Below are 57,671 nucleotides of genomic sequence, written 5' to 3'. Positions count from 1 at the left end.
CTTTGTCGCCGACGACAAGCATGTAAGGAATTTTTTGGATTTGCGCCTCGCGGATTTTATAGCCGATTTTTTCGTCGCGTTCATCGACTTCGACGCGGAATCCTTTCGCTTGCAGCGCTTCTTTTACTTGATATGCATAGTCAAGATGCGCCTCCGGCGATACCGGAATGACTCTCACTTGCACAGGCGCGAGCCAAGTTGGGAACGCTCCTTTATATTCTTCAATGAGGAACGCAACGAACCGTTCCATTGTCGAAACGACGCCGCGGTGGATGACTACCGGGCGGTGCGGCTTTCCGTCTTCGCCGATGTACGTTAGGTCAAAGCGTTCCGGAAGCAAGAAATCGAGCTGCACCGTCGATAATGTTTCGTCTTTGCCAAGCGCGGTGCGCACTTGCACGTCTAATTTCGGCCCGTAAAACGCCGCTTCCCCTTCTGCTTCATAATATTCCAATCCTAGTTCATCCATCGCCTCACGCAGCATCCGTTGCGCTTTTTCCCACATTTCATCATCATCGTAATATTTTTCTTTGTCATGCGGATCGCGATAAGAAAGGCGGAACGAATAGTCGTTTAAGCCGAAATCTTTGTATACTTCCAAAATTAAGTTCACCACGCGCTTAAATTCGTCTTTAATCTGGTCCGGACGAACAAAGATATGGGCATCATTCAGCGTCATGCCGCGGACGCGTTGCAAACCGGAAAGCGCCCCGGACATTTCGTAGCGGTGCATCGTACCCAGCTCGGCGATGCGGATTGGCAGCTCGCGGTAGCTGTGGATTTTGCTTTTATAAATCATCATATGGTGCGGACAGTTCATCGGACGCAGGACAAGCTGCTCGTTGTCCATCTCCATTGGCGGGAACATGTTTTCTTTATAATGGTCCCAGTGTCCGGAAGTTTTATATAATTCGACGCTGCCAAGCACCGGCGTATAGACGTGCTGATAGCCGAGCTCAATTTCCTTATCGACAATATAGCGCTCGATAATGCGGCGAATCGTCGCCCCTTTCGGCAGCCAAAGCGGCAGGCCTTGTCCGACTTTTTGCGACGTTGTAAACAATTCCAGCTCTTTTCCTAGTTTGCGATGGTCGCGCTCTTTCGCTTCCTGCAACAGGCGCAAGTATTCATCCAAATCTTCTTTTTTGAAAAACGCCGTTCCGTAAATGCGCTGCAGCATTTTGTTGTTGCTGTCGCCGCGCCAGTATGCTCCAGAAATATTTAGCAGCTTAAACTCTTTAATTTTTCCCGTCGATGGAACGTGCACCCCGCGGCAAAGATCGAAAAACTCTCCTTGCACGTAAATGGAAATCGTTTCTCCTTCCGGAATATCGTTGATCAGCTCAAGCTTTAAGTCATCGCCGATTTCCTCATAAAGGCGGATTGCCTCTTCCCGGCTTACCTCTTTGCGGACGATTTCCAAGTTTTCTTTGACAATTTTCCGCATTTCTTGTTCGATTTTCGGCAAGTCTTCCGGTGTTAACGAGTGTTCCATATCAATGTCATAATAAAATCCATTTTCAATCACTGGCCCGACACCAAGTTTCACGTTTTTGTACAGGCGCTTAATCGCCTGCGCCATCAAATGGGCTGTGCTGTGGCGCAAAATATCGAGCGCTTCCGGCATGTCTTGCGTAATGATCGAAATCGCGCCGTCTTCTTGGATCGGCGTGCGCAAATCAATAAAACGATCATTCAATTTTCCGGCAATCGCTTTTTTCTTTAATCCCGGGCTGATTGAAGCAGCGATATCTTCCGTTGTCGTTCCTTTTGGAAACTCCTTTACCGCTCCGTCCGGGAATGTAATGCGGATCATTTCCGACATACACTTTTCCTCCTTCTTCTTTTGAGTTAAAAATAAAAAAACTCCTCCCTCAACAAAGGGACGAGTTTGCGTCGTGGTTCCACCCTTCTTCCCATTGCCGCAAAAAGGCATACCGCTCCTAGGCAATGGCTCGAAAGTCATAACGGCTGAACATGCCGGCGGCAATTACTGGATGTGCGTCGTTCACTGCCGCAGCTCCGAGGTGGTAAGTGTATTTTTCGTGTTAGGAAGGTTTCAGCCGCTGCCTTCCCTCTCTGGAAACCGTAAAAATACACCCGTGTCCTCATCATCACTTTTCCATATTTCTTTCATGTACGCTATTATAGAACAGGTTCATGGAAAAATCAAGTTCCTTTCTCATGCCCTGCACCCGTCGCGCGCTGGTGCGCAAAATCGCTGCGGCTGTAAAGACGGATTCGCTCTTGAAACACGTTTTGAATCGTTTGCACCATTCCGTCATCGATAAGGTCGGTATATAAATAAATCGTATCCGGGGCGATGGAGACAAGCGGCGCCAGCACGGAAGAATCGATGTACATCGGCTGGCTGACGATTAAATTGCGGTCAATCCATTGTTTCAATTCTCTCGCGGTAATTTCCTGCAGCTTCTCATCGTAAAAAAGAAAAGACGGTGGTTGGTGGACTAAATGGATTTGTGACAGTTTCGGTGGCCGTGCTGCGATACAGTCGCGCAATGTTTGCACAAAATTTTGATATTCCTGCTCCAGCTTATATTCATCGATCGCCAGCTCGACGTAATGTTGCAGCCGCTCCATATACGATTTTAGGCGAAACGTGATAAAGGAAGAGAAGGAAAAAGAAAGCCCATCTGTTAAAAATTGCTCTAACGCTTCTTGAACCAATGTTTCTCGAGAAACGGAAAGCTGTTTTCCTTTGCGGTAGTCATATCGTTCGCCATCAAGAAACGAATGGGCGAGCTGCAAAATTTGCTGCTGTTCTTCCTTGTCTTGAAAATAAAACGTACCGGAAATGATCGATAATAACAACCGGTCTTCAATAAAACGCAAAATAAAATTCGTGATAGCCGGTATGATATCGGAGCAGATGACACCGTCGTGATTCTCATATATGTAAATCGCAACAAGGGATTTTCCGTTATATGTTGTGCGAAAGAGCGGATGAACCGTTTTTTTCTCTCTCTCCTTCAATAAGGAAAACAACTTTTCCGCATCGCCTGCCTGTTCCAAATAAATTTCAATCAAGCGCTGTCCCCCCTTTACGAGTCAATGCTTGTTTCTATATATATGGGGACAAACGGTCGTTTAGAATAAAAAAAGGATATTTCCGTTTTCGGAAATATCCTATTCAAGCCGGCGGTTTTTGCCTTTTACTTCTACCGGTTGCGCCAAATAGAGAATCCGCTCCATAATGCGCGCCGCCTTTACCTGTTCCTCCTCGCCGCGCTGCGAATACGTCAAATGATGGGCAAGCTGCTGCAAATCAAAATTCGAGGTAAAAAACGTCGGTAAATTTTCGAACATCCGATATTGCAAAATCGGTCCCAGCAAGTCGTCGCGCACCCAGCTTGACATCGATTCAGCGCCGATATCATCGAGCATTAAAATAGGCACTTTTTTGACGTAATCAAGTTTTTCGTTCACCGTTTGATCTTGCAGCGAACTTTTCAGCTCACGGAAAAATTCGGGAACATACACGATCAGCGACTGGACGTTTTTTTTCGCCAGCGCGTTGGCAATCGCGCCAAGGATATACGTTTTTCCAACGCCAAATGAGCCGTATAAATAAAGGCCTTTCATCTTTTTTCCCGGTTCATACTCGGAAACAAAACGGTCGGCCAGCTCAATCGCCTTCATTCGCCCTTCGTCATCCAGATCAAGATGGGACAGCGACGCTTGCAAAATCTCGCGCGGCACAAATAAGCTTTGAATGAGCGATTCCTGCTGTTTACGTTCGTCATGCTTGATTTTCGCCGGGCAGCGGTCATACTTTACATCAATGACCGTCCCTTTTATAACGAGATGAGGATGATATCCTTTCAAAAAGTTTTTACATTGCTCTAAACTCGGACACTGATCGCAGTTTTTGCTTTGCTCGATAAATTCGTACAGTTTCATTAAACTGCGGTCTACCATCTCTTTTGTAATTTCCCGCTCATGCGCGCGCAAAAACGCTTGTACTTCCGGATGCGTCAAAATCTGCCGCTTCATTTGTTCATAACGCTGCTGAAAATCTTTTCTGCCTAGCAACCGATGTAATAATTGATTCACTCGTTCCATTGCTTTCACATCCTATTATTCGTCGCGGTATTTTTTTAGCCGTTCTTCCAGCTCGCGCCGTTTTTCCTCAATGTCGACCTCATTATCTTGCTCATCGCTTTGACTATAATCCATATTAAGCCATTCTGGCAACAGTTCTTTCCGCACGGTTCTTCTATTTGTTCTTTTGCTTTTTTCATCCGCCCAGCTTTGATACGTTTTCGCTTCTTGCTTTGCCAGCTCCATTGCCTCCTTGACGGTGCGCACTTTTTTGCGCGCCCAGTGGCTTGCGATTTTCTCCACATATTTTTTCGATAGTTTCATATTCGTCCGTAGCATGACATAATAAATTAATACGTTCACCACGCCAGGAAGCAATTTCTGCTGAAACATAATATCTTCAATCAGCTGCAAGTCGCTCATCGACGGTTCAGCTCCGCCGGAAATTTCGATCAACAGCTGGCGGGGAGAAATCGTTTCCAGCTGTTTCATCAGCTGTTCTTCCTTCGTTTTGGGCTCGACATTCGTCATGGTTCGATATGGAAGCGGCTGTACTCGTAAACTCAAGTTTGGCAATGAATCGCCGCGTTCAAATTCATACCATTCATGGACGGCTTTGCGCAGCGCATCGATATCAATATGATAAGACGGGTCGATGACGCTCATGACAATTTTTTGCATATCAAGTGGTCCAACACCATACAAAAACGCCAATTTTTTGATCGCTTCTTTTACTTTTGCCGTAATCGCCCGTCTTGGCACCATATGTTTCGACAAACCGGCAAAAAATAATTCGAAATCAAATACGTCATCGTCGAGGTGATAGGTGTTTTCTTTTCGGCCAACATATTCATACCCATCGGCCAGCTGCAAATCTTCTTGCATTTCCCCATGAATGTTCGCCACCATCTGCTCGATATGAACAGAAGCAAAAACATCATGAAACGAACGGGTAACAGAGGAAAATTTCGTTTGGTCAATCGCGGAGGTGGAAAAAAATTGTTTTAATTGTTGAAACTTATGTTTGCCAATGCGATTATAGAGGAAAACGTTCAGCATTCCGTCGGTGAAAAACTGCTCCGGCGCTAACGGCGGCTGCAATTCGTAAATGAACAACTTCGGTTCATCGCCATGCTCAATATTCACATACGTCTTTAACAATCCAATCCCTTCTAATTTTAAACGTTCCTCATAAATTTCTTTTAAATTGCACTGCATCAGCGCCATTAGGCTATGATGGGTCGTTTCCTTCTCCGAAAGCAGCTCTAATTCGCTCCATAGCGTCATATATAAACATAAGGCGCGATAACCGATTAATGGTTGATAAAGAAGCGTCAGCACTTTTCGATCAAAGTCATGCAGCACTCCATTGCTTCGCACCGTATAACGGTCAACCGGAATTAACTCTTTCCAATGGTGTTCCATGTTCTCGACCTTCCGTTGCTTAGTTTGGACGATGAAAAAAAGGGCTTGTTACCAATATGCAAATAAGCCCTTTAACGCTGTCCTTTTTTAATTAGTTCTTTTAACTCTTCGATAAATACGTTGATATCTTTAAATTGGCGATATACGGAGGCGAAACGGACGTACGCCACCTCATCGACTTTCGACAGCCGCTCCATCACCATTTCGCCGATCGTTTCACTTTTTACTTCAGCGACGCCTTGGTTGCGCAGCTCCCGTTCGATATCCTGTGTAATTTTTTCCAGCTCTTCTAGCGCAACCGGCCGTTTTTCACACGCTTTAATTAAGCCGCGCAAAATCTTATCACGGCTGAATTCTTCACGCGTTCCTTCCTTTTTCACGACAATGAGCGGCATTTCTTCCACTCTTTCAAATGTTGTAAAGCGGTAGTGGCACTGTTCGCATTCCCGTCTGCGCCGGATCGAACGCCCTTCATCCACTGGCCGCGAATCGAGAACTCTTGTGCCGTGATGCTGGCATGATGGGCATCTCATAAAACCAACTCCGTTTTTTATTCTTATCTTTTATAATAACGGAACAACAAAGAGCGGACAAGCTGTTTCATTAGGCATTCAGCCCTGATCCGATATACGGCAGGCGCTGGTCCAGCTTTCGGTACAAATCAATAATGACGTTGCGGCTCCGGCCGAAATCAAACGGCAGCAATGTCGTTTCTGTAGTGACGGAAAAGTCCACCGCGGTTTCCAGCGGCCGGACGGAGATCACAGTAGCGATAATAAACACCTTTTTGCCACGGCGGGTTTGCGCGCTAAATTCGCCCCTTTCCTCTGAAACAGATAGCAATTCATAATCTGGGGAAGAGGCAAATAGCTCCTTTACCGCTTTCATCACCGCATTGTTTGTCGCCTTATAGTAATGGCTCCGCAGTTCTTCATCTTCATGGTTGTCCCTTGTTTCACAATGATTGGTTAGCGCATATTTCCATTTTTTCCAAGCACTCATCGCGACTTCTCCTCATTCTTCTCCTTAACTACATCATTATCATACCATTATTTTGGGCGAGAAGGGTACTACTATTGAAAATAAAAAAGAGGCGCCACCGTTTCGCACCTCTTTTCTTTCGCTCGTTACGATTATAATGCTTGTGCTTTTTTCACTTCAATCGGGCGCATGCCGCGCGGAAGTTCAATCGTTTCCCGCGTTTGGGCCCCGAGTTTATCGGCGATATAATCTGCTGCAATGGTCGGATCTAAATGTCCACATGTGTAAACATCAATGCTCGCATAGCCATGCTCTGGAAATGTGTGAATCGTCAAATGGGATTCAGAAATAATGACTACTCCACTGACACCTTGTGGTGCAAACTTATGAAATGCTACTTCGCGGATTTCCGCACCCGATTTCAGTGCGGCATCGACAAACGTTTTTTCAATAAATTCGATATCGTTCAGCTTATCAAAATCGCATCCCCATAATTCTGAGATAACGTGACGACCCATTGTGTCCATTCCATAATCCCCCTTTAAACAAATTTTCTTAAATAGAAACATGAAATTCCTTTGCAATAATGGCATGTATAACTACCACGGGGGAAAGTTAGTCCTAAGAGGTCCTAACCCTTTAAGTAGTCACATTACCGTTGCCTTTAAGAAGTTCACGAGACATAGTATACTTTGTTTATGTTGTTTTTGCAACATGCTTTTTAAATTTTTTCACAAAAGATGCGAACCCCCCTTGCCGATCACATAAAAAAGCGCTGGTCTTACCGACCAGCGCTTTTTTATCCTGCATTTACGCTTAATTTTTCCACCATTTTAGCAGCGACCATATTCGCTAAATCGACAACGCGGCAAGAATAGCCCCATTCGTTATCATACCATGCTAATACTTTTACTTTCCGTCCTTCCATCACCATCGTCGAAAGGCCGTCAATAATCGCCGAATGCGGATTCGTATTAAAATCGATCGAAACAAGCGGCTCCATCGTAAAATCGAGGATGCCTTTTAGCGGGCCGTTTGCGGCACGAATAAACACTTCATTGACTTCTTCCACCGTCACCTCTTTTTTCACATCCACGACCAAGTCAACGAGCGATACGTTTGGCGTCGGAACACGAAGCGCCATTCCATGCAGTTTTCCTTTTAAATGAGGCAATACTAGTCCTAGCGCTTTTGCCGCTCCCGTTGTTGTCGGGATGATCGACTGTGCGCAAGAGCGGGCGCGGCGCAAATCTTTATGCGGATTGTCAATATTTTTTTGGTCGTTTGTATAAGCATGGACCGTTGTCATTAAACCGTTTTCAATGCCAAATGCTTCATCGAGCACTTTTACCACAGGGGCAAGGCAGTTTGTCGTGCAGGAAGCGTTGGAAATGATGTAATGCTTTTCGATATCAAGCACATGCTCATTGACGCCAATGACAATCGTGACATCCTCGTTTTTCCCCGGTGCGGTTAAAATGACACGCTTCGCTCCTGCTTCGAGGTGAAGGCTTGCTTTTTCGCGGGAATTAAATTTTCCTGTCGCTTCGATGACAATATCAATATCGAGCTCTTTCCACGGCAGCTCTTTCGGATCGCGCGAACTGAGCAGTTTTACCTTTTTTCCATCAACGAGAAGGCCATCTTCGAGCGGAATGACTTCTCCGTCAAATTTGCCGTGATTGGAATCATATTTTATTAAATGCGCTAACGTTTCGGATGGATAGCTTGCATTAACCGCCACGATATCGAGGTGTGGGGAATGGATGGCGTTGCGAAATACCATTCTTCCAATTCTTCCGAATCCATTAATCGCTACTTTTGCTTTCATTTATGTTCTCCTCTCATATATGTTATACTAATTAACGAATTTACGCATAAATAGTATATCATATTTTTGTGAAATGTGGAGAAAAAATTCAGCAAAATGATAAAAAAAGACGCCCATTTTAAAGGGCGTCCCATTCTCTTAAAATTTGCAAAAGCTGTTGTTTTGTTTTTTCCACCGTTCCGTTATTATTGATGACGGCATCTGCTTTTTTGACTTTTTCACGAAGCGACATTTGCGAACGAATTCGCGCCAGCGCCTCCTCTTTCGAAAACCCGTTTCGTTTCATTAGCCGTTCGAGCTGCACCTCATCATCGACGTATACGACAATGACTTTATCGATCAAATGAGTCAGCTCGCTTTCAAATAGAAGCGGAATATCGAGGACAATCGTTTTCGCCCCGCTTTGCACGTACTCTTCTTTTTCCGCCATCATGCGGCGGCGGACCGCCGGATGAACGATGGCATTCAGCTTTTTTCGTTCCTGCTCATTATGGAAGACAATCGCTCCTAGTTTGGCCCGGTCGATTTCCCCGTTTGCCTGCAAAATATCCTGGCCAAACGTTGCGACAATTTGTGTGTATGCTTCCTCTCCCACTTTGACGACATCGCGCGCGACTTGGTCCGCATCAATCACCGGAATCCCCAGCTCGCGAATCATCTTGGTCACCGTGCTTTTCCCGCTTGCGATGCCGCCGGTCAATCCAATCGTCAGCGTCATGATTTCCTCTCCCTTATGCACGTCGATTCGTCTGATCCATGCTTTCTGCTATGACGACACATGCGCGAAAAACGCCAGAGAAGCGCCTCGATTTGACTCCTTGCACATTTATGTTTTTGATCGAGTCATTCCCTCTTATCAGCGTTGGCAACAAGGACAATAATGGGTGCCGCGTCCGGCGACAACCGTTTTTTGAATCGGTTGCCCACAGCGTTTGCACGGTTCTCCTTTTCGTCCGTACACGAATAACTGCAGTTGAAACATTCCGCTTTCTCCTTGTGTATTGACGTATGACCTTACCGTACTTCCTCCTTTTTCGATCGCTTCTTGTAATATTGCCACCATTTCGCGATGTAAACGCGCAACTTCCTCATCGGTTAACGACGACGCGATACGTTCCGGGCGAATCCCCGCACGGAATAATGACTCATCTACATAAATGTTACCGAACCCAACGACAACCGTTTGGTCAAGAAGCACCGTTTTGATGGTACGGTTCGTTTTTCGCAGCCGTTCTGCAAGAAAATTTGCAGTAAATGTTTCAGAAAACGGTTCAGGGCCCAACTGGGACAAAGGCGGCCGGCCATCTTCTTCTCCTTTAGGATAAAGATGCATCGTCCCAAACTTTCTTACATCGCGATAACGAAGTTCTGTACCATCGGTAAAGCGGAAAATAACATGGGTATGCGGTTCGGCAGGGTCACCCTTGCGCCAAACCGCATAGCGTCCTTCCATTCGCAAATGGGAAATGAGCACATGTTTATCGAGCATAAATTTTAAAAATTTCCCCCGCCGTTCAATACCATGGATCGTTTGTCCTTTGACCGTTTCAGCAAATTCCGTCACATCGGCTGGATATTGAACGATCTTTGGCCAAAACACCCGCACTTCTTCGATCGTTTTGCCAACGGTTAACGGAATAAGAGTGCGGCGAATCGTTTCTACTTCCGGTAGTTCCGGCATCCTTCATCCCTTCCTTTTACTTTGCGTCATACCATGTTGGTCCATAATGATAATCGACTTTAAGCGGCACTTTTAACTGTATCGCATTTTCCATCACTTCAGGAACAATTTGCTGCAGCCGCTTTACTTCTTCTTTCGGCGCTTCCAAAATCAATTCATCATGCACTTGCAGCAGCATCCGCGCTTTCAGCTTTTCTTGCTTTAGCCGATCCGCCAAATCAATCATCGCCTTTTTAATAATATCGGCGGCGCTTCCTTGAATCGGCGTATTCATCGCCGTCCGTTCGGCAAAGCTGCGCAGGTTGAAGTTGCGGCTCGTAATGTCCGGCAAATAGCGGCGGCGGTGCAACAGCGTCGTGACATATCCTTTTTGCTTCGCTTCTTGGACGATGTTTTCCATATACTGCTTAACGCCCGGAAAAATTTCAAAATACCGGCGGATAAATTCCGCTGCCTCTTTTCGTGGGATGTTTAAATTTTGTGACAGCCCGTAGTCGCTGATGCCGTAAACAATGCCGAAGTTCACCGCTTTCGCCTGCCTGCGCATGTTTGGCGTCACTTCATCGGCTGTGACGTGGAAAATATCCATCGCCGTTTTCGTATGAATATCTAAATCGTGGCGAAACGCATCGATTAAATTTTCATCATTGGCAATATGGGCAAGCACGCGCAGCTCAATTTGCGAATAATCGGCGGAAAAAATGACCCAATCCGGCTTGGACGGAACGAACGCCTGGCGAATTTTCCGCCCTTCCTCTAAACGGATCGGAATGTTTTGCAAGTTCGGCTCCGTGGAGCTTAGCCGCCCCGTTTGCGTCAGCGCCTGATTAAAAATGGTGTGCACTTTGTGGGTGTCGCAATGCACTACTTTTAGCAATCCTTCAATATAGGTCGACTGCAGTTTTCCTAACTGGCGGTAATGTAAAATTTTCTCGACAATTTCGTGCTGAGGCGCCAGCTTCTCCAATACATCCGCCGATGTGGAGTATCCGGTTTTTGTTTTTTTCAATACAGGCAGCTGCAGCTTTTCAAATAAAATAACCCCCAATTGTTTTGGCGAATTAATGTTAAACTCTTGTCCCGCCAGTTCGTAAATTTCCTGCTCCACGGCACGGAGCTGCTCGGTCAATTCTTCTCCCATCTCTTTTAAGCGCTCGACATCGACCTTTACGCCGGCAAATTCCATTTCAGCGAGAATCGAAGACAGCGGCAATTCCAAATCGGTAAATAAAGCGTATTGTTCATTTTCTTGCAAATCGTGTATAAACTCTTTTTCTAAAGCGCGGATGGCCGCCGCTTTGCGCACAAGATGCTCGGCCAGCGCCTTTTCTTCCGGCACGGTTTGTTTGGCGCCTTTGCCGTATACGGCTTCATCGGATTGCACAGCCATATATTGCTTCGTTTTTGCCACCGAAGCGACATCTTCCGTCGATTGCGATGGATTTAATAAATACGAGGCGATTAATAAATCAAACTCGATTCCACGCAGCTCAATGCCCTTCCATTTTAGCGCAACGATCGCCCGCTTTCCGTCAAAAACGCTTTTTTTCTTTGTTTCATCTTCGAGCCAGGCGGTAAACAACGGCGATGACAGGGCGGTATCGGTGCGGATAAAGAAGTGGCCGTGTTCATTCGCTAGCGCAAACCCTAAAATCGGCGCCTTATGATAATTGGATTCCAGCACTTCGACAACGAGCGCCGACCGATCGGCGAGCACCGACTCGCTTACTTCCTCGACGATCGTATAATCGATGTTTGGCAGTACCGCCTCTTCTTTTTTCGTTTGCGGAGCTACTTTGTCAAGAAGCGAATTAAACCCAAGCTCTTTAAATAAAGCGATGACTTTGTCAACATCTTGCCCGTGGTATTCGATATCCTCCAATGAGAGCTCGATCGGCGCATCGCGGGAAATGGTCGCCAGCTGCTTGCTCATCAGCGCCAAATCACGGTACTTCTCTAAATTCTCCTTTAGTTTGTTCCCATTGATTTGCTCGATGGATGCCAATATGTTTTCCACCGAACCGAATTGTTTTAACAGCTTTACCGCCGTTTTCTCGCCAATGCCAGGCACTCCTGGAATATTATCCGACTTGTCGCCCATTAATCCTTTTAAATCAATAATTTGTTCCGGCGTCAGTCCATATTTCTCCTGCACCGTTTCCGGCGTATACGATTCGACGTCAGTAATGCCTTTTTTTGTAATATCTACCGTCACATGATTAGAGGCAAGCTGCGTCAAATCGCGGTCGCCAGAGATGATTTTAACCTCAAATCCCTCTTTTTCGGCCTTTGCTGACAGCGTGCCGATAATATCGTCCGCTTCATAATTTTCCAACTCATAGGAGCAGATTTGGTATGCCTGAAGCAGCTCTCTAAGCAACGGAAATTGCTCCGATAATTCCGGTGGCGTTTGCTGCCGCCCTCCTTTATATTCGGTAAACGTTTTGTGGCGGAACGTCGTTTTCCCGGCATCAAAGGCAACAAGCATATGTGTCGGTTTTTCTTCTTCTAAAATTTTCATCAGCATCATCGTAAAACCATATACGGCATTCGTATGAATTCCTTTATCGTTATGTAAAAGCGGCAGCGCAAAAAAAGCGCGATAGGCAACGCTGTTTCCATCAATCAATACTAGCTTCTTTTTCAACGCATTCCCCTCCTCTAGCACTCTTGTTCCTATTGTACCATGATCCCATCTATAAATAAAAAAACGAGAACGTTTTTTCGTTCTCGTTTACTTTTGGAATCGCTTTGGAAAATGCACCGTAAATGTCGTACCGTGCCCGACTTTGCTTGTGACCGTAATATAGCCGTGGTGCGCTTCCACTAAATGTTTGACAATCGCCAGTCCTAAACCCGTTCCGCCCGAGTTGCGGCTACGCGCTTTATCGACTCGATAAAAGCGTTCGAAAATGCGCGGAATCTCTTCTTGTTCAATGCCAATGCCTGTATCTTTAACGTGAAGAAGAATCTCCTTCGCTTGTTCCTCAATGACGATCTCTACTTTTCCACCCTTTGGCGTATACGTTAACGCGTTTGTAATCAAATTAATGCAAATTTGTTTAAGACGGTTGACGTCCCCTTTTATATATGCCGCAGCAGGCGCATGCCAATAAAAATGAATGCCTTTTTCTTCCGCTTTGCGTTGAAAGATAGCGGCAGCTTCCTTTAACACCGCTACTAAATCGACCGTTTCCATCTGAAGCTGAAACCCGTGCTGCTCGATTTTCGATAAATCAAGCAACTCTTGCACTAATGTCTGCAGACGTTCGCTTTCTTTTAAAATAATTGACAAAAAGTGCTGCAACGCCTGCTCATCTTTCATCGCCCCATCCAGCAGCGTTTCGGCAAATCCTTTAATCGAGGTAATCGGCGTTTTTAACTCATGAGAAACGTTTGCGACAAAATCTTTGCGGATTTGTTCCAGCCTTTTTAGCTCGGTAATATCATGGAAAACGAGCACAATGCCTTGCCATTCGTCATTCGTGCCGATAATCGGAGCGCCGTACACTTCAAAATGCTTTCGTTCGATGCCAATCGTCAATAACAACTGTTTGCGAATGTTTGTTTCTTTAATAAAAATGTCGTCTACAAGTTGTACAATTTCTTTATGAATAAATGCTTCCGTATACGGCCGGTACAAATAATCGGATGGTTGAATATGAAAGCATTCCTTAAAGGCACGGTTAATTAAATTAATGTAGCCGCGGCTGTCAATTAAAATAAGCCCGCTTCCGACATTTTCGATCAGTGTATGAAGGCGGTCGGTTTGCATTTCCCGAGATTTGCTGATTTCCTGCAAATTGCGGGCAAGCCGGTTAATGGATTGAACGAGCATCCCCGCTTCATTGTATTCCCCGTTTGGCACCCTTGCTTCATAATTTCCTTTCGCCAGCTCAACAGCTACTTCTGTTGCCGCTTCGATCGGCTTCATATATTGATTGGTAATTTTTAACCCAAGCAAAATAATGACAATCAAAGAGGTGCCCAGACTGCTGACCAATACTCCCCAAATTTGCTGGTTCACCTTTTTCAACGAATTGGTCGGAGAGCTTAAAATGACGTATCCTGCGTTTTTCCCTTCCTTTGTGTAAGAAACAATATAATAATACACATCATTCGTTTTTTCGATAATCGAAAATTGGTGAAAATGTTTTTTGTGTAAAATGTCGCGAATAATCCGCTCATGAGTTTGATCGCTAATATTGGCAACGTGCCCGGTGTCAAACACCACTTTTTCCTTGCGGTTTAATATCGTGATGCGTGAGGACAGCTCCTCGCTCATTTCTTGTAAGTCAGGGCGAATTTGCGCCAGTGATTCGTTTTTCAACAAAATGGCAACTGCTTTTGCTTCTTTTTCCAACCGTTTATTCATCGTTTCCACATAAAAGTCTTTAAATAATTGCCCAAGCAATAGTCCAAGACATATCAATACCGTGACAATCAATGTCACCAGCCAGAACAACAGACGTGTGCGGAAGCTAGTCATTCCGTTTTGGCCCCTCTAATTTATATCCAAGTCCCCGTATCGTTTTAATATATAAAGGTTTTTTCGTATCATGTTCAATTTTTTCCCGCAAATGGCTGATATGAACATCGACAATACGAGTATCGCCGGCAAAATCATAATTCCATACCGCGCTAAGCAGTTGATCTCTCGTCAACACCCTGCCTTTATGTTTGACTAGATAAAGAAGCAGTTCAAATTCTTTCGGAGTAAGCTCGAGCTGTTTTCCGGCAAAATATGCTTCATAACTGTCTGGGAAAATTTCCAAGTCACCAATGACGATTCGCTCCTCGCTTTCCTCGGCTAGATTGGAAAGCTGCGTGCGCCGCAAGATCGCTTTCACCCGCGCGATGACTTCACGGGGGCTAAACGGCTTGGTCATGTAGTCATCCGCACCAAGTTCGAGCCCGAGCACTTTGTCGAATTCGTCGTCTTTCGCCGTCAACATTAAAATCGGTGTCATCACTTTTTGCTGGCGCAATTGTTTGCACACTTCGACCCCATCGAGCTTTGGAAGCATCAAGTCTAAAATGATTAACGCCGGCTGTTCATCGGCTACTTTCTCGATCGCTTCCTCACCATCGTTTGCCGTCACGACCGTAAATCCTGCTTGTTCCAAATTGTATGTTAATAGCGTGACAATCGATTGTTCGTCGTCGACAACTAACACTTTTTTGCCCATCCTTCTCCTCCGCTCTGCTATTTTAGAATCAAGTTTGTCCATGTTTATCATACCATAAAACTAAAAAAAACCGCCTTGCGAAACAGGCGGTTTTTGCTCAAAAATTTTCTAACACCCGGCCATCAAGCGGAGATAAAACATACGGCGGACAGACGGACAGCGTTCCTTCGAGTACTTTGTCTTCGTCCCGCGTCGCTTGCACAGAAATTGTAATCCTATGATGATCCTCATTTACTTCTGTCACTTCAAACAGAAACTGCAATTGCTCGTAATGATAAACCGGCTTCAGAAAATGAATTTCCTGTTTGGTAATATGGCTTCCAGGGCCCGGCAAATATTTCGAAATGGCGGAAGTAATCATTCCCGTTAACATTACTGCCGGAACAATCGGCTTTTTCAGCGGCGTCTGGGAAGCGTAATCGTGCTGGATGTATAGCGGATTGGCATCATCCGTCAGTCCAAGATAAAGCAGCAAATCTTTATCTTCAATTTTCGCGTTGATTACTAGTTTTTCCCCGACCGAAATTTCCGATATATTTCTCCCAAGTTTGCGCTTTTTCAGCATGTCAAACACCCCTTTGTTTTAGAAAACGCTTTCAATAAATAGGTGACAAAAATTCGGGATGATTCCCGAATTTTTGTCTTTGCCACTATTTATTCTAATACGCGCATGACGTTTTTCACGGATTCGACCGATTTGGCAAGCGCTGCTTTCTCTTCCTCCGTCAATTCTAGTTCGATCACTTTTTCGATTCCATTACCGCCTAAAATCGTCGGTACCCCTAAATAAATGCCTTCGTAGCCGTATTCACCTTCGAGATAAGCAATTGCCGGAAGAATGCGGCGTTGGTCTTTAATGATCGCTTCCACCATTTCGGCAAGTGAAGCAGCCGGTGCATAATAAGCACTGCCGTTGCCAAGCAAGTTCACTATTTCGCCGCCGCCTTTGCGGGTACGTTCGACAATCGCATCAAGGCGGTCTTTCGGAATTAATTTTTCAAGCGGAATGCCGCCGGCATAGGAATAACGAACAAGAGGCACCATATCGTCGCCATGTCCCCCCAGCACAAAGCCGGTGACATCTTTTACAGAAATGTTTAATTCCTGTGCGACAAACGTGCGGAAACGGGCGGTATCCAATACGCCAGATTGACCGATGACGCGGTTTTTCGGGAATCCCGATTCTTTAAATACCGTGTAAGTCATCGCATCAACAGGGTTCGTCAAGACGATAATGTAACAGTTCGGCGAATATTTGACCACTTCTTTTGTTACTTGTTTCATAATTTTTTGGTTGGTGGTGACAAGGTCGTCGCGGCTCATGCCTGGTTTGCGCGCAATGCCTGCCGTAATGATCACGACATCAGAATCAGCAGTGTCTTCATAGTTGGAAGTGCCGATAATGTTTGCGTCAAACCCTAGCACCGGGCTTGATTCGAGCATATCGAGCGCTTTTCCTTTTGTCGGATTTTCCAACTGCGGAATATCGACAAGGACGATATCTCCTAATTCTTTTTGGGCTAAAATAAATGCAGTCGTTGCACCTGTAAATCCTGCACCGATCACTGAGATTTTTTTACGTCTCATTGCCATATTCCCCCATCCTCCCTCTTATGTGTTATTGTTATTCCATATTGCGAATAAGCGCATCAGCAAATTCAGAGCATTTTACTTCCGTTGCATCGTCCATGAGACGGGCAAAATCATAGGTAACGATTTTGGCCGCGATCGTTTTTTCCATCGCCTCAACAATCAATTTAGCCGCTTCATTCCAGCCGAGATGTTCAAACATCATCACGCCGGATAAAATGACCGATGACGGATTCACTTTATCCAAACCGGCGTATTTTGGAGCTGTTCCGTGCGTCGCTTCAAAAATGGCATGTCCTGTTTCATAGTTGATGTTTGCCCCTGGCGCGATGCCGATGCCGCCGACTTGTGCCGCTAACGCGTCGGAGATGTAGTCGCCGTTTAAGTTCATCGTTGCAATCACATCAAATTCACGCGGGCGCGTTAAAATTTGCTGCAAGAAAATGTCGGCAATGACGTCTTTAATAATGATCTTTCCGGATTGTTCCGCTTCGGCAAGCGCTTGGTTTGCCGCTTCTTTTCCTTCCGCTTCGACAATGCGGTCATATTGCGCCCATGTAAATACTTTGTCGCCAAATTCTTCTTCTGCTAATTCATAGCCCCAGTTTTTAAATGCACCTTCCGTAAATTTCATAATGTTTCCTTTATGGACAAGCGTCACCGATTTCCGTCCATGCTTAATCGCATAATTGATCGCAGCGCGCACTAACCGTTTTGTTCCTTGTTCGGAAATTGGCTTGATGCCGATGCCCGATGTTTCCGGGAAGCGAATTTTACGGACGCCCATTTCATTTTGCAAGAAATCAATCACTTTTTTCACTTCCGGCGTTCCTTTGGCATATTCGATCCCTGCGTAAATATCTTCGGTGTTTTCACGGAAAATCACCATGTCCGTATCTTCTGGGCGTTTGACCGGAGAAGGCACGCCTTTAAAATAACGGACAGGGCGCAAGCACACAAATAAATCCAACTCTTGGCGAAGCGCCACATTTAAAGAGCGAATTCCTCCACCGACCGGAGTCGTTAACGGACCTTTAATCGCAATTATGTATTCACGAATCGTATCGAGCGTTTCTTGCGGAAGCCACTCCCCAGTCAGCTTATACGCTTTTTCCCCGGCAAGTACTTCTTTCCAAACAATTTTTTTCTCGCCTTTATACGCTTTTTCTACCGCGGCTTCTAACACGCGGGATGCCGCTGCCCAAATGTCCGGGCCTGTCCCATCCCCTTCAATGAATGGAATAATCGGATTGTTTGGTACATTCAACACACCATTTGTTACTGTAATTTTTTCCCCTTGCGTCACGGTCAAAACCTCCAACTATAGTTTTTTATGAAAAAGGTGAGAAAGGCAACTTGTTTCTCACCTTATTGCCAACATCATTAGCCGCGCTGTTCTATCGGCACGTATACCCGTTTTGACGGGCCGGTATATTCCGCCCGCGGGCGAATGAGGCGGTTATTATCGTATTGTTCTAAAATATGTGCAAGCCATCCCGACATCCGGCTTACCGCAAAGATAGGCGTAAATAAATCATGGTCAATGCCTAAACAATGGTAAACCGATGCCGAATAGAAGTCAACGTTTGGCGGCAGCGATTTCTCAGAAGTCACAATGTCTTCGATTTTTGTCGACATTTCATACCAATGCGGTTCGCCCACTAGTTTCGTTAGTTTTTCTGACATTTTTTTCAAATGCTTCGCGCGCGGATCGCCTTTACGGTAAACGCGATGGCCAAAGCCCATGATTTTTTCTTTGTTTTCCAGTTTCCGGCGAATATACGGTTCAACATTCTCCACTGTTCCAATTTCCGTTAGCATTTTCATCACCGCTTCGTTTGCCCCGCCATGAAGCGGACCCTTGAGCGCGCCGATCGCTGCTGTGATGCCGGAGTAGATGTCAGATAATGTTGCCACACAAACGCGCGCCGTAAAAGTAGAGGCGTTTAATTCATGGTCAGCATGCAATACAAGCGCTTTATTAAACGCTTCCACTGCAATTTCGTTTGGCTCTTTTCCCGTTAACATGTAAAGGAAGTTGGCTGCAAATCCTAAATCTTTTCTTGGTTCGACAGGTTCTAGTCCTTTACGGACGCGGGCAAACGCTGTTACAATGGTCGGAACTTTCGCTTGCAGACGAATCGCTTTACGATAATTTGCTTCTTTTGTCATCACATCGGCTTCTTCATCGTAAAGCCCCAACATCGAAATTGCCGTCCTTAATGCAGCCATCGGATGGACTTTATCAATTGGATACATTTTAAAATGTTCAATAATCTCTTTTGGAATGGCAGCATTTTCGGCTAACTGTTGCTTTAGTTCTTCCAACTGTTCTTTTGTCGGAAGTTCACGATGCCAAAGCAAATAAACTACTTCTTCAAAGGAAGCGTTTTCTGCCAAATCATCGATATTGTAGCCTACATAGGCTAGGGTGTCATCAATAATCGAACTGATGTTTGATGTAGTGGCGACAACCCCTTCCAGACCGCGCGTAACTGTCATCGTAATCTCCCCTTCTCTTTAAAATGATTACCTTCCCCCGCGGTATGCGGCAAGAGAGTGAGCGCTTGCTCGAAACCAGGACAAAAAATGACGCCGAAAGTGCTTACATTCTACTGCAATTATGTATTGCCACCTTTCCGCTAGAATAGAAGGTGACAATTGAAATAACTGTTTATATTATAAACAATTATCTGACTTTTGTCATCTATCAATGACGAAAGCCGCAAAACCCCGCATCGGCCTTTATCCGTCAAAAACCGCTCATTCCTTCAAATCATTGCTGTCAAAAATATTCTATCATTTTCATAATCATATAAGCAATTCCAGCACCGATAAGCGGGCCGACGGCAACACCGTGAAAGAGCGATACAGCAATAATCGTTCCTAATACAAGCGCGGCAGTCATATGGGGATCGGTCGATAATAACATAACTCCTCCTTTTGCAATTAAAGCTACAAAAATTCCCGATAAAAGTGCAATCCAAGCCGACAATGACTGCAAAGAAGCAGTGAGTTGCTTAAAGCCGATCTCTCCTGTGGCAATCGGTGCCAACACGGCAATTGTAATAATGGTTATCCCCCAATTAATCCCTTTGGCGTGGATCGCGGGAATCCATTTTTCTTCCATCCCAATCATTTTAATAATAAGCAGTACCGCCACCGCAATCATTAACGATTGATTTTTGGCAATAAAACCGATAAAAAATAAAATAAGCAAAAACAATACTGACTCGCTCATCATTGATTCTTCCTTTCTTCATTCATTTCACACTTTCCAACATGAAACCTTGCCCTTTGCTTATACGTAAGCAAACATGTAATATATAAATATGGAAAATTTATGGAGGTGAAACATTGTCCCGCCATCACGTATATAGCTTTCTTCGTTTTTTGTTTGTCATCGCCGTCACCATTCTCGGAGCGATTGCTCTTTATTATGTATCCACCGTTACATATCCGTTTATCATCGCGTTTTTTATTGCCTTTTTAATTAACCCGCTCGTCGACTTTCTAGAACGAAAGGCCAAGATGCCAAGATGGCTGGCGGTGATCGTGACATTGGTCGTATTATTTGCGGTCGTGGCCGGTTTGGTGACGCTTTTGATTGCCGAAATCGTTTCGGGAACGCAGTACTTAGCCCATATCGTACCGGAAAAATTCCAAGCATTAGTTTCCTATATCGAAATGTTTTTTGCCCAGCAAATTATTCCTCTTTATCAAGATTTGGCGGTCTTATTTAAAAATTTGGACGCTGATCAGCAGGATACGATTATGAATAATATTCAGGCCGTAGGCACGCAAATCGCCACCACCGTTGGACAGTTTATTCAGCACGTGCTGCAAAACATCCCACAGCTGCTCGCTTGGCTTCCGAATGCGGCTACCGTTTTTATTTTTTCACTGCTGGCTACGTTTTTTATTAGCAAAGACTGGCGTCGGCTTACAGGCATCGCCCAAACGCTTTTACCGGCAAAAGCGCACAAGAGCGGAAAAACGGTATTTCGTGATTTAAAGAAGGCCTTGTTCGGCTTTATTAAAGCGCAAGCGACACTGATTTCCATCACAACGGTCATCGTTTTAATCGGATTGCTGATTCTCCGCGTCGATTATGCGATTACGATCGCCCTTATTATCGGGCTTGTCGATATTTTGCCGTATTTAGGAACGGGTATTGTCTTTGTTCCGTGGATTATTTATACGGCCGTAAGCGGAAATATTCCGTTTGCTATCGGTCTAGGCGTGCTTTATATCGTCGTTCTTGTCCAGCGGCAAATTATGGAGCCAAAAGTGCTTTCCTCATCGATCGGCCTTGATCCGCTCGCTACGTTAGTAGCATTATTTGTCGGATTTAAATTAATTGGCTTTCTCGGATTAATTATAGGGCCAGTTGTGCTTGTCATCATCCGAACGCTGCACAGCGCCAACGTGTTCCGCGATATTTGGAATTTTATTATCGGAAAATCTACGCCATAACCGCCAAAATGAACGCGAAAGAGAAAGAGCCTTTCAAATATAGTGGAAAGGCTCTTTCCTTATCGATATAAATAAAAAAACATTTTCGTGTGAAAGAGAGATTTCAGCCAACGGGCGATATACGGTTTCATCAGCGCGCGCGTAAAAGGAAGAAGAAGAAACACCCCAAGTATATCGGTAAAAAAACCTGGTGTTAACAACAGCACTCCGCCAATGAACACGCAAATTCCATCAAGAATCGCGCCGCTCGGAAGGCGTCCGTATGACATCTCCCGTCTTGCTTTTTCGATCACTGCCAGTCCTTGTTGTTTGACAAGCCATATTCCTATCATTCCCGTCAGCATAATTAAGGCAAGTGTGGACCATATCCCGATCAATTTGCCGGAAAGAATAAACAGAGCGATCTCCAAGACCGGAATCACGATAAATATCCCGATGACCCATTTCATGCTTCTCCATCTACCTTTCGAAAGAAAAATAAAAACAGAGAAATGATTTCTCTGTTTTTATTATATCTTATAACATATCTTATAACACGCTCGCATGTCCTTGATAAACCGCACCGAATCCTGCGTCCACCGTAATTTCCTGTCCATCTTTTAAAATCGCTGTTGCATTTTCTACACCGACAATGACCGGAATGCCAAGGCTTAGACCAACGACGGCGGCGTGGCTCGTTAATCCGCCTTCTTCGGTAATGATGGCCGCCGCTTTTTCTAGCGCCGCCATCATGTCTGCATCGGTACTGTTCGTTACTAAAATCCCGCCTTCTACCATTTTTTGGACCGCTTCTTCTGCCGTTTTTGCAATTACCGCTTTTCCAAAAGCCGATTTGCGGCCGATGCCTTGTCCTTTTGCAATAATGTCGCCGATCACATGCACTTTCATCAAGTTCGTCGACCCTGTTTCTCCAACTGGAACTCCCGCAGTGATGACGACTAAATCACCGTGTTTGACTATTCCTGATTCTATTGCAGCATCAACGGCAATATCAAGCATTTCGTCCGTTGTTTTCGCTTGTGGCGCCACTTGCGAATATACTCCCCAGACAAGCGCTAATTTGCGTGATACGGATTCACTGGAAGTAACCGCGACAATCGGGGCTTTCGGACGATACTTCGATATCATATACGCCGTTTTTCCGCTGACAGTTGGCGTGACAATCGCCGCCACGTCTAAGTTTAGCGCCGTATGCGCCACCGATTGCCCTATCGCATCGGTAATCGTCGTCGCGCTTTCTCTTGTCCGCTGTCCTAATATGTCGCGGTATTGCAGCGCTTGTTCGGTGCGCAACGCAATTCGATGCATCGTTTTTACCGCTTCAACTGGATAATGCCCTGCCGCCGTTTCCCCAGATAGCATCACCGCATCGGTGCCGTCAAAAATCGCGTTGGCGACATCGCTTGCTTCTGCTCTCGTAGGTCTCGGGTTGCGCTGCATCGAATCGAGCATTTGTGTCGCTGTAATAACCGGTTTGCCAAGCATGTTGCATTTTTTAATGAGCACTTTTTGGATCAATGGCACTTCTTCTGCCGGGATTTCAACGCCAAGGTCGCCGCGCGCCACCATCAGACCATCAGCAACTTCCAAAATTTCATCAATATTATCTACGCCTTCTTGATTTTCGATTTTGGCGATGATTTGAATATGTAGCGCGTCATTTTCTTCGAGCACCTCGCGAATCTCCAATACGTCGGAAGCTCTCCGAACGAAAGAAGCGGCGATAAAATCAATTCCTTGTTCGATGCCGAATAAAATATCTTGGCGGTCTTTGGCTGTAATCCCTGGCAGGTTGACGCGAACGCCCGGTACATTAACTCCTTTTTTATTTTTCAAGACGCCTCCATTGAGCACTCTCGTGACAATTTCGCGCGCTTGTTTATCAATAGAAACAACTTCCAAGCCAATTAACCCATCATCTAAAAGAATTTTGGAGCCAGGAACGACATCGTCAATAAGCCCTTCATAGGTCACCGAGATTTTCCCCGGCGTTCCGAGGACTTCCTTCATCGAAATAACAAGCTGCGATCCTTCTTTTAATTCGATGGAACCATTTTCCATGTCATGCGTGCGAATTTCCGGCCCCTTCGTATCTAACAAAATCGCCACCTTTTTTCCCGTTCGCTTCGCTGCTTCACGAATGTTTTGAATGCGCCGACCATGTTCCATATGGTCGCCGTGCGAAAAATTTAAACGCGCGACATTCATCCCCGCTTCGATCAATTGCACGAGCTTATCCACACTCTCACTGGCAGGACCGATCGTACAGACGATTTTTGTTTTCCTCATCATCATTTCTTCTTCCTTTCCACTAGGGAATTAAATGGATAGCTCTTTTGACAACAAATACATTCTTTGATCCACAGTATGCTTGTTTGCCAACGCTTCGACAATATCATGATCGACGAGCTGATTGTTTTGAATGCCGACGCAGCGGCCTCCTTTTCCTTCTAGCAATAATTCAACAGCCCGGGCACCTAAACGGCTAGCAAGCACACGGTCAAACGCAGTTGGAGAACCGCCGCGCTGCACATGCCCCAACACCGTGACGCGCGTTTCAAATCCGGTTGCTTCTTGAATTTTCTTGCCGAACTCGACGCCACTTCCAACCCCTTCGGCAACGATAATAATGCTATGTTTTTTGCCGCGCTCATGTCCACGCTTCAGCCGTGCAATAATATCGTCCATGTCATACTCTGCTTCCGGAATCAAAATCGTCTCCGCTCCTCCGGCAAGCCCTGACCATAACGCAATATCTCCGGCATGGCGTCCCATTACCTCAATGACATATGTCCGTTCGTGCGATGTGGCAGTGTCGCGGATTTTGTCAATGGCGTCAATCACCGTGTTTAATGCTGTATCAAATCCAATTGTAAAATCCGTTCCAGGAATGTCATTATCGATTGTTCCCGGCACTCCGACACAAGGGAATCCATGCTCCGTTAATTTTTTTGCCCCTTGATACGAACCGTCGCCGCCGATGACGACCAGCCCTTCAATCCCGTGCTTTTTCAATTGTTCAATTCCTTTTCGCTGGCCTTCTTCTGTTTTAAATTCCGGACAGCGTGCCGTATATAGTATTGTACCCCCACGATGAATAATATCCCCAACGTCTCCGACTTCCAATTTTTTAATGTTTCCGGCAATTAAGCCAGCATAGCCATGATAAACCCCAAATACTTCTACACCATGGTAAATCGCTTTGCGGACAACAGCACGAATGGCCGCATTCATGCCTGGCGAATCTCCGCCGCTTGTTAACACACCAATACGTTTCATGTTGTCACCTCGTTTATTCGTTGTTTGATAGCCCATTATGAAAAAACGTCCGACCTCATACCTCTGCAACTCTTTAACATTCTATAAAATAACACGAAGCCTAGAAGAACACAATAGAGAAGCTGTTAAATATTTGTTAACACGGCTTGCAATATAACAAAGCTGTCTCGTAGATGGAGACAGCTTTGTTTTTATCTTACCCGTAGGTCATCGTGGGAAAACGTAAATTGCCCGATTTGTTTAAATTTTTCATATCGCTGCTGGACTAATGTTTCGCCATCCAGCTTTAGGAGCTGCTGCAGCGAGCGCTTCAACACCTTATCGATTTCTGCCGCCTGTTGATCGACATCACGATGAGCGCCGCCGCGAACCTCTGGAATAATTTCATCAATCACCCCGAGCTCTTTTAGGTCATGCGCAGTAATTTTCATCGTTTCCGCTGCGCGCTGTGCCAGTGCCGCATCTTTCCACAAAATCGCCGCCGCTCCTTCCGGGGAAATGACAGAATACGTGGAGTTTTCGAGCATATGAATATGGTTGCCAACCCCAAGCGCCAGCGCACCGCCGCTTCCGCCTTCGCCGATTACAATGCAAACAATCGGCACGGTAAGCCCTGACATTTCAAATAAATTTCTAGCGATCGCCTCGCTTTGTCCTCGCTCCTCCGCTGCTTTTCCCGGATAAGCTCCTTTTGTATCAATAAAACAGATGATGGGGCGCTGGAATTTTTCCGCTTGTTTCATGAGCCGCAATGCCTTGCGATATCCTTCTGGATGCGGCATGCCGAAATTGCGGCGAATGTTTTCTTTCGTATCTTTTCCGCGTTGGTGGCCAATCACAGTCACAGGCAAGCCGTCGTATTTGGCAATTCCGCCGACAATCGCCTCGTCATCGCCAAAACAGCGGTCCCCATGGCATTCTAAAAAATGCGTAAACAGCCGAGCTATGTAATCTAGCGTTGTCGGTCGCTGGGGATGACGGGCGATTTGCACGCGATCCCATGGAGTTAAGTTCGAATATATATCGTTTTCCAGTTTGGCAAGGCGCGCTTCCAATTTTTCAATTTCTGCCGAAAGGTCGACCTCGGCGGTTTTCATAAACTCTTTTAACTCGATAATTTTTCGACGCAATTCAATGAGCGGCTTTTCAAAATCTAACTCTGCCACCATCCGTGTTCTCCTCCTCCTTGATGAATATCCAGCACCGTCGTCAGCGTCTCCTTTAAGTCGTGGCGGTGGATGACGGCATCCAGCTGACCGTGTTTCAGCAAAAATTCCGCTGTTTGGAAATCTTCGGGAAGCTCCTCGCGCACCGTTTGCTCAATCACGCGGCGGCCGGCAAAGCCAATGAGCGCCCCCGGTTCGGCAAAATTATAATCCCCGAGCGAAGCAAAGCTTGCCGACACCCCTCCGGTAGTTGGGTGCGTCATCACCGAAATAATCAGACCGCCTTCATCGCTAAACAATTTTAAAGCAGCACTCGTTTTTGCCATCTGCATTAAACTTAATACCCCTTCTTGCATGCGAGCGCCGCCGGAAGCGGTAAAAATAAGAAATGGGACATGAAGTTCCCTCGCTTTTTCAATTGCTCTTGTAATTTTTTCTCCGACGACAGAGCCCATGCTCCCCATCCGGAACGCCGAATCCATTACGGCGATTACCAGCGGATAGCCATTTAACGTCCCTTCGCCGGTGACAACCGCTTCATTTAAGTTCGATTTACGGCGATCTTCTTCGAGCTTTTCCATATATCCTGGGAACTGCAATGGATTGACGGAAATCATATCGGCGTCGTATTCGCGAAAACTGCCTTCATCTAGCAAACTGTCAATTCGCTCCCGCGACGGCATCGTATGGTGATAGCCGCAGCTCATGCAAACGCGCAAATTTTTTATCAATTCTTTCGTATACATAATTTTTTTGCACTTTGGGCACTTCGTCATAATTCCCTCGGGAACTTCGTATCTCACTTGCTGGGAAGGAATCGACGCATATTTCTTCTTTTTGATAAATATGTCTTTCCACATGAGGTATTCCCCCCTTCACTTTTTGGCTCTATCTACTACTGTATCGAAAATTCATCATATTTTTTGTAAAACGATGTCATTTCTCTTTCGACAAAGGAGGACGCACATATGTTTTCCATATTTCCGTCACAACCGCCTCATCCCGCTTCGCCAATGCTTCTAGCATCTTCTCATAAAATACATCAGGCAATGAACCGGTGCCGCTGATCGTAGCGGAAAAGTTGTGCAGCACCCGCCAAATTCGCTCTAGCAAATAGTTGTGTGTCGCCATCGTCACCCATTGAAAAAAAACCTCATAATTCATTGATTTTTGTCGAACGTTTTTTTTAAGCCACGCCAAATCTTTTTCTTGCCACCGTTGGCAGGCAAGCTGCAAGCAAAGCTGCTCTATGAGCCACTTCGTTTCTGCCAAATCCGCTTTGGCGCGCTTATCTTGCAAAATAAACATTCCGAGCAAGTTAATAAGCTGGTGGTTCCCTATATCTTTAATGTAAGTTCCTTCACCGCGCCGCGTTTCAATTATGCCAAGAAATTCGAGCGCCCTTAGCGCCTCGCGCACCGAAGAGCGGCCGACTTGCAGACGCTCTGATAATTCGCGTTCAGAAGGAAGTTTATCGCCGGCGACCAGTCCGTCTTCGCGAATGATTCGGCGGATTTGTTCGAGCGTTTCGATGTATACTTTTGCGTCCTTTACCGGTGATCCCTCCCTAGCATGCCATTGCAACTATGCTTTCCTTCTATTTCCATCACTGGTCTGACCACCTAATGTCTATACGATATAACAAAATTGCAAAATAGTAAAGAAATAATCATTTGACTACAATATGTTCACCGCCAAGGAGCTCCTTTAATGCCGCTATACATTCATCGGTTACGGCAGCATTGTATTCTTCGGCCAATTTGACCATCTTTTGCTCTTGTTCATAATAAAGAAAAACAGGAGTATTTCCATGATATTTTCGCAATAACTCTTTTAGTGTAAACAATTTTCCAGCGGCCATATGTTCTGGACGAATTTTTATATATAGTGCTTTCGTAAAAAGAGAAAGCACTTGGCGAATCACCAGCTGTGGTTTCCCGGCGCGTACATCTATTTTTCCTTCCAACAGCTGTATATTTCCTTTCTCCAACGCTGCGGAATAACGGGAATATACACTAGGAAACGCCACCGCATCCATTTCCCCGCTCTCATCGCTAATGGTGAAAAAGGCCATCTCCTCTCCTTTTTTCGTCCGCGTTTTTCTTTTTTCTGCAATATATACGCCTACTTTAACCAAAGAATTCGTCGCTCCATTGCATACGCTGAAAATGGGTTTGGCGCCAGCCAAACGAAATGCCTTTTGATACTCCGTTGTCGGGTGCGGGGAAACATACACACCGAGCAATTCTTTTTCATGCTTCAGCTTCTCTTCCAACGACAGTGCAGGGGCTTCCACATATTTTGGCTTTAAGGACAAATCGGTAAACAAACCTTCTTTCACATACGGACCGATAAGCTGAGCGTGCTCTAGTGCGACATCCACACTTGCCAATAAAGAGGCTCTTTCCACTCCGAACTCATCAAAACAGCCTGACAAAATAAGCGACTCGATCGTTTTTCGGTTGATGCCTTTTCCAAATAGGCGCACAGAAAAATCAAAAAAGTCGGCAAACGGCCCCTTTTGCCGTTCTTGGACAATCGCCCTTACCGTGACTGCCCCGACATGCTTAATGGCGGCTAAACTATAGCGGATTTTTGCCCGCTCTACTGAAAAGTCATAGCGGCTTTGATTAATGGAAGGCGGCAGCAGCGCAATCAGTTTTTGTTTTGCCTCATAAATATACAAAGACAGTTTTTCTTCATCTCCGATGACGCTCGTTAATAGCGCGGCGTAAAAGCAGAGTGGATAATGGGCTTTTAAATAGGCAAGCTGGTAAGAAAGCAAGGCATAGCTGACCGCATGGCTCCGGTTAAACCCGTAATTGGCAAAACGGACAATCATATCATAAAGTTCATTAGAAAATGTTTCCTTATAACCGTTCTTGAGGCATCCTTGCACGAACTCATGGCGCTGCTCATCAAGCAGCTCCTTGTTCTTCTTGGCAACAGCGCGGCGCAGCAAATCCGCCTTCCCTAATGAAAAGCCAGCAATGTTGGCGGCAATTTGCATAATTTGCTCTTGGTAGATAAGAACGCCGTATGTAGGCGCCAAAATGGGCTCCAAATCAGGATGAAGATAGGAAACATGTTCTTTGCCATGCTTTCTTTTTATATAAACAGGAATGTAGCTCATCGGACCGGGACGATAGAGCGCGTTGACAGCAACGATATCTTCAAATTGAGACGGTTTCAGCTGCTTTAATACTTGCTTCATCCCGTCGGACTCCAATTGGAAAATGCCGTTCGTATCCCCATTGCTTAATAATTCGTATGTTTTCCGGTCATCTAATGGGAGCGAGCGGATGTCGAGCGTTTTTCCGGTTTGCTGCTCGACAAGGCGGCATATATGCTCCAGCAATGTTAACGTGCGCAAACCGAGAAAATCCATTTTCAGCAGGCCGAGCCGCTCCAACACATCCATCGGATATTGCGTCAAATACCATTCGCCATGTCCTTGTTGCAGCGGAACCATTTCCGTCAGCGGTTCGCTGCTAATAATGACGCCGGCCGCATGGGTAGATGTATGACGCGGCAACCCCTCTATTTTCATAGCCGTTGCCACCCACTTTTGGAATAAAGAAGAAGCTTGCACCGCTTGGCGAAAGGCAGGGGTCTGCTCATAGGCTTCCTGAATCGTTACTCCCGGCTTATTCGGAATTGATTGGACGATATGTTCTATTTCTTTTACATTCATCCCCATCGCTTTGCCTGCGTCGCGAAGAGCCGCTTTGGCGCCGAACGTACCGAAAGTGATGATTTGCGCAACATGTTGTTGCCCGTATTTGGCGGCGACATATTGGATGACTTCTTCCCGGCGGTCATCGGGAAAATCAATATCAATATCAGGCATCGATACCCGTTCCGGGTTTAAAAACCGCTCAAAAAGAAGACCGTACTGGATCGGATCCACATCGGTAATATAAAGGGTATATGCCACAAGCGACCCAGCTGCCGATCCTCTTCCCGGTCCTGTCATGATCCCTTTTTTGCGGGCAAAATTCATTAAATCCCACACGATCAAAAAATAGTCGCAAAAACGCATTTGCTCAATCACATGAAGCTCATACTCCAGCCGTTTCCTGTAAACAGCGGAAGGAGACGAAACCCGTTCATATAGCCCTTTTAGGCAAAGCCGGCGCAGATAGCGACCAGCGCTTTCCTTTTCCGGGACCGGGTATTTTGGCAGCTTTAATGTATCGAACTCTAGATGCAGCTGGCATTGCTCAGCAATTCTCCTGCTGTTTTCTATCGCTTCCGGCAGATCGGCAAAACGTCTTTCCATTTCCTGCGGCGGTGTAAAATATCGTTCTCCGATAACGTTTTTTTCTTCTTTCATTTCCGTTCCATGTTTAATTGCCAATAAACAACGCTGCACAAACACGTCCTCTTTTTCGATATATTGGACATCGTTCGTTGCCACAAGCGGAGTATTGGTTTCTTCCCCTAAGCGGATTAGCTCCGCTTCATACGATTCGCGCGCCTGTTCCCCGCGCTGCACGGAAAGATATACATCCGCCCCGAATATTTGCTTATACCGCTCTAACACCTGTTTTGCTTTTTCGTTTTCCCCATGGGCAAGCAATGTTTCTACCTGCCCTTTTTTTCCCGGAGTTAGGGCGATCAGTCCATCGCGGTAGCGCCATAACCACTTTTCCGGAATGCCTTCTTCACTTGCCGCCGTCTGAATCGCGCTGCTTATTTTCATTAAATGACGATAACCTGTTTCGTTTTTCGCTAACAAAACGAGTGGATACGCCTTTTCTCCCTCCAGAGCAATGTCTGTGATCATCCCGATAATCGGCTGAATGCCGAAGCGTTTGCATTCGATATAAAAAGGAATCGCGCCATACAATACATTTTCATCCGTTAGCGCAAGAGCGGGAAATTGCAACTCTTTCGCCTTTTTGATTAAATCGCTGATTTTCGTCGGGCTCGTCAGCAAACTGTAGCAGCTGCGGACTTGAAGGTGGACAAACGACAACGCTCTTCTCCCTCCTTTTCCTTCATTATAGAAGACAAAACTTTTCCTTGGCAAAACATACTCCTCCCTACTCGTCCATATACATGTAGTAAAGGAAAGGGTGGGAGAAGCATGAATGAAAAAATTGCATTTTTGCCTGCTTTTATTCAAAGTTATTTTATCGCGGCCGGCGTGCTATTAGGCGGAGCGATGATCGGGGCGCTTGGCGCATTTTTAAGCGGAGAGCAGCCGCTCACCGCCATGTATCGTTTTGCTGGTGATTTGCGGATTTGGGCTGTTGTCGCTGCCATCGGTGGAACGTTTGATACGTTTTATATGGTGGAACGGGGATTATTTTTTGGGGAGACGCGCGACATTGTGAGACAGTTCCTTCTTATTCTTTCGGCGATGGGAGGAGCGCAGACGGGAGTTACCATCATTACTTGGCTGACACAGGAGCATATTTCTTCATGAGAATCCCGTCTTATTATCGCTATCCTACGTGGCAGCGCTTTTTTGCCGGCGTTGCGATCGGTGCGATCATCAGCTGGATCGTTTTTTTGCATTTATTCGGCGTTCTGCAGGAAAAACAAGTCCGACAAATAACCGAGCTGCAAGATAAAATTGCCGATTTGGAAAACGAAGTTCGCATTTGGCAAGAAGACTACGTCAAACAAAATAAAATGAACAAAAAAAAATTGATGGTACAAGAAATTTCTGTCCATCTCGTTAACGCGGAGCAATATAAACTCGACTCTTATACGACATTTCGCATTGAAGAAAGCGTAAAGGAAGATATTTCCCACCTGAAGGCAAAAGACATCGAAACCGTTTATAACAGCCGGGAGTTGCTAAAGCGGGCTATTGAAAACAAAACATACACGATTAACGAACAATTGTATAAATTGGAAATTTATCAGCTGTTTGTCTTTACCACCTTGTCGATTGAATTAAAATTAAAGCCGCTGCCTTCCTCATAAAAAGAAATGTCCCGGACTTTACCGGGGCATTTCCGCGTTTTATCGGGATCGGCACGCCGCTTTCAAATCGGCAATAACACGGTCCGCATCTTCCCAAGAGTAAATGGAAGCCCCTGCTGCAAGCGGATGGCCGCCACCGCGGTATTTTTTCGCCACTTCATTGACAATTGGGCCTTTAGAACGGAAGCGGACGCGAATTTCCTTTTCTTCCTCAATAAAAAATACCCATGCGACAATTCCTTCGATATTGCCAAGAAGGCTGACAAGCTGCGAAGCCTCAGAAGCGGTAACGCCGTATTGTTCGAGCAGGGTTTTTGGCATTTTTACCGCCGCCACCCCTTCTTCTGATACGGTAAAGTTCTGCAGCACGTATCCGCTTAAATGCGCTACATTCAACTTCGTGCGATATAACCCGTCATATAACTCCGTCAAAGAGAAACCATATTGAATGAGCTCGCTTGCGTAACGGAATGTTTTTTCGCTCGTGCGCGGAAAAAGAAACCGTCCGGTATCGCCGACAATGCCCGCATAAATTAAACGCGCCGCTTCTTTTGTCATCACCAATCCATCTTCTTTACCGGCCAAATAAAACTCATAAATCATTTCACTCGTGGAACTGGCGTTTGTATCGACCCATACTATATCTCCATATGGATCCTCGTTCGGATGATGGTCAATCTTAATCAGCTTTTTGCCAAGACGGTAACGTTCATCGCAAATCCGCTCCTGATTCGCCGTGTCGCAAACGATCACAAGCGCATTGCGATAAACAGCGTCATCGATGATATCCATCCGCCGTAAAAATTGCAATGACTCTTCATCATTTCCTACCGTATACACCGTTTTTTCCGGAAACGATGCTTGCAAAATCTCCGCTAATCCCCCTTGTGACCCGTACGCATCGGGATCTGGACGCACATGGCGGTGAATGACAATCGTATCAAACTGTTGTACTGCTTTTAAAATTTCCAAACATTTTTCTTTCATTTTTCTTCCCCTTTTGCCCTATATTTTTCATTATACGTAAACAAGCAAGATCCTTGCTAGAATTCTTGCTCATTTCTATGTACAATAAGATAGGAAAACATCGTGGAGGTTTGAGTTATGCCAACACTTGTAATTTTCATTATATTTTCCTTTTCGTTTTACGTCTATTATAAAATCAAATATTTTCGTTCCCGCCGCCCGCTGGAACGGCGCTGGCTTTCCGCCAAATCGAGCATTGCACTCGGGTTGTTCGTCTTTCTGTTTGGCCTCAATCAGTTTTTTCTTCACCCTTCTACTGTCACCTATATTGTCGGGACCGTTTTCTTGTTAATTGGCGCCGGAAGCGCATGGGCGGGCTACCGCACCTACAAATATTATTTGCCGCTCGTTATTGAAGAAGCAAAACAAACAGCAAAAAACGGGGCGTAGCACGCGTCCCGTTTTTTGGCTAGCGATCCATGAGCTGACACATCATCATTGCCTTGCCGACGACAACGCCTTCGTTATATACTTCTACGTCCACTTTTCCGAACTTCCGCCCGATTTCTAGCAGTTTCGCTTTTACCTCCACCGTGCTGTCAATTTGCACCGGTTTAATAAAATAAATGGTAATATTTTCAACGACCAAATCCCCACGTTTATAGGAACGAAGTGCGCGTGTAGCCGCTTCGGTGACAATTGTTGTAAACACTCCATATGACAACGTTCCTAAGTGATTCGTCATTTGCGGTGTAATTGTGCAGCGAAACGCTTCTTCTTTTCCATTGTTATCCACTTCCCGGAACTGACTTGTAATAATATCATCGATTGTTTCGCCGACTTGCGGCTGGCGTTGAATCATTTGCAGTGCTTTTAATACATCCTGGCGGCTAATAATTCCCTGAAGCCGATTATGTTCATCCACGACCGGCAGCAATTCAATGCCTTCCCACACCATGACATGGGAGGCGAAAGCGACCGATGTCTTTCCTTTTACGGTAATCGGCTGCTTTGTCATCGCCTTTTCAATTGGCAATTGCCGATCAAAATCAAGCACGTCTTTTGCCGTTACCATCCCTTGCACTTTTAGTTGTTCATCGACAACCGGAAAGCGGCTATGCCGTGTTTCACGATTTAACGTATACCAACGTTCAATTGGATCCGTTGTATATAAATAGACGGTTTTTTCGAGCGGAATCAAAATGTCTTCGACAAGAACGATTTCCTTTTTGATTAACTGGTCATAAATCGCGCGGTTGATCATCGTCGCGACGGTAAACGTGTCATAGCTGGTCGAAATAATCGGAAGCTGCAGTTCATCCGCCAATTTTTTTACGTGATCTTCCGTATCAAACCCACCGGTGATCAACACGGCTGCCCCAGCTTCGAGTGCGAGTTCGTGCGCTTTCGTGCGGTTTCCGACAATTAATAAGTCGCCTGCCCCGGTATAGCGCATCATCGCCTCTAACTGCATGGCACCAATCACAAATCGGTTCAGCGTTTTATGCAATCCCTCGCGCCCGCCGAGCACTTGCCCATCGACAATGTTTACTACTTCCGCATATGTCAGTTTTTCAATATTTTCTTTTCGCTTCTTCTCAATGCGAATCGTGCCGACACGTTCAATTGTGCTGACATAGCCTTTGTTTTCCGCATCTTTAATGGCGCGATACGCAGTGCCTTCGCTGACGCCCATTTCTTTGGCAATTTGCCGTACGGAAATTTTTTCACCGATCGGCAAACTATTAATGTATTGCAAAATTTGTTCATGTTTCGTCACCAAGTTTCTTCACCCTTTACCGATGTCTTATTTTCATTATACGGGCGAAACCAATTCAATTCAATGAAGGGTCTGGCACATTTGTTCTCAAAAAAAGCGCCTCATATTGAGACGCTTTTTTCATTTTATAATTCAATGCTTTCTCCAGGTTTTAAGGCGCGGCCGACCCCATCAGGAAGCAACGCGACAAATTTCTCAGGGTCTTGGACAATCGGCGGGAATGTATTATAATGAATCGGCACTACTGTTTTCGCACGCAGCCACTCAGCGGCAAGGGCGGCATCTTCCGGACCCATCGTAAAGCTGTCTCCAATCGGCAAAAACGCCACATCAATTTGATTGCGTTCACCAATGAGCTTCATATCGGAGAACAATCCGGTATCTCCGGCATGGTAAATCGTTTTTCCTTCAGCCGTAAATAAAATCCCTGTCGGCATCCCTAGGTAAATAATTTGATTGTCTTCCGTGACATAGCCGGAGCTGTGGAATGCCTGCGTCAATTTCACTTTTCCAAAATCAAATTCATGCGCGCCGCCGATATTCATGCCGTAAGTATTAACTCCTTGCCATCCTAAATATGTAGCCAGCTCAAAGGTGGCGACCACAAGCGCATTGTTTTTCTTCGCCAATTGCACCGTATCGCCAACATGATCGCCGTGGCCATGGGTAAGCAAAATGGCATCTGCTTTTACTTCTTCTAGTTTTAAATCGGTGGTGCTGTTTCCAGTAATAAACGGATCAATCAAAATCGTTTTCCCATTTGTTTCGATTTTTACGACGGAATGGCCATGGTAAGTGATTTTCACGATAATCCTCCCCTTTCATAGTATTATTTCGTGATGGTTTTTCATTTCCCTGCTGCATCCGTTATAAACATTTACATTTTCATTTATTCCTGCTACTCTCAAATAGAGAGAAACAAGAAAGGAAAGGTGCACAATGAACAAACGGCTTCAATTATTTTCCGATTGGCTTCAAGAACAACATATTTCATTGGCGTTCATTACGTCAAGTCCAAACGTTTTCTATTTAAGCGGGTTTTGGTGCGATCCCCATGAACGGCTATTAGCATTGCTTGTTTTCCCTGAAGGAGAGCCAGTGTTGATTTGCCCGCAAATGGAAACGGCGCGCGCCCGCCAATCTGGCTGGAGCTATGAAATCATCGATTATGATGATACAGCCAACCCATGGGAATTGATCGCACGGCATATCCAGGCAAGAAATATCGCGGTCGAGCAAATCGCGGTCGAAAAAAGTCATCTTTCTTTAGAACGCTACGAACAGCTTCATACCTATTTTAAAGCGCATACATGGCTCAACGCCGAAGAAAAATTGCGGCAATTGCGGATGATCAAAGATGAAAAAGAAATTGCCATACTGCGGCAAGCGGCGCAGCTTGCCGATTATGCCGTTGAAGTCGGTGTAAGCGCCATCCGTGAAGGAAAAACAGAATTAGATATTATCGCGACGATTGAATACGAAATGAAACGGAAAGGCGTACGGGAAATGTCGTTTGCCACCATGGTTCTTGCCGGCCAAAACACCGCCAATCCTCACGGCGTGCCAGGACAGACGCCTATTCAGCGCGGCGATTTTGTTTTGTTTGATTTGGGCGTCATCGTCGACGGCTACTGTTCCGATATTACCAGAACCGTCGTTTTTGGTTCGGCGACGGAAGAACAAAAGGCGATTTATGATACCGTTTTGCGCGCGCAGCTTGCCGCAATTGACGCGTGCAAGCCAGGCGCAGCCATCGGCGCTGTCGACCGGGCGGCCAGAGCGGTGATTGAACAGGCAGGATATGGCCCATATTTTACACACCGCGTCGGACACGGTTTAGGCATTGAAATACACGAGTATCCGTCCATGAATGCCTCTAATACGATGCCATTAGAGCGCGGCATGACGTTTACCATTGAACCGGGCATCTACATCCCATCTATCGGCGGAGTTCGTATTGAAGACGATGTATTTATTGATGATGATGGCGTTGGCATTTTAACTGCCTATCCAAAAGAGCTTATTGTTGTTTAACGGTAAAAAGAGCGGCTAAAAAAACAATGCCGCTCTTTTTCACAACAATGAATGTTCTCACGATTGTTCGAGCAATGTTCTCGCATCAGTATACGACAATCCGTGCGCCTTTGCTACCGCTTCATACGTAACCGAACCATTTAGCGTATTTATCCCTTTTAGCAATGCTTCATTTTGCAGGCAGGCGTCGCGATACCCTTTATTCGCGATTTGCAGCGCATAAGGGATGGTGACGTTAGTAAGCGCAAACGTGGATGTTCGCGGCACCGCTCCCGGCATGTTTGCTACCGCATAATGAACAACTCCATGCTTGACATAGATCGGATCATCATGAGTCGTAACACGGTCGGTCGTTTCGAAAATTCCGCCTTGATCGATGGCGATATCGACAAGCACGGAACCCGGTGACATCGAGCGCACCATTTCTTCCGTCACAAGCTTTGGCGCTTTCGCGCCAGGGATTAATACGGCGCCGATGACAAGATCAGACTGCTGCACCGCTTCAGCGATGTTATACGGATTGGACATTAACGTCGTTACATGCTCGCCAAACAGATCGTCAAGCTCGCGCAGCCGCTCAGCATTAATATCTAAAATCGTCACTTTCGCTCCAAGCCCCACTGCTATTTTTGCCGCGTTCGTTCCAGCCGTCCCGCCGCCGATAATTGTTACTCTTCCGCGGTGCACCCCCGGCACGCCTCCCAATAAAATCCCTTTTCCTCCGTGCGGCTTTTCAAGAAACTGCGCGCCTACTTGCACAGACATTCTTCCTGCTACTTCGCTCATTGGCGTTAATAATGGGAGCGCACCGTTTGCCAATTGTACCGTTTCATAAGCAATGCCGATTACTTTTTTGTTCATTAATTCTTTCGTCAGCGATTCTGCAGCGGCTAAATGCAAATAAGTAAACAAAATAAGGCCTTCGCGGAAATAAGCGTACTCTTCTGGAAGCGGCTCTTTTACTTTTAACACCATTTCCGCCGCCCATGCATCTTGAGCAGATGGGACGATGATTGCGCCTGCTTTTTCATACTCTTCATCGAAAAAACCGGAACCAAGACCCGCTCCTTTTTCCACATATACTTCATGCCCAGCTTTTACTAATGTCATTACTCCTGCTGGTGTAATCGCCACCCGGTTCTCATTGTTTTTAATCTCTTTTGGAATACCGATTTTCATTGCTATAAATTCCTCCTAGTTGTTTTGCTTACTATACCATATCCTTTTGCCGTCAAATATGAAACCATCATTATTTATGTTTCTCCTTTTTTCTATAAATAAACAGCTTTTTTCGCTCTTTTCCCGATGCGCTTCACACCCTCCTACAATAAGAATGAAAGTAATTTCGATCGAGTTTTTTCCAATAGAAAAATCACCTCACTAATGCAAGGAGGTGATTTTTCTCAAGAAACAACTTACGTCCGATGACGGTGAAGGACATTGACTCCCCCGGTGACATCAATCACTGCTCCTGTAATCATATCCGAATCTTCTTCACATAAGAAAGCGATCACACGGGCAATATCCTCGCCTGTCCCTGAGCGACCGATGGGAGTTTCCTCATCTTTTTTCGTCCGCGCATAAGCAATGGTTGCTTCTTTCATTTCCCCAACAATATTGCCTGGGCAAACCATATTTGCGGTAATGCCATACTCCGCTTCCTCGAGAGCGATCGTTTTCGTCAACGATACTAAACCAACTTTTGCCGCGCTAAACGCGGATCGATGCACCCATCCCGGAGCATCCGCCGCCCCTTGGAATCCATATGTAATAATGCGTCCAAACCGTTGTTTTCTCATTAACGGAATCGTTTTCTTTACTAAATGGAAAACGGCGCTTAAGTTTCCTTCAATCATTTCATACCATTCCTCTTCCGTGTAATCGGCTAATTTTTTCCTCTCAAAAATATACGGACCAGCATTATTGATCAAACAATCAATCCGGCCGAATCGCTGCAATGCCGACTCGACAAGCACCGATAAATCCTCTTTTTTCGTGACGTCCCCGCGGACAAACTGAAGCCGGTCTTCTAAATGGGCGTACTTTTCTTGCAGCGACCGCACTGCTGCCTCGTCACTCCGATAGTTGACCGTTACCGAATATCCTCTTTCTAATAACAATTCCGTTACTTTTCTCCCCAGCCCTTTCGCTCCGGCTGTGATGAGGGCATGTCGCACAACTACTCCTCCTCACCTTCACTACTTCCTGTCTTTACTTTAATTTACTATAAATTATGTGGCCGCGCATCCATCCCGCTTCAAAAAATCATCATGGTGAGACATCACCATGATGGATTCACATTAATTCTATTCGCCGACTTCGCGCTTTGGATCGTAGTAAAGCTCATCATGATCCACCACGCCGCTATGATACGCATCCATGATTTGTTCACTAATGATTTTGACTTCCTCTTCATCATAATACCAATTTTCGTTGTACTTTTTTTCCACTTCTTCCACTCCTTTTTTCATCAAAGTGTCATATATACAGTAGTTTCTCATTGCTTGCATGGGGGTATACTAATCATAGGGATAGCATTTTTATCCAAAGGGAGTGGAGGCCCATGACAATGACGTACAAAACGATTGTCGTTGCGGTAGACGGTTCGAAAGAAGCGGAATGGGCATTTAAAAAAGCGATTCAAATTGCCAAACGCAACAATGCAAAATTAATTTTGTCCCATATCATTGACTTGCGTGGATTTGCAACAGTAGAAATACATGATCACACTGTCGTAGAACGATCGGAACAATATGCGAAAGAGCTGCTTAGCAACTACCAGAAACAGGCATTTGCCGCCGGGTTAAACGACGTGGTCATCGATATTGAGTTCGGTTCGCCAAAAGTCAAAATCGCAAAAGAGGTGGCGCCAAAATATAAAGCCGATTTAATTATTTGCGGAGCAACCGGGTTAAACGCGATGGAACGTCTCCTAATTGGAAGCGTTTCCGAACATATCACCCGCTATGCGAAATGCGATGTGCTTGTCGTGCGAACCGAAAAAGAATAAAAGAAAAACACTCCGAAGCATCCGCTACGGAGTGTTCACTATTTCTTTGGCTTTTTCCAACGCTTTTCTTACTTCGGAAAATCCTGTTCCGCCCGCGCTATTGCGGCGGTTAACAGCGGTGTATGGCTTAAGCGCTTCATATATGTCTTCTTCAAAGAGCGGTGACGCTTCTTTATAGACATCAAGCGGCAAATCGGCTAAAAATACTCCTTTTTCAATGCATGCCAACACAAGCTTTCCCACGATTTCATGCGCTTCACGGAACGGTACTCCTTTATTGGCTAAATAGTCGGCCAGCTCGGTCGCGTTGGAAAAATCTTGTTTTGTCGCTTTTTCCATCACGTCTACATTGACTTTCATCGTTTCAATCATGCCGGCGAAAATTTTCAGCGAACCAATCACCGTTTTTACTGTGTCAAACATGCCTTCTTTATCTTCCTGCATATCTTTGTTGTACGCGAGCGGCGTTCCTTTCATCACGGTCAACAGCCCGAATAAATTGCCGTATACCCGTCCCGTTTTGCCGCGGATTAACTCGGCCATATCGGGATTTTTCTTTTGCGGCATAATGCTGCTTCCTGTCGCAAACGCATCATCGATTTCGATAAATTGAAATTCCTGGCTCGACCAAAGAATGAGCTCCTCGCAAAAACGGGATAAGTGCATCATCAACATGGCGCTGTTGCTTAAAAACTCAATGATGAAATCACGGTCGCTTACCGCATCGATACTATTTTCATAGATGCCATCAAATCCAAGCAGCTCCGCGGTCATATGGCGGTCGATCGGAAACGTCGTTCCGGCAAGCGCTCCTGCGCCAAGCGGCGACTTGTTAATGCGCTTTAATGACTCGCGGAATCGCTCGCGATCGCGTTCTAACATCCAAAAATAGGCGAGCAAATGATGGGCGAACGAGATCGGCTGCGCTCGCTGCAAATGCGTATATCCCGGCACAATCGTTTCCACATGCCCCTCGGCTTTTTCCACAAGTGTTTTCTGCAATTGTCTGATCAGCGCGATAATTTCGGTCACGCGCTTGCGCAAATATAAATGCATATCGGTCGCCACTTGGTCGTTGCGGCTTCTTCCCGTGTGCAGCTTCCCGCCGACAGAACCGATTTCATCGATAAGCATTTTTTCAATGTTTAAATGAATATCTTCGTAGGCAACGGAAAATTCAAGCTTGCCTTGTTTCGCCTTTTCCAGCAAGGTATACAGACCATTTTTGATTTTCTCTACGTCTTCACTTGGCAAAATTCCGCATTTCCCGAGCATCGTCACGTGGGCGATGCTGCCTTCGATATCTTCTTCTACCAGCTCTTGGTCGAATGGGATCGACGCTCCAAACTCGTCGACCCATTCTTCCGCTGTTTTCGTAAACCGTCCTCCCCAAAGTTTTTTCACATGGTCACCTTCTTTTGGTTGTTTACGATGCTGTATACTTTCGTTGGCAATCCGTATAAGGAAATAAACCCAACAGCCGCTTGATGGTCAAATTGGTCTTCCACTGTATAGGTTGCCAGCTTTTCATCATATAGAGAGAATTCCGATTTGCGCCCTTCGATAATGGCATGCCCCTTAAACAATTTCACACGCACGACGCCGGTTACGTTTTTTTGCGTTTCTTTTAAGAAAGCGACAAGCGCATCTTTAATTGGCGAGAACCATAAACCGTTATAAATGACTTCCGCCAATTTTTGTTCGATAATCGGTTTAAAATGCGCGACTTCTTTGACGAGCGTCAAATCTTCCAGCTCTTTGTGCGCCTTAATCAGCGTCATCGCTCCTGGACATTCATATACTTCCCGCGACTTAATGCCGACAAGGCGGTTTTCGACATGGTCAATGCGCCCGACGCCATGTTTTCCGGCAAGCGCGTTCAGTTTCAAAATTAACTGCGCAAGCGAATAAGGCTGACCGTTTAGCGTTGTCGGCACGCCTTGTTCAAAACCGATTTCAATGATTTCTGGCTCGTCCGGCGTATCCTCGAGCGCTGCCGTCAGTTCGTACGCCTCCTCCGGCGGAGCCGCCCACGGGTCTTCTAAAATGCCGCACTCATTGCTTCTGCCCCATAAGTTTTGATCGATGGAAAACGGGCTGTCAAGATCCACTGGGATCGGAATGCCGTGTTTTTTCGCATATTCGATTTCTTCTTCGCGCGACCAGCTCCATTCCCGTACTGGGGCGATAACATCCAAGTTTGGATTTAACGCTTTAATCGACACTTCAAAACGGACTTGGTCATTTCCTTTTCCGGTGCAGCCGTGGGCAACAGCAACTGCGCCTTCCAGTTCCGCGATTTCCACCAATTTTTTCGCGATCAGCGGACGCGACAAGGCGGATACGAGCGGATATTTTCCTTCATAAAGCGCATGCGCCTGCAAGGCAATCAGCGCGTATTCATTCGCGAATTCTTCCTTCACATCAATGACATACGATTTAATGGCCCCGACTTTTAATGCTTTTTCCTTTACGAAATCGAGATCTTTTCCTTCGCCAAGATCTAAACAGCAGGCGATGACATCATAGCCCCGCTCCTGCAGCCATTTAATTGCAACCGATGTATCTAAACCCCCAGAGTATGCCAGCACCAGTTTCGGATTAGCCATTTTTTATTCTCCTTTCCCTTTACATAAATATACCCTTATATAAATAAATATTCATAACAATCTATTATCACTTTATCAGCTTTTTCGCCGTTTTTCAATAGTTATTCATCATAAAGTATAAAAATACTAATTGTTAGCTCCTTCCCTTTTTTGTACAATAAACGGTAAGGGAAAGGGTGAGAAAAGAATGGAGCAATATTTTGTTTATGATCAACGGCTTGGCATTTCTTTGCCAAAGTTAGAAAAAGATTGGGAGGATTATAGCGAGAAAGAACAAAACGCCATTTTGCTGCGCTGGGAAACCATTCGTGGTGCCATCCCCGACCGCATTGCCGAATTGGAGAAAACCATTAACAAAAAACAAGACGAGCTCGGAAACGAAAATGATTTCGAACGCTCCTGCCGATTAAATGCAGAGATCGCTGAACTCGCTTCGATCATTAATGATTTATGGATTTGGTATCGGATGAATCAAACAGTATCATTGCGTATGCCTCAATAAAAAGAAGGAGAGACAGAAGCGGTGAAACTCTCCTTCTTTTATATTCCAATTTTTATTTTTATAAAATATATTGAATATTTTATTTATTAACATTATTATTTATATTGATTCTATTTTATGTAAGCGGAGGGATACTCATGACAAAAGCAGCATCCTATACTTCGATCATTGATTCTTTTTCGTGGAATAACGTATTCGCACATTATGATTGGAATCCGCATGATCGTTTCAATGTTGCCCATGAAGTGTGCGACCGTTATGCAGACGATCCGCAACGCATTGCTATATTTTATGAAAACCATTTAGGAGAAAAGAGAACCATTACCTATCGAGAATTACGGGACTGGTCGAATCAAATGGCCAATGTATTTCGCAAACTTGGGGTGAAAAAAGGGGATAGAGTTTGTGCCCTTTTGCCCAAAAATCCTGCGCTGATCGTCTATATTCTGGCTGCTTGGAAAGTCGGTGCCGTTTATGTACCGCTTTTTACAGCATTTGGCCCGCAAGCGATCGAATATCGGATTAACCATTCCGAAGCAAAAGTGATATTGACGAATAAAGAACAACGTTCCAAACTGCCTTCAAGAGAAAAAACGCCAACATTAGAACATATTTTTATCATTGATGGGGCGGATAACGATAACGATTTGCCTTTTTGGGAAACGCTTTCAAAAGAATCTGTCGACCATAAAACAGAAGAAACAACGGTAAACGATTTACTGGCAATCCAATATACATCGGGTTCAACGGGAATGCCGAAAGGAGCAATGTGGTCGCACAACTTGCTTATTAACATTTATCCTTATATGCGATATGCGATCGGTTTGCGGGATGACGATGTCTTTTTAGGAGGAGCTGACCCGGGATGGGCTTATGGATTGATCTTTTGCACCTTTGCTCCAATGTGCTTTGGTGTGCCAATCGTCTTTTATGAAGGCCCATTTAAACCGGAAACGTATTACTCGTTGATGGAAAAATATCACGTAACCAACTTTACGTATGCCCCAACCGCTTATCGCGCGATGGCTGCGGCGGGCGCGGAATTAATCGGTAAATACCAGATCGGCGTACGCGCCATGAGCTCCGCAGGAGAACCGCTTAACCCGGAAGTCATTCGCTTTTTCCAACAGCATTTAGGGATAACTGTCCATGACCACTACGGTCTGTCGGAAACATTAATGCTGATTGGCAATTTCAACGCGGTAAATATGGAAATACGACCAGGCTCCATGGGATGGGTATTGCCGGGATTTGAAGTCGCATTGCTGGGCGATGAAGGAACTCCGGTAGCAGACGGAGAAGTGGGACAAATTGCTTTTAACACCAATTCTATTCCAAACGTATTTAAAGGTTATTGGAAAGAGCCTGAAAAAACGGCGGAGAGATTGATGGGAAACTGGTTTCTCACTGGAGACCTGGCAACGAAAGACGCGGACGGATACTTTTGGTTCCAAGGCAGGGCCGATGATATTATCTCCAGCGCCGGATACCGCATTGGTCCTTTTGAAATCGAAAGCTGCCTCATTGAACATCCAGCCGTAGTGGAAGCAGCAGCCGTTGGAAAGCCTGATCCATTAAAAGGGGAAATAGTGAAAGCTTTCGTCGTGTTGGCGGATGGCTATACTCCATCGGAAGAACTGGCGCAAGAACTATCTTTGTTTGTCAAAAATCATTTATCCAAACACGAATATCCTCGTGAAGTAGAATTCGTATCAGAACTTCCAAAAACGCCTAGTGGGAAAATTCAACGCTTTATTCTCCGCAACCACGAAATCGAAAAGCAGAAAAATGCCTAATCAAAAAGAAAGTGTCCGTTCCTTGAACGGGCACTTTTTGCTTTTATCGTAAATCTTTCCTTATTTCCCGCACGACGTGGCCAAGCTCTGGCAAAATCAATTTTGTCATCGCAAGGCGCACTGCGCCCGACGACCCAGGTGTAGAAAAAATGGCTGTATCGTTCGCCACCCCGGCAATCGCCCGCGACAACATCGCCGCTGAACCGATATCTTCCGTATAGCTTAACATTCGAAACAGCTCGCCAAAGCCAACGATCTCTTTTTCGATGATTTCCTTGACCGTTTCAATCGTCACATCTCTTTTTGCGATACCGGTGCCGCCATTCGTCAGCACAACGTCGACGTCCGGCCGCCGGCAGCCGTCAAGCACGGTCTGGCGGATCGCCTCTTTTTCATCTTTCACGATTTCATATGCAACAACGTCATGTCCGGCTTCGCTTAACAACTCGATCATCAGTTTCCCGCTTTTGTCCGTCTCCGCCGTTCTTGTGTCGCTTACAGTGACAACTTTGCAGCGGACAGTAAGCGGAGCTTCTTTTTTATGTTCAGCAACGCTCATCGGCATCATCCCATCCTCTCATTTGACGATATCCTCCTTTACAAGTATAAGGGACTCACTGTATCTTTTTCAAAACAAAAGCGAACCCATAGCTAATTAAAGCTGGTAAGATGGATACGTTCCCTTCTTCTAATTTAAATTGTACGTGAAATCCCTTGTCGCCTAAACCTCCTCATCTCCTTTGCCATCTCCCGTGTATGATCATACATTCTGTTTGAATGATGTTTCTCTAATTCCCCAACAGCGAGCAATAATTGAACATTTTTGATTTCCTCCTCCATCGAAATACAAATTGTTTTTCTCCTCCATCAGCACTTTTTTGTTCCAATGAATGGACGGACTCCCTGCAATATATGTCTAAAAAGCTCTTACTGGGAAAGCAGGCCGATTGCTTCCATCACTTCCTTCCAAGCCTTTATCAATTTGGACGAAAAACAAGGAAGGTTTAAACAGAGTTGGATAAATTTCTATATGTAAGGTGAGCATTTGTTATTACTTTTCTATGACGGTGCGAATGGTTATCCCCCATTTTGCCAAACGGATAAATGCCAGATCTCCATCTTGTTATAAAATAGACAGAATTGTTATAATATTGTTGCATTAATATAATCACTGCCAGCCAATCGAAAGGGTAAATCGCTAATACCTGAATCCGTAACAGCTTCATTTCTTCATCTTTCGAAATCCCAATAATATCACTGATTTCGTTCATTTTTGCCACTTCACCTAAATTAAGTAAAGAGGCAAAGAAAAAATTCGTTCAATCATAAGGCTATTTGAGTCGTTTATTCAAGTTTCTATCACAGATTCAGGCAATACTTCTTTTTCCGTTGATCACCAAACAGCGATACAGATTTCTCCAATAACGATTAGGTCATCAAAAGGAGGAAACGATGCGATGTGCCTGACGTTAAAAGAAAAAATGAACAACATCTTGCAAAACGGTATTGATATGATTCAAGAGCACCACGAACTGATTCTTGCCAAGTGGAAAGAGAAATTATCTGAATTACAGAAAAAACAAAACATCGCGGCGCAGCCGTTGGAAACCACCATCGACTTTTTTTCCGAAAGGCTATTCACAAACAGAGGAGACATCGAAGAACTTTTGCAGGATATCGAAGAGGGATGGAAACACAATTCAAGTTTGTTCCCTTCCAACAAAATGACTTTTATCTTTACGTTATTGGAAAATGCCGCCCATGAGGCAATTCAATCCAACATCGGTGATTCATTTCAAGAACATCAAGCGGTTCAATATTTGTTTTCTAAAATCCATGAAGTCATTTTTAAAGAATGCAATGATGAAAAGTACAACATAGACCACTTCCTCGAGCAACTCGCCTCCTCAAGGCAGCTTCCCATTCATTGGATTGCTGAATTGACAAAATCAGAGGAGGGGTTTTATGTAAAAAAAATGTACAGCCAAACAAACTTCTTGCCTTCAACGATCGACCTCCAATTGAAAGCGGATACATTATTTGCGTTATCGGAGTCCCTGCTTGAATTCATGTCGAAAACAGGGGAAAAAATGCGGGTTTTTCCGATCCCGTGGGAAGAAAAAATTTTATTGTTTTGTACAAACGAAACGGAACACCAAGCTCTTCCATTTATCATGCATTCCTTGCAAATGTTCAATACAGGGGAAAAGGCGCTAGAAAAGACGAAACAGGAGCAATTATGGAAGGATGCGGTCATTTTATTCGATCAATGGATTATGCGTGCTAAAACGTTACATCAAGCGTTTGAATATATTTCGTCTGGTTTTGTGAACTACTTGCCGTTTGAACGGTGTGCATTGTTTGCTTATTCTAGCGCGAATGAAAGCGGGTTTGGACTTTATGGGTACCAGCTGAACAACGAAGAGATAAAAAACATTCACGAGAATATCAATGGCCTCCCGCTAATTAAAAATTATATGCAGCGATTACAGCTGCTTGGCGGACACATCACGAATTTGCCGCCCATTTATGTGTCAGAGGCAGCGGAAGGCCTGCCGATCAAATATGTCAAACAGTTTCAACTCGAATCTATTGTTATTGCCCCGATTTACGTTCCTTCGGAAAGCAAACTCATCGGAGCAGCCATTTTAGATCAAGGACCAGGAAAACCATTTAACATTTCGAGTGACATTTTTACCGCCGTTATGAAATTCGGCCAAAGCGCCGGGGAAATTTTAGCAAAATTCGGCGGCGATCGCCCGGAATTTCCACAAGCCGCTGCAACACCCCATTTGTCTCCTCGCGAAATTGAAGTATTGAAATTAGTCGCAGAAGGAGCTTCCACCTATGAAGCGGCTAAGAGATTGCATTTAAGCGAATATACTGTTCGCGACTATGTGTCGACCATTTTACAAAAAATGAATGCGAAAAACCGTACGGAAGCCATTGTCAAAGCAATACGAGATGGAATCATTTAATTCATTTGCGGCGGCACTCGAAAAAATAGTGGAAATTGGAATGGAGCTCCTTTCGCCATTCCAATTTTTTCTTTCGCCTCACTCACTCCCATTGTCCGATTTTTTCTCCTGTTCGTGTTGTTGGTCAATATGTTTTAAAGCTTCAATAGATTTGTTCATCTGATTGATGCGATCGCTCCATATATGTGTCTCGTTTTTCAGCTCGTTAATTTGCTCATCGGCTTGGCGGACTTTTTCTTCGATGGAATGAAGCTTCTTCTTTGTCTCTGCGACCTCTTGGCCGATCTCCGACTTTTCGCCAAGTTTGAGTTTCTTTAAGGTTTCGGACACGTTTTGGACTGTTTTTTGTTTGGCTTCTAGCGATTCTTTTGCCTGTTGCAACAGCTCATCTATTTTCTGTAAAGTGAGTGTGAAACTTTTTAATTGAATGGTAAAATCGTTGTATTGCTTACTTAAATGTTGTACCGTTTCTTTCAACACATCTAGATTTCCAATCCGTTCGTTTCCTTGTTTTATTTCTTTTTCCAAACGGTCCGCTTCATTCTCTATTTGCTTCCTTCGTTGTTCCGCATCGTTGAGGAGTCGATCCATTTGATCGGCTTGTTCTTGAAACTTTGCCATATCTTTCTTCACTTCGTTGAAAGCCGCGATTTCGTTGCTCGCCTTTCCACTTTCGTGCTCATGAATCGCTAATATTAGATGTTCCGCTTCCTTCTCCAAATCTTGCTTTAACAATGATTGTGCGATCGATTGCGCTTCAGATACTTCTTTTGGATCAAAACTTGTCTCGACTGACATATTTGGAGTTTGAATATGATTCGTAGTTAATTTTGTAGCTACAAGGGTCACATCCCTCAAGCACTGCTCAACGACAGGGATTCCATCGAAACAGAGGCCGCCAATATGCAGCTTCGTTACTTTCATATTCATTAGCTTGGCATTGGCTATATCGTTAGATTGGATGGACAATACCATTGTCCCATAGTCTGTTCTCACTAATTTCCTTAAAGTCAGCCCATATATTTTCGCCTGTAGAAATGCAATCGGCAGTTCGCCGATGATCACTCCAGGCGCTCCAATGATGATCCCTCCTAAATCGAGAGTGCCCACGACTTTATCGGCATGAATGATAAAGCCGGAATCCTCACCGGCCGCCGTTGCCGCTGCTCGGCTCGTACCTCCTAGCGGAAAGCAAAAACTAATGATAAAGACAAGCAAAAGGCTAATGATTTTTGCTTTTTTCCATACGATCATAACGGATGTCCCCTTCAAATGATTTCAGCGATTGTTAACCGGTTATCGTATTTGAATTTACAGTTGGAATGTCTTTTGGACGTTTCGAAAGATCATGGTCATTGGAGCCTGTTTTTGAAAGAACGCCATTCCAAGCGGCAATGAATGTACCGCCAATTAAGCCAAGCAATCCGCCAACCACTAATCCTCCTGCCGCCCCGATAAATGACAAAATGGAACAAATAATGATCAAACAGCCTGTAAATAAATGAGTTTCGGGTTTGGCCATGCTCAAAATCGATAACATCATCATGACCATTCCGATGACGAGCCCAGCCCACATTAATCCGCTTCCAGGCAATAATAACATCGGAGCAACGCTAATTCCGACGAGTAAAATCAAGCTTCCGCCAACGAGAGAAAAAACCGCGCCCATAACCGGGCGATGTTTATTGGACGCAAGCAAATATCCAAAAGAAAGCGGTAAAAACACCCCTACACCATAAGGCAGAACGAGTCCGGCCACGCGACGAACAACACCATCGAGCGAGACCATTCCTAGATGAGTGCATGTAAAGACTACCATTAATACGGCGACGATTGCCGCTAATATAAAAGACATATTTCTGCTCGCTTGGACCGCTTGTGGCCACGTTTCTTGTTTTCGTTTCTTTATTAACACCCCAGTGGCATAAATTAACAGAGCAACAACCACAACGGCCAGATTCGTTAAATAAAACGGCAGCTCCATTGCGGCCTTATTAAAATTTACCAAATGATCAATAATACCTATTACATTAATCGCTACAAATGCCCCAATTGAACCGAGTAAAAAAAGGATCAAATAGTGACCATGATATAATACGTATCGTTCTTTATTTACATGGTTTTCGACCATCTTATGAATGAGCGTTGAATAAATGATAGCATTGCAAAAGCCAAAGATGACCGCCCCCTTTGCACCGAAACCGAGCAACTGGCTTCCGCCAATTAGTGCACCTGGCAAAAGGCTGGTGCTCGCATATTTCATTTTCGCTTTATCCCACTTCATAAAGTGAAACAATATCGTCAGCAAAGCAAGAAGAGCCGCTCCCGTTCCTCCGCCAATCATCGCACCTCCCATCCCTTTCCCAAAAACAAGCCCGCCCGCAAAAGCTCCGGTAACCAAACCGATGACGATCATACTCAAAGTTTCAAAAAATAACTTGATCATCCGGCCCACCTCCTAACGATATAGCCAACACCTTTCGATCCATTCGTGACTACTTTCATTAAAACTTAAGGTGATAGAGGTTTCCCTCTACTCATTTTGGGGGAAATAGGCGATATATGAATGATGATGCACTTCGAATTAAAAATCCCCGAGTTTGCTGCCATCCTTCATATTCGCGACGATTTTTAGTTTCATGCCGGGAATGGAAATGTCCCCTGCAGATAAGAAATGCGTATTTAATTTAGGATGATCAAGAGTTAAATTGGGCGCTTGCAAGTCAATGACATTGAGTGGATTATCTGTATAATATTCTTTTACTTGCAAGTTTTTAAATAATGTATTGTCAGATTCAATGCCAGATACCCTTAATTTCAAATTTTTCCCAACAACATCACCGCCCGTCACGATAACATCCACACTTTTGACGTTATAACTTCCGAGGGCACTCTCTGTGTTAATATTTTTCGAGAGCATCAACCCGTTAATAGTGGCTGATTCTAAGTCAATCGCCGCTTGTGCCCATACCGGTTTATTTTCTGTTTCGCCAAGTGATGGATATAATTTGAAATTTGTTCCTGTAATTTTGTCGGCACTGATGATAAAACCGCCTACTCCAGACAGTGGGAAAGCGGCAAAGACCGTGCCCGACATGAACAGAACCAAAAGTAACGCAATCAGCCCTAACATTCCTGCTCCGCCAATGATCCCAAGGCGCTTCTTGTTCACATTTAATGCGTTTTCCATCATAATTTAACCCCCTTTTTTACAAAATCCCTATTTCCCCCAAAATAAATACCTTTTATTTTCAAGAATATATTTATTATTCAGAATATTGTCAAGCCGTTTTTCCATCTCCAACGCATGAATCGACTAAATGTTTAGAAAATCGGGCCATTCACGGAAACGTCCCTTCGAATCGCGAACTTTGGAAATGATGGAATCGGGAGGTTAGGAAAAGCCACCACCTCCCCCTTCCACCTGATTTGGCATGACTCTTCGAAATCTTGAATCAACGAAGTAATACTAGACGTCCGAAAATCAATATCATCGGCCCTCTCTCCGTACATTTTCATATCATCTATTTGTTTTCCAAAACGTTCTAGCTCTCTACCTCTGTCAGCGCTTTTTCAAGCTCATCAATACTGTCATATTTCTTCGCCCAGTCGATTTGTTTTTTCCGGATATGGAACTGTTTCACCGCATAGTTCTTTAACATGTCGTAGTCTACTTCTAGCATCCGTTTCGACGCTAACATCTTTTTTTGTTGTTCTCCTAACGACACTAAATATTCGACATAGCCGAAAGCATGCTCCCACAGTTCATCCATATAATCAATGAACACCTTATAATGGGCATCATTGCCGGCAACAAGCCGCTGAATCGTGTAAATGCCAAATTGGATATGACGCCCTTCGTCCATATTCAAGTAATCAATCCCTTGCAAAATCCCTGGAAACAACCCCGCTTTTTTAAAAATTTGCCGAAACGCATAGTACCCTGATTCCGCAAGGGTCCCTTCGACAATCATGTTATACACGGTGGCCGCCCGAATGACCGCTTCTGGAGAATCATCTGTATTCAAGCGGTTCATCGACTCCGGCAGCGCTTCGTAAAAAATCCGTTTGTAACTGTCATTATGGAAAACTGAAAGGTCCACATCACCGACGCCGACCGCTTGCTGCCAGCGGGAAAACATTTCCGCATGTTTCGCCTCGTCATGCAAAAAGGTAGTCAAAAACATCGTGTCTTCTAAACGGCCTTGGCGTGCCATCGCGTTAATCATCGGCAAAATATCTAGCGTCACCGCTTCTTCGCCAGCTGAAAAACCGGCGACAAGCGGCAATGAAGCGATTTTTTCTCCATCACTTAAACGTTGAAAATCTTCTTGGTCTTGGCTGAAGTCAATATCAGCCGGATTCCACTTTCCTTGTTTTTTCGCCTTTTCATACAATTTATACATTGGATGATCCCATTGGATCGTTCCTTTCACTGTTTGAAAACTTTCGTGGTAAAACATTTTTCCCCCTCCTATCATTTTGATATAGAAACGATAAAGTACATTCCAATCGTTTGTCTGTCCAGTGTAAACTTCCCATTTAAACCTTAACCTTGTATATGTTTAGAAAAACGTCATCGGTCGATCGTTCAAGTCGCAAATGACCGATTTCGTTTCCAAGTAACTATCGAGTGCCTGAACGCCTAACTCGCGACCAATGCCGCTCTGTTTATAGCCGCCAAATGGCAAGGTCGGAGAAAGCACTTGATAAGTATTAATCCATAATGTTCCACTTTTGATCCGCCGCGCCATGTTGAGCCCCCTTTTAATATCCCGTGTCCAAACCGCCGCCGCTAAGCCGTAAATCGTTTCATTGGCAATTTGTACGGCTTCATCATCGTCTTTAAACGGAATGACGCTCACAACGGGGCCGAAAATTTCTTCACAGGCAATCCGCATAGTCGGAGTAACGTCGGCAAAGACCGTCGGTTCGATAAAATAACCATCAGTGAGTCCTTCGGGCACACCGCCTCCTGTTAATAACGTCGCCCCTTCTTCTTGGCCGATCTCAATATATTGTAAGATTTTCTCATGTTGAGTTTTGCTGATGACGGGACCAAGGTCGTTTCGCATGTCAGTGCCAGGCCCGACTTTTAACTTTTTCGCCTTTTCTACCAACTTTTCAACGAATGAATCATAGACCGAATGATGAACCAAAATGCGGCTTCCCGCCTGACACACTTGCCCGGAATTATAAAAAACTCCAAACAGCGCACTTTTCGCTGCATCTTCGATATCGGCATCTTCGAATATAATGTTCGGTGACTTGCCGCCAAGTTCTAAAGATACGCGCTTAATATACGGAGCGGCCGCTTGTAAAATATGCCGGCCGGTTGCTGTTTCTCCGGTAAAGGCAATTTTCGGAATCCTCGGATGTTTGACGATCGCCTTTCCCGCCTCATCCTTCCCCGGGAGGACGTTCAGCACCCCTTCGGGAACACCCGCTTTCTGACACAACTCGGCCAGTTTTAATGCCGTTAACGGGGTTTCCGGCGCCGGCTTCAAAATCATTGTACACCCTGCCGCAAGGGCTGGTGCCACCTTCCATGTTGGCATAAGCAGCGGGAAATTCCATGGGGTAATTAACCCGGCAACACCAATCGGTTCTTTCGTCGTCCATGCCATATAATTCGGCGGTGCCCCGTTTAACGAAAACGGCAGCACGTCTCCTTGGGGCTGAATGACAAGTGAAGCAAAAAAGTCGAAACAATCGGCGGCCATCGGAATTTCCACGAACAACGCCATATTTAGCGGCATTCCGTTTTCGCGTGTCATTATGTGCGCCAACTCCATGTGGTGCTTACGGATTAAGTCAGCCACGTTCCGTAAAATTCTTCCCCGTTCAAGCGGAGGCATGGACAGCCACCTTCTGTCATGAAACGCCGCTTCAGCGCTTTTCACCGCCTCATCGACATCTCTCTCCCCCGCATTGGCGACACGCGCCGTGACTTTTCCTGTCGCCGGATCGATGACATCAAACGTTTCATCAGTCGCGGCCGGCCTCCATTCTCCATTCAAAAACAACCCGGCTTCTGTCGTTTCCATCGAAATCATTGCAATGTTCCACCCCAATGATTAATTTCGTATGAACGAGCAACGCATTTTTCCGCTTCCTATGAGGTCAAATTTGTGCAGAGGACCTACCCACATTTCGTTTTAGGCCAACAAATCTTCCCGGCCTAATTTCTTTAAATACTCGCGGTATGCCGGATAAATCGCATCCAATTGCGGCAACACTCTCAAGGCGTTGGTTAGCGGGCCTTGCACTTTAATTTGTTGGCGAGCTAGAGCCTGCTGCAAATCTAATTTTCCTAGCCAAAATTTATGGCCGACATCGGCGGTTTGTTCAAAAACAAGCTCCGGACGTAAATCATGATCCCCGCAAATCACTTTCAATCGGCCGTTCTCTTCCGCCCATGTAATCTTGCCTTCCGGTTTGTGAAACACGTATTGGACAAAGGCATCGTACCCTTCGGATATTTCGGTAGAGGAAATCATTTCCTTTGATTCTTCCCTTTCAGCAACCTCTTCAAAAAATCCCCCGAGTATGGCATACAATTCTTGTTCATCTTTAAATAACGGCATATGTTCAACCCCCATTTCATAACCGATCATTCAGCAAACCGAATGACGCCGCGGATGTTTTTTCCCGTCTTCAACGCTTCAAATCCTTCATTAATTTGATCCAATGAATAAATTTCGCTCACTAAAGGTTCCAGTTGTAATTTTCCGGCCGCATATAAATCGAGTAGTTTTGGATAATCGACCGGAGGATTCCCTTGCCCAAGCCAAGATCCGGTCAATGTTTTCGATTGAGAAGGCAAGGAAAACGCATTGACGGCAACGTTTTCGTTTGGCGCGGCAATGCCGACGATCACCGTTGTTCCGGTTTTTCTCGTGATGTTATACGCTTCAGCCATCGTCTCTGGCCGACCGATGGCTTCAAACGCATAATCCACACCATGGCCATCCGTTAAATCTAGTACGGCGCTGACAACATCTTCTTCACCGGCATTGATCGTATGCGTCGCCCCAAACGTTTTCGTCATGGCTAACTTTTCCGGCACAATGTCAATGGCAATAATTTGCTTAGCCCCGGACAAGGCGGCTCCTTGAATGACATTAAATCCAACGCCGCCGGCACCGATCACCGCCACCGTGCTTCCCGGCTCCACTTTCGCTGTCTTGATGACCGCGCCGACACCAGTCATGACGCTACAGCCGACAAGCGCCGCCAATTCAAACGGAACGTCGGCTCGAATCGGGATCGCTGCTCGTTCAGGAACGACCGTATACTCACTGAACGTTCCTATGGAAAGGAATTGGTAGACCGGCTTCCCACCAAGCGAAAAACGCGTCGTTCCATCAGGCATCGTTCCCATTGCTGTTAATTTAGCTGCTTTATCACACATGTCGGGCCGCCCGATTTGACAATAGTAGCACGTCCCGCACGATGGCACCCAGTTTAGCACAACGTGATCGCCAGCTTTCACACTCATAACTCCTTCACCAACAGCATCGACCACTCCGGCCCCTTCATGGCCGAGAACGATCGGCACCGGCAATGGCAAATGGGCATTAACAACATGCAAATCGCTATGGCAAATGCCGGCCGCTTTCATTTTCACCCGAACTTCGCCCTTGCGGGGCGGTTCAAGTTCGACATGTTCAATTCGCAGTTGTTCACCATAATGGTGTAGGACAGCTGCTTTCAATCCTTTCCCCCCTTTTTTCCGTCATGAAAAACAATCGATTGCTTTCTCGTTGTCATCACGGTTGTTTTACAGTTTTTCTAATTCCTCCACTTTTCGTCTGTCCTCATGGCGCAAGGCGTTCAAATACGCTTCCCACTGTTCTTTCAAAGCCGCTCTCATTCTTAAAAGCCCGATAACAAGCGGCCGTGTCGAATGATCATTCAAAAATACTTCTCTCAACACATCGTTAATGTCTTCTTTCTTTCCCGGAATGCCGTGATCTCTGCCGTATAACAAATGCTCTTCTAAAATCCGTTGAATTTGCGGATTTCCAGGGCCGCCGCTTTGCCGATAAAACGCCGAAATTCGTTGCGACATCGTGGCCATTTTCCGTTCTTCTTTCAATGTCGCTCCACCTCCTTCTATGAAAAGATGGACGTTAAAACAACGATCGATGTTTTCTTGTACGGAACAAGCGCCAAATCAGGAAGATAACGAGAATGATTGAGACGGTCAATCCGACGTTGGCAATCGTTTCCTTACTCATCCATAGAAATGTCCCGTTCGGAATGCTCGAGATAATGAAACCGCTTGCAACAATAATGGCAAACGTGACAAGCGCCAATGCCAACCGATTCGCTATTTGGTTTAATATATTGCGGATCACCGGATCAGGTTGGATTTGCATATTGAGCCGCAATTTATTATCCGCCAAAATTTCCATCACTTTATTGAAGCGGCGTGGGAATGTCGCCACCATTTCAGACGACTCAGCTAACAAACTGGCGTTGGCTCGAAAATTAAATCGCTTGCTAAGTATACTTTTCAAAATAGGGATTTCATAAGCCTCGACAACTTGGCCGTAAGAGATTTCCGGGCAAATCCAACGCGCTGTTCCTTCTGTCGCGGAAAACCCTTTTGCCCATAGCGCCAAACCGTTCGGAATTTTGCAATAGTTTTTGATTCCGATGGATATCGCTTCGAGTACGAGACGGCCATAATTATAACGAGAGCTTCCTTGATGGGCGGAGACGTAATTCAAAACAAGTGTCCTTAATTCGTCTTTTACTTTGACAACATCGGTATAAATCGTCGGGGTCACGAGCTCCATAAACACTTCAGCGGCATCTTCGGCTTGGTTTAACTGGATATGCATAATCACCCGCATCAAAATTTGCGTCATAATGCTGTCTATGCGTCCGGTCATTCCCCAGTCAATGATGACCGCTTTTTTCGTATGTTTATTGATCATGATGTTCGATCCGTGGGCATCGGCATGGTAATGGCCGTCTAGCATCGTTTGAACGTAATGATGGACGAGATCGATCATAATTTTTACCCGTTCTTCAAAGGTGAAAAAGTCAACCGGGAAATCTTTAATAAGCCATCCATCAATGTATTCCATGATTAGAACGTTTTTCGTCGCCTCGTACACTTCAGGAACGTCAACATATTCTGATTTTTTTCCGTATTTTTTCTTCATCTCCCTCATTTTTCGGGCTTCTTCCATCATGTCCAACTCATCCATCGCACTGCTGTAATAGTCTTGAACCAATTCTCTGAAATCGAGCGCCGCTTGCAGTTCGGGCGGTAAACGTTTTTGCAGCCACGACGCCATCTTCTTAATGACAATAATGTCGGTTTGAAACAGTTTCTCTACAGTAGGGCGCACAACTTTCAACGCTACCGTTGGCCCGCCTTTCAATTTGGCCTTATACACTTGGGCGAGCGAAGCCGAACCGAGAGGCTCTTCATCAATCCATTCAAACGTGTTCGCCCCGTCGGGAAGTTCCTTCTCGATGATATATTGAATCTTGGAAAACTCGATTGGCGGCACTTTATCTAATAATTTCTCCAATTCAAGGGTAATCGGTTCGGGCAATAAATCTTGGCGGGTCACTAACACTTGGCCGAGCTTGATAAACGTTGGTCCTAACTCTTCAAAAGCCAACCTCAATCGTTTCCCGATTTTCCGCAAGTATTCGTTTTCGTGTTGGCTGAGTTTTCGTTTCCCAGCCAATTTTTTGGCCATTACATCTTTGATGAGCATACCTAAGCCGTTTTTGGCAAAGACGGAAATAATTTTCCGACTCCGCTTTCCTATGGTAATCTCCGCAATTTCCTTCTCAATGGCTTCGCCGACTGCCGATAAGGCCGAGAGACACTCTGGACCTGTCTTTTCGACGGAAGCGTTCAAACCGCATCCCTCCCTTCCTGTCTATTCATGCGCTCTCGACCGTTACAATCTCTCAATGATCGTTGCCGTCGCCATGCCAAAACCGATGCACATTACTTGCAGCCCGTATTTCCCGTCCATATCTTCCAATTGATGAAGTAATGTCGTCTGAATGCGCGCCCCACTCGCGCCGAGCGGATGCCCAAGCGCAATAGCTCCGCCCCGCGGATTGACCTTTCTCATGTCTGGCTCAAGTTCACGTTCCCACGCTTTGACGACAGAAGCGAACGCTTCGTTCACTTCGATGACGTCCATTTGCTCCAAAGTGAGCCCCGCTTTATGTAATACTTTCCGTGTAGCGGGAATAATCCCCGTTAACATCATCACTGGATCTTCGCCGACCACCGCCCGGGCGACGATGCGCGCCCGCGGCTTAAGACCGAGCGCTTTTGCTTTTTCTTCTGACATGAGCAGCAGCCCCGCTGCCCCGTCGCTTACTTGGCT

The 57,671-nt window shown here is 45.3% G+C and carries 54 protein-coding genes (2 of these 54 cut by a window edge); 9 read left to right on the top strand and 45 right to left on the bottom strand.

Annotated features, from left to right (window positions below; all coding sequences use genetic code 11):
- From thrS to HT574_RS11400, 18 genes are all read right to left on the bottom strand, one after another.
- A protein-coding gene (gene thrS, locus HT574_RS11485; RefSeq protein ID WP_175244711.1) for a threonine--tRNA ligase crosses the window boundary here: on the bottom strand, nt 1-1,825 show its 5' portion. The gene continues 110 nt to the left of window position 1, outside the view; 1,825 of the gene's 1,935 nt are visible here — the first part of the coding sequence; the start codon lies at nt 1,823-1,825; the stop codon falls past the left edge of the window.
- A 344-nt stretch (nt 1,826-2,169) separates the two neighbouring features.
- Nucleotides 2,170-3,048 carry a putative sporulation protein YtxC gene (gene ytxC / locus HT574_RS11480; RefSeq protein WP_175244710.1) on the bottom strand — a complete coding sequence of 293 codons (879 nt, stop codon included), beginning with the start codon at nt 3,046-3,048 and terminating at the stop codon, nt 2,170-2,172.
- Between the two features lie 99 nt (nt 3,049-3,147).
- Nucleotides 3,148-4,083, bottom strand: coding sequence for a primosomal protein DnaI (gene dnaI, locus HT574_RS11475; RefSeq protein ID WP_175244709.1), 936 nt, complete (start codon nt 4,081-4,083; stop codon nt 3,148-3,150).
- A gap of 15 nt (nt 4,084-4,098) precedes the next feature.
- A complete protein-coding gene (locus HT574_RS11470) occupies nt 4,099-5,487 on the bottom strand; it encodes a replication initiation and membrane attachment family protein (protein WP_017437236.1) in 1,389 nt (462 codons plus the stop codon).
- A gap of 71 nt (nt 5,488-5,558) precedes the next feature.
- Nucleotides 5,559-6,020: a transcriptional regulator NrdR gene (gene nrdR, locus HT574_RS11465; RefSeq protein ID WP_017437237.1), complete on the bottom strand. Its 462-nt coding sequence runs from the start codon at nt 6,018-6,020 to the stop codon at nt 5,559-5,561.
- Nucleotides 6,021-6,090: 70 nt separating this feature from the next.
- Complete coding sequence (locus HT574_RS11460; protein WP_017437238.1) at nt 6,091-6,489, bottom strand: hypothetical protein; 399 nt, start codon at nt 6,487-6,489, stop codon at nt 6,091-6,093.
- Between the two features lie 131 nt (nt 6,490-6,620).
- Nucleotides 6,621-6,995 (bottom strand): adenosylmethionine decarboxylase, encoded by a 375-nt coding sequence (gene speD / locus HT574_RS11455; RefSeq protein WP_003248680.1) that lies wholly within the window; start codon nt 6,993-6,995, stop codon nt 6,621-6,623.
- 272 nt (nt 6,996-7,267) lie between these two features.
- Nucleotides 7,268-8,299, bottom strand: a complete 1,032-nt coding sequence (locus HT574_RS11450; RefSeq protein WP_175244708.1) for a glyceraldehyde-3-phosphate dehydrogenase — start codon at nt 8,297-8,299, stop codon at nt 7,268-7,270.
- Nucleotides 8,300-8,417: 118 nt separating this feature from the next.
- Entirely contained in the window at nt 8,418-9,017 is a 600-nt protein-coding gene (gene coaE / locus HT574_RS11445) for a dephospho-CoA kinase (protein WP_175244707.1), read from the bottom strand.
- 138 nt (nt 9,018-9,155) lie between these two features.
- Nucleotides 9,156-9,980 (bottom strand): DNA-formamidopyrimidine glycosylase, encoded by an 825-nt coding sequence (mutM, locus tag HT574_RS11440; RefSeq protein WP_175244706.1) that lies wholly within the window; start codon nt 9,978-9,980, stop codon nt 9,156-9,158.
- A 16-nt stretch (nt 9,981-9,996) separates the two neighbouring features.
- On the bottom strand, nt 9,997-12,627 hold the full coding sequence (polA, locus tag HT574_RS11435) for a DNA polymerase I (protein ID WP_175244705.1): 2,631 nt from the start codon (nt 12,625-12,627) through the stop codon (nt 9,997-9,999).
- Between the two features lie 87 nt (nt 12,628-12,714).
- Nucleotides 12,715-14,469: a two-component system histidine kinase PnpS gene (pnpS, locus tag HT574_RS11430; protein WP_175244704.1), complete on the bottom strand. Its 1,755-nt coding sequence runs from the start codon at nt 14,467-14,469 to the stop codon at nt 12,715-12,717.
- On the bottom strand, nt 14,462-15,169 hold the full coding sequence (locus tag HT574_RS11425) for a response regulator transcription factor (protein ID WP_175244703.1): 708 nt from the start codon (nt 15,167-15,169) through the stop codon (nt 14,462-14,464). Before HT574_RS11425 ends, pnpS begins: the two co-directional genes overlap by 8 nt.
- Before the next feature lie 97 nt (nt 15,170-15,266).
- Nucleotides 15,267-15,734 carry a MaoC/PaaZ C-terminal domain-containing protein gene (locus HT574_RS11420; protein WP_017437246.1) on the bottom strand — a complete coding sequence of 156 codons (468 nt, stop codon included), beginning with the start codon at nt 15,732-15,734 and terminating at the stop codon, nt 15,267-15,269.
- A gap of 89 nt (nt 15,735-15,823) precedes the next feature.
- Entirely contained in the window at nt 15,824-16,762 is a 939-nt protein-coding gene (gene mdh / locus HT574_RS11415) for a malate dehydrogenase (protein WP_175244702.1), read from the bottom strand.
- A 31-nt stretch (nt 16,763-16,793) separates the two neighbouring features.
- Complete coding sequence (gene icd / locus HT574_RS11410) at nt 16,794-18,065, bottom strand: NADP-dependent isocitrate dehydrogenase (RefSeq protein WP_017437248.1); 1,272 nt, start codon at nt 18,063-18,065, stop codon at nt 16,794-16,796.
- 77 nt (nt 18,066-18,142) lie between these two features.
- Nucleotides 18,143-19,261, bottom strand: a complete 1,119-nt coding sequence (citZ, locus tag HT574_RS11405; RefSeq protein ID WP_175244701.1) for a citrate synthase — start codon at nt 19,259-19,261, stop codon at nt 18,143-18,145.
- Between the two features lie 283 nt (nt 19,262-19,544).
- The gene (locus HT574_RS11400; protein ID WP_375154117.1) at nt 19,545-20,000 is read right to left on the bottom strand and encodes a DUF441 domain-containing protein; all 456 of its coding nucleotides are present in this window, start codon (nt 19,998-20,000) and stop codon (nt 19,545-19,547) included.
- 116 nt (nt 20,001-20,116) lie between these two features.
- On the opposite strand from HT574_RS11400, the gene ytvI reads away from it, so the two are divergent.
- Complete coding sequence (gene ytvI / locus HT574_RS11395; RefSeq protein ID WP_175244699.1) at nt 20,117-21,235, top strand: sporulation integral membrane protein YtvI; 1,119 nt, start codon at nt 20,117-20,119, stop codon at nt 21,233-21,235.
- Nucleotides 21,236-21,294: 59 nt separating this feature from the next.
- Here the strand turns inward: ytvI and HT574_RS11390 are convergent, their stop codons facing one another.
- The 7 genes from HT574_RS11390 to dnaE form a co-directional block, all read right to left on the bottom strand.
- The gene (locus HT574_RS11390) at nt 21,295-21,684 is read right to left on the bottom strand and encodes an FxsA family protein (protein WP_175244698.1); all 390 of its coding nucleotides are present in this window, start codon (nt 21,682-21,684) and stop codon (nt 21,295-21,297) included.
- A gap of 79 nt (nt 21,685-21,763) precedes the next feature.
- Nucleotides 21,764-23,527, bottom strand: a complete 1,764-nt coding sequence (gene pyk / locus HT574_RS11385) for a pyruvate kinase (protein WP_175244898.1) — start codon at nt 23,525-23,527, stop codon at nt 21,764-21,766.
- 27 nt (nt 23,528-23,554) lie between these two features.
- Entirely contained in the window at nt 23,555-24,514 is a 960-nt protein-coding gene (pfkA, locus tag HT574_RS11380; protein WP_175244697.1) for a 6-phosphofructokinase, read from the bottom strand.
- Between the two features lie 191 nt (nt 24,515-24,705).
- Nucleotides 24,706-25,683 carry an acetyl-CoA carboxylase carboxyl transferase subunit alpha gene (gene accA / locus HT574_RS11375; protein WP_017437255.1) on the bottom strand — a complete coding sequence of 326 codons (978 nt, stop codon included), beginning with the start codon at nt 25,681-25,683 and terminating at the stop codon, nt 24,706-24,708.
- Nucleotides 25,668-26,540 (bottom strand): acetyl-CoA carboxylase, carboxyltransferase subunit beta, encoded by an 873-nt coding sequence (gene accD / locus HT574_RS11370; RefSeq protein WP_017437256.1) that lies wholly within the window; start codon nt 26,538-26,540, stop codon nt 25,668-25,670. Before accD ends, accA begins: the two co-directional genes overlap by 16 nt.
- Before the next feature lie 76 nt (nt 26,541-26,616).
- Entirely contained in the window at nt 26,617-27,264 is a 648-nt protein-coding gene (locus HT574_RS11365; RefSeq protein ID WP_175244696.1) for a FadR/GntR family transcriptional regulator, read from the bottom strand.
- Between the two features lie 85 nt (nt 27,265-27,349).
- The gene (gene dnaE, locus HT574_RS11360) at nt 27,350-30,661 is read right to left on the bottom strand and encodes a DNA polymerase III subunit alpha (RefSeq protein ID WP_175244897.1); all 3,312 of its coding nucleotides are present in this window, start codon (nt 30,659-30,661) and stop codon (nt 27,350-27,352) included.
- 111 nt (nt 30,662-30,772) lie between these two features.
- On the opposite strand from dnaE, the gene ytrH reads away from it, so the two are divergent.
- Both ytrH and ytrI read left to right on the top strand, forming a co-directional pair.
- Nucleotides 30,773-31,114: a sporulation membrane protein YtrH gene (ytrH, locus tag HT574_RS11355; protein WP_175244695.1), complete on the top strand. Its 342-nt coding sequence runs from the start codon at nt 30,773-30,775 to the stop codon at nt 31,112-31,114.
- Entirely contained in the window at nt 31,111-31,620 is a 510-nt protein-coding gene (gene ytrI, locus HT574_RS11350; RefSeq protein WP_175244694.1) for a sporulation membrane protein YtrI, read from the top strand. The genes ytrH and ytrI overlap by 4 nt, the downstream gene beginning before the upstream one ends.
- Before the next feature lie 39 nt (nt 31,621-31,659).
- On the opposite strand, the gene HT574_RS11345 is transcribed toward ytrI, so the two are convergent.
- Complete coding sequence (locus HT574_RS11345) at nt 31,660-32,607, bottom strand: DHH family phosphoesterase (protein WP_017437261.1); 948 nt, start codon at nt 32,605-32,607, stop codon at nt 31,660-31,662.
- Between the two features lie 117 nt (nt 32,608-32,724).
- On the opposite strand from HT574_RS11345, the gene HT574_RS11340 reads away from it, so the two are divergent.
- A complete protein-coding gene (locus HT574_RS11340) occupies nt 32,725-33,036 on the top strand; it encodes a YtpI family protein (protein WP_175244693.1) in 312 nt (103 codons plus the stop codon).
- Nucleotides 33,037-33,055: 19 nt separating this feature from the next.
- On the opposite strand, the gene HT574_RS11335 is transcribed toward HT574_RS11340, so the two are convergent.
- Together HT574_RS11335 and HT574_RS11330 are read right to left on the bottom strand one after the other, a co-directional pair.
- Nucleotides 33,056-34,369 carry a CBS domain-containing protein gene (locus tag HT574_RS11335; RefSeq protein ID WP_175244692.1) on the bottom strand — a complete coding sequence of 438 codons (1,314 nt, stop codon included), beginning with the start codon at nt 34,367-34,369 and terminating at the stop codon, nt 33,056-33,058.
- Between the two features lie 122 nt (nt 34,370-34,491).
- A complete protein-coding gene (locus HT574_RS11330; protein WP_175244691.1) occupies nt 34,492-35,172 on the bottom strand; it encodes a metal-dependent hydrolase in 681 nt (226 codons plus the stop codon).
- Nucleotides 35,173-35,305: 133 nt separating this feature from the next.
- Between HT574_RS11330 and HT574_RS11325 the strand changes: the two genes are divergently transcribed.
- Entirely contained in the window at nt 35,306-36,400 is a 1,095-nt protein-coding gene (locus tag HT574_RS11325) for a M24 family metallopeptidase (RefSeq protein ID WP_175244690.1), read from the top strand.
- 57 nt (nt 36,401-36,457) lie between these two features.
- Here HT574_RS11325 and ald read toward each other — a convergent pair whose 3' ends face one another.
- The 3 genes from ald to HT574_RS11310 form a co-directional block, all read right to left on the bottom strand.
- Nucleotides 36,458-37,579 (bottom strand): alanine dehydrogenase, encoded by a 1,122-nt coding sequence (gene ald, locus HT574_RS11320; protein WP_175244689.1) that lies wholly within the window; start codon nt 37,577-37,579, stop codon nt 36,458-36,460.
- Between the two features lie 236 nt (nt 37,580-37,815).
- Entirely contained in the window at nt 37,816-38,577 is a 762-nt protein-coding gene (locus HT574_RS11315) for an SDR family oxidoreductase (protein WP_175244688.1), read from the bottom strand.
- 129 nt (nt 38,578-38,706) lie between these two features.
- Nucleotides 38,707-38,850 (bottom strand): hypothetical protein, encoded by a 144-nt coding sequence (locus tag HT574_RS11310; RefSeq protein WP_169735602.1) that lies wholly within the window; start codon nt 38,848-38,850, stop codon nt 38,707-38,709.
- A gap of 113 nt (nt 38,851-38,963) precedes the next feature.
- Here HT574_RS11310 and HT574_RS11305 point away from each other — a divergent pair, with 113 nt between their 5' ends.
- Nucleotides 38,964-39,410 (top strand): universal stress protein, encoded by a 447-nt coding sequence (locus HT574_RS11305; protein ID WP_175244687.1) that lies wholly within the window; start codon nt 38,964-38,966, stop codon nt 39,408-39,410.
- A 24-nt stretch (nt 39,411-39,434) separates the two neighbouring features.
- On the opposite strand, the gene argH is transcribed toward HT574_RS11305, so the two are convergent.
- Nucleotides 39,435-40,814, bottom strand: a complete 1,380-nt coding sequence (gene argH / locus HT574_RS11300; protein ID WP_175244686.1) for an argininosuccinate lyase — start codon at nt 40,812-40,814, stop codon at nt 39,435-39,437.
- A complete protein-coding gene (locus tag HT574_RS11295) occupies nt 40,811-42,019 on the bottom strand; it encodes an argininosuccinate synthase (RefSeq protein WP_017434982.1) in 1,209 nt (402 codons plus the stop codon). The genes argH and HT574_RS11295 overlap by 4 nt, the downstream gene beginning before the upstream one ends.
- 187 nt (nt 42,020-42,206) lie before the next feature.
- On the opposite strand from HT574_RS11295, the gene HT574_RS11290 reads away from it, so the two are divergent.
- A complete protein-coding gene (locus tag HT574_RS11290) occupies nt 42,207-42,521 on the top strand; it encodes a hypothetical protein (protein ID WP_042407601.1) in 315 nt (104 codons plus the stop codon).
- Between the two features lie 137 nt (nt 42,522-42,658).
- Nucleotides 42,659-44,317, top strand: a complete 1,659-nt coding sequence (locus HT574_RS11285) for an acetate--CoA ligase (protein ID WP_175244685.1) — start codon at nt 42,659-42,661, stop codon at nt 44,315-44,317.
- A gap of 43 nt (nt 44,318-44,360) precedes the next feature.
- Here HT574_RS11285 and HT574_RS11280 read toward each other — a convergent pair whose 3' ends face one another.
- Both HT574_RS11280 and HT574_RS11275 read right to left on the bottom strand, forming a co-directional pair.
- On the bottom strand, nt 44,361-44,876 hold the full coding sequence (locus HT574_RS11280) for a MogA/MoaB family molybdenum cofactor biosynthesis protein (RefSeq protein WP_175244896.1): 516 nt from the start codon (nt 44,874-44,876) through the stop codon (nt 44,361-44,363).
- A gap of 445 nt (nt 44,877-45,321) precedes the next feature.
- A complete protein-coding gene (locus HT574_RS11275) occupies nt 45,322-45,588 on the bottom strand; it encodes a hypothetical protein (protein WP_175244684.1) in 267 nt (88 codons plus the stop codon).
- A 186-nt stretch (nt 45,589-45,774) separates the two neighbouring features.
- Here HT574_RS11275 and HT574_RS11270 point away from each other — a divergent pair, with 186 nt between their 5' ends.
- Complete coding sequence (locus HT574_RS11270) at nt 45,775-47,295, top strand: response regulator transcription factor (RefSeq protein ID WP_175244683.1); 1,521 nt, start codon at nt 45,775-45,777, stop codon at nt 47,293-47,295.
- Between the two features lie 78 nt (nt 47,296-47,373).
- Here the strand turns inward: HT574_RS11270 and HT574_RS11265 are convergent, their stop codons facing one another.
- From HT574_RS11265 to HT574_RS11220, 10 genes are all read right to left on the bottom strand, one after another.
- Complete coding sequence (locus tag HT574_RS11265; protein ID WP_175244682.1) at nt 47,374-48,549, bottom strand: coiled-coil domain-containing protein; 1,176 nt, start codon at nt 48,547-48,549, stop codon at nt 47,374-47,376.
- 34 nt (nt 48,550-48,583) lie between these two features.
- The gene (locus tag HT574_RS11260; RefSeq protein WP_175244681.1) at nt 48,584-49,741 is read right to left on the bottom strand and encodes a DUF6114 domain-containing protein; all 1,158 of its coding nucleotides are present in this window, start codon (nt 49,739-49,741) and stop codon (nt 48,584-48,586) included.
- Nucleotides 49,742-49,879: 138 nt separating this feature from the next.
- A complete protein-coding gene (locus HT574_RS11255) occupies nt 49,880-50,488 on the bottom strand; it encodes a DUF6230 family protein (RefSeq protein WP_017434973.1) in 609 nt (202 codons plus the stop codon).
- Nucleotides 50,489-50,840: 352 nt separating this feature from the next.
- Entirely contained in the window at nt 50,841-51,758 is a 918-nt protein-coding gene (locus tag HT574_RS11250) for a R2-like ligand-binding oxidase (RefSeq protein WP_175244680.1), read from the bottom strand.
- Between the two features lie 102 nt (nt 51,759-51,860).
- Nucleotides 51,861-53,351 carry an aldehyde dehydrogenase family protein gene (locus tag HT574_RS11245; RefSeq protein WP_175244679.1) on the bottom strand — a complete coding sequence of 497 codons (1,491 nt, stop codon included), beginning with the start codon at nt 53,349-53,351 and terminating at the stop codon, nt 51,861-51,863.
- 102 nt (nt 53,352-53,453) lie between these two features.
- On the bottom strand, nt 53,454-53,882 hold the full coding sequence (locus tag HT574_RS11240) for a hypothetical protein (RefSeq protein WP_175244678.1): 429 nt from the start codon (nt 53,880-53,882) through the stop codon (nt 53,454-53,456).
- A 26-nt stretch (nt 53,883-53,908) separates the two neighbouring features.
- Complete coding sequence (locus HT574_RS11235; RefSeq protein WP_175244677.1) at nt 53,909-55,012, bottom strand: Zn-dependent alcohol dehydrogenase; 1,104 nt, start codon at nt 55,010-55,012, stop codon at nt 53,909-53,911.
- A gap of 66 nt (nt 55,013-55,078) precedes the next feature.
- On the bottom strand, nt 55,079-55,396 hold the full coding sequence (locus HT574_RS11230) for a hypothetical protein (protein WP_175244676.1): 318 nt from the start codon (nt 55,394-55,396) through the stop codon (nt 55,079-55,081).
- Between the two features lie 34 nt (nt 55,397-55,430).
- On the bottom strand, nt 55,431-57,188 hold the full coding sequence (locus HT574_RS11225; protein WP_175244675.1) for an ABC1 kinase family protein: 1,758 nt from the start codon (nt 57,186-57,188) through the stop codon (nt 55,431-55,433).
- A gap of 42 nt (nt 57,189-57,230) precedes the next feature.
- Nucleotides 57,231-57,671 carry the end of a thiolase family protein gene (locus tag HT574_RS11220; protein ID WP_175244895.1) on the bottom strand. 702 nt of this gene lie beyond the right edge of the window, so the window shows 441 of its 1,143 coding nt (coding positions 703-1,143); the start codon falls outside the window, past its right edge; it ends in the stop codon at nt 57,231-57,233.

Source organism: Parageobacillus sp. VR-IP (assembly GCF_013357975.1).
In the GTDB taxonomy this organism is placed as follows: Bacteria; Bacillota; Bacilli; order Bacillales; family Anoxybacillaceae; genus Saccharococcus; species Saccharococcus caldoxylosilyticus.
This window is presented reverse-complemented; position numbering and strand designations above follow the sequence as displayed.

Bases quoted from the DNA above. Each gene is read 5' to 3' on its own strand.
- dnaI (WP_175244709.1), bottom strand. From the start codon at position 4,083: ATGGAACGAGTGAATCAATTATTACATCGGTTGCTAGGCAGAAAAGAT.
- HT574_RS11470 (WP_017437236.1), bottom strand. From the start codon at position 5,487: ATGGAACACCATTGGAAAGAGTTAATTCCGGTTGACCGTTATACGGTG.
- nrdR (WP_017437237.1), bottom strand. From the start codon at position 6,020: ATGAGATGCCCATCATGCCAGCATCACGGCACAAGAGTTCTCGATTCG.
- HT574_RS11460 (WP_017437238.1), bottom strand. From the start codon at position 6,489: ATGAGTGCTTGGAAAAAATGGAAATATGCGCTAACCAATCATTGTGAA.
- speD (WP_003248680.1), bottom strand. From the start codon at position 6,995: ATGGACACAATGGGTCGTCACGTTATCTCAGAATTATGGGGATGCGAT.
- HT574_RS11450 (WP_175244708.1), bottom strand. From the start codon at position 8,299: ATGAAAGCAAAAGTAGCGATTAATGGATTCGGAAGAATTGGAAGAATG.
- coaE (WP_175244707.1), bottom strand. From the start codon at position 9,017: ATGACGCTGACGATTGGATTGACCGGCGGCATCGCAAGCGGGAAAAGC.
- mutM (WP_175244706.1), bottom strand. From the start codon at position 9,980: ATGCCGGAACTACCGGAAGTAGAAACGATTCGCCGCACTCTTATTCCG.
- pnpS (WP_175244704.1), bottom strand. From the start codon at position 14,469: ATGACTAGCTTCCGCACACGTCTGTTGTTCTGGCTGGTGACATTGATT.
- HT574_RS11425 (WP_175244703.1), bottom strand. From the start codon at position 15,169: ATGGGCAAAAAAGTGTTAGTTGTCGACGACGAACAATCGATTGTCACG.
- HT574_RS11420 (WP_017437246.1), bottom strand. From the start codon at position 15,734: ATGCTGAAAAAGCGCAAACTTGGGAGAAATATATCGGAAATTTCGGTC.
- mdh (WP_175244702.1), bottom strand. From the start codon at position 16,762: ATGGCAATGAGACGTAAAAAAATCTCAGTGATCGGTGCAGGATTTACA.
- citZ (WP_175244701.1), bottom strand. From the start codon at position 19,261: ATGACAGTTACGCGCGGTCTGGAAGGGGTTGTCGCCACTACATCAAAC.
- HT574_RS11400 (WP_375154117.1), bottom strand. From the start codon at position 20,000: ATGAGCGAGTCAGTATTGTTTTTGCTTATTTTATTTTTTATCGGTTTT.
- HT574_RS11390 (WP_175244698.1), bottom strand. From the start codon at position 21,684: ATGAAATGGGTCATCGGGATATTTATCGTGATTCCGGTCTTGGAGATC.
- pyk (WP_175244898.1), bottom strand. From the start codon at position 23,527: ATGATGAGGAAAACAAAAATCGTCTGTACGATCGGTCCTGCCAGTGAG.
- pfkA (WP_175244697.1), bottom strand. From the start codon at position 24,514: ATGAAACGTATTGGTGTGTTAACAAGCGGCGGAGATTCGCCAGGCATG.
- accA (WP_017437255.1), bottom strand. From the start codon at position 25,683: ATGGTGGCAGAGTTAGATTTTGAAAAGCCGCTCATTGAATTGCGTCGA.
- accD (WP_017437256.1), bottom strand. From the start codon at position 26,540: ATGTGGAAAGACATATTTATCAAAAAGAAGAAATATGCGTCGATTCCT.
- ytrH (WP_175244695.1), top strand. From the start codon at position 30,773: ATGAATGAAAAAATTGCATTTTTGCCTGCTTTTATTCAAAGTTATTTT.
- ytrI (WP_175244694.1), top strand. From the start codon at position 31,111: ATGAGAATCCCGTCTTATTATCGCTATCCTACGTGGCAGCGCTTTTTT.
- HT574_RS11345 (WP_017437261.1), bottom strand. From the start codon at position 32,607: ATGAAAGAAAAATGTTTGGAAATTTTAAAAGCAGTACAACAGTTTGAT.
- HT574_RS11340 (WP_175244693.1), top strand. From the start codon at position 32,725: ATGCCAACACTTGTAATTTTCATTATATTTTCCTTTTCGTTTTACGTC.
- HT574_RS11325 (WP_175244690.1), top strand. From the start codon at position 35,306: ATGAACAAACGGCTTCAATTATTTTCCGATTGGCTTCAAGAACAACAT.
- ald (WP_175244689.1), bottom strand. From the start codon at position 37,579: ATGAAAATCGGTATTCCAAAAGAGATTAAAAACAATGAGAACCGGGTG.
- HT574_RS11305 (WP_175244687.1), top strand. From the start codon at position 38,964: ATGACAATGACGTACAAAACGATTGTCGTTGCGGTAGACGGTTCGAAA.
- HT574_RS11295 (WP_017434982.1), bottom strand. From the start codon at position 42,019: ATGGCTAATCCGAAACTGGTGCTGGCATACTCTGGGGGTTTAGATACA.
- HT574_RS11290 (WP_042407601.1), top strand. From the start codon at position 42,207: ATGGAGCAATATTTTGTTTATGATCAACGGCTTGGCATTTCTTTGCCA.
- HT574_RS11285 (WP_175244685.1), top strand. From the start codon at position 42,659: ATGACAAAAGCAGCATCCTATACTTCGATCATTGATTCTTTTTCGTGG.
- HT574_RS11280 (WP_175244896.1), bottom strand. From the start codon at position 44,876: ATGAGCGTTGCTGAACATAAAAAAGAAGCTCCGCTTACTGTCCGCTGC.
- HT574_RS11275 (WP_175244684.1), bottom strand. From the start codon at position 45,588: ATGAACGAAATCAGTGATATTATTGGGATTTCGAAAGATGAAGAAATG.
- HT574_RS11270 (WP_175244683.1), top strand. From the start codon at position 45,775: ATGTGCCTGACGTTAAAAGAAAAAATGAACAACATCTTGCAAAACGGT.
- HT574_RS11265 (WP_175244682.1), bottom strand. From the start codon at position 48,549: ATGATCGTATGGAAAAAAGCAAAAATCATTAGCCTTTTGCTTGTCTTT.
- HT574_RS11260 (WP_175244681.1), bottom strand. From the start codon at position 49,741: ATGATCAAGTTATTTTTTGAAACTTTGAGTATGATCGTCATCGGTTTG.
- HT574_RS11255 (WP_017434973.1), bottom strand. From the start codon at position 50,488: ATGATGGAAAACGCATTAAATGTGAACAAGAAGCGCCTTGGGATCATT.
- HT574_RS11250 (WP_175244680.1), bottom strand. From the start codon at position 51,758: ATGTTTTACCACGAAAGTTTTCAAACAGTGAAAGGAACGATCCAATGG.
- HT574_RS11245 (WP_175244679.1), bottom strand. From the start codon at position 53,351: ATGATTTCGATGGAAACGACAGAAGCCGGGTTGTTTTTGAATGGAGAA.
- HT574_RS11240 (WP_175244678.1), bottom strand. From the start codon at position 53,882: ATGCCGTTATTTAAAGATGAACAAGAATTGTATGCCATACTCGGGGGA.